This window comes from Dysgonomonas sp. Marseille-Q5470 (genome assembly GCF_951230145.1).
In the GTDB taxonomy this organism is placed as follows: Bacteria; Bacteroidota; Bacteroidia; order Bacteroidales; family Dysgonomonadaceae; genus Dysgonomonas.
Map to the genome: position 1 here is coordinate 57,672 of NZ_CATNVE010000009.1, position 57,671 is coordinate 115,342.

49 protein-coding genes (2 of these 49 cut by a window edge) are annotated in these 57,671 nt (G+C 36.9%); 30 read left to right on the forward strand and 19 right to left on the reverse strand.

The features are described from left to right. The 3 genes in view from QOX35_RS13475 to QOX35_RS13485 are tightly spaced (at most 24 nt apart) and all read left to right on the forward strand, a layout consistent with a single transcriptional unit that may run on beyond the window. Nucleotides 1–599 carry the 3' end of a DEAD/DEAH box helicase gene (locus tag QOX35_RS13475; protein WP_283687378.1) on the forward strand. 4,297 nt of this gene lie to the left of the window's left edge, so the window shows 599 of its 4,896 coding nt (coding positions 4,298–4,896); the start codon falls outside the window, past its left edge; it ends in the stop codon at nt 597–599. A 24-nt stretch (nt 600–623) separates the two neighbouring features. After that, a complete protein-coding gene (locus tag QOX35_RS13480; RefSeq protein WP_283687379.1) occupies nt 624–1,694 on the forward strand; it encodes a putative phage abortive infection protein in 1,071 nt (356 codons plus the stop codon). After that, nucleotides 1,678–3,435: an AIPR family protein gene (locus QOX35_RS13485; RefSeq protein WP_283687380.1), complete on the forward strand. Its 1,758-nt coding sequence runs from the start codon at nt 1,678–1,680 to the stop codon at nt 3,433–3,435. The genes QOX35_RS13480 and QOX35_RS13485 overlap by 17 nt, the downstream gene beginning before the upstream one ends. Before the next feature lie 1,190 nt (nt 3,436–4,625). Here the strand turns inward: QOX35_RS13485 and QOX35_RS13490 are convergent. The 5 genes from QOX35_RS13490 to QOX35_RS13510 form a co-directional block, all read right to left on the reverse strand. Next, entirely contained in the window at nt 4,626–6,008 is a 1,383-nt protein-coding gene (locus QOX35_RS13490) for an HlyD family secretion protein (protein WP_283687381.1), read from the reverse strand. 6 nt (nt 6,009–6,014) lie between these two features. Continuing rightward, a complete protein-coding gene (locus QOX35_RS13495; RefSeq protein ID WP_283687382.1) occupies nt 6,015–8,222 on the reverse strand; it encodes a peptidase domain-containing ABC transporter in 2,208 nt (735 codons plus the stop codon). Nucleotides 8,223–8,354: 132 nt separating this feature from the next. Continuing rightward, complete coding sequence (locus QOX35_RS13500; protein WP_283687447.1) at nt 8,355–8,570, reverse strand: TIGR04149 family rSAM-modified RiPP; 216 nt, start codon at nt 8,568–8,570, stop codon at nt 8,355–8,357. Between the two features lie 99 nt (nt 8,571–8,669). Next, a complete protein-coding gene (locus tag QOX35_RS13505; protein WP_283687383.1) occupies nt 8,670–9,386 on the reverse strand; it encodes a glycosyltransferase family 32 protein in 717 nt (238 codons plus the stop codon). Between the two features lie 5 nt (nt 9,387–9,391). Continuing rightward, on the reverse strand, nt 9,392–10,939 hold the full coding sequence (locus QOX35_RS13510) for a vitamin K epoxide reductase family protein (protein ID WP_283687384.1): 1,548 nt from the start codon (nt 10,937–10,939) through the stop codon (nt 9,392–9,394). A 461-nt stretch (nt 10,940–11,400) separates the two neighbouring features. Here QOX35_RS13510 and QOX35_RS13515 point away from each other — a divergent pair, with 461 nt between their 5' ends. The 5 genes from QOX35_RS13515 (at nt 11,401) to QOX35_RS13535 (ending at nt 18,112) form a co-directional block, all read left to right on the forward strand. Beyond that, complete coding sequence (locus tag QOX35_RS13515; protein WP_283687385.1) at nt 11,401–11,727, forward strand: hypothetical protein; 327 nt, start codon at nt 11,401–11,403, stop codon at nt 11,725–11,727. A gap of 542 nt (nt 11,728–12,269) precedes the next feature. Continuing rightward, nucleotides 12,270–12,836, forward strand: a complete 567-nt coding sequence (gene ahpC / locus QOX35_RS13520) for an alkyl hydroperoxide reductase subunit C (RefSeq protein ID WP_135106925.1) — start codon at nt 12,270–12,272, stop codon at nt 12,834–12,836. 66 nt (nt 12,837–12,902) lie between these two features. Next, nucleotides 12,903–14,453, forward strand: a complete 1,551-nt coding sequence (gene ahpF, locus QOX35_RS13525; RefSeq protein WP_283687386.1) for an alkyl hydroperoxide reductase subunit F — start codon at nt 12,903–12,905, stop codon at nt 14,451–14,453. 193 nt (nt 14,454–14,646) lie between these two features. Next, on the forward strand, nt 14,647–15,627 hold the full coding sequence (locus QOX35_RS13530) for a GSCFA domain-containing protein (RefSeq protein WP_283687387.1): 981 nt from the start codon (nt 14,647–14,649) through the stop codon (nt 15,625–15,627). A 13-nt stretch (nt 15,628–15,640) separates the two neighbouring features. Next, on the forward strand, nt 15,641–18,112 hold the full coding sequence (locus tag QOX35_RS13535) for a bifunctional UDP-N-acetylmuramoyl-tripeptide:D-alanyl-D-alanine ligase/alanine racemase (RefSeq protein WP_283687388.1): 2,472 nt from the start codon (nt 15,641–15,643) through the stop codon (nt 18,110–18,112). A gap of 73 nt (nt 18,113–18,185) precedes the next feature. On the opposite strand, the gene clpB is transcribed toward QOX35_RS13535, so the two are convergent. From clpB to QOX35_RS13565, 6 genes are all read right to left on the reverse strand, one after another. Then, nucleotides 18,186–20,777: an ATP-dependent chaperone ClpB gene (clpB, locus tag QOX35_RS13540; protein WP_283687389.1), complete on the reverse strand. Its 2,592-nt coding sequence runs from the start codon at nt 20,775–20,777 to the stop codon at nt 18,186–18,188. A gap of 183 nt (nt 20,778–20,960) precedes the next feature. Next, nucleotides 20,961–21,608 carry a DUF1349 domain-containing protein gene (locus QOX35_RS13545; RefSeq protein ID WP_283687390.1) on the reverse strand — a complete coding sequence of 216 codons (648 nt, stop codon included), beginning with the start codon at nt 21,606–21,608 and terminating at the stop codon, nt 20,961–20,963. A gap of 4 nt (nt 21,609–21,612) precedes the next feature. Continuing rightward, on the reverse strand, nt 21,613–22,392 hold the full coding sequence (locus QOX35_RS13550) for an IclR family transcriptional regulator (RefSeq protein WP_283687391.1): 780 nt from the start codon (nt 22,390–22,392) through the stop codon (nt 21,613–21,615). A 165-nt stretch (nt 22,393–22,557) separates the two neighbouring features. Next, on the reverse strand, nt 22,558–23,367 hold the full coding sequence (gene nagB / locus QOX35_RS13555; protein WP_135107007.1) for a glucosamine-6-phosphate deaminase: 810 nt from the start codon (nt 23,365–23,367) through the stop codon (nt 22,558–22,560). Between the two features lie 88 nt (nt 23,368–23,455). After that, complete coding sequence (locus QOX35_RS13560; protein ID WP_283687392.1) at nt 23,456–25,438, reverse strand: glucosamine-6-phosphate deaminase; 1,983 nt, start codon at nt 25,436–25,438, stop codon at nt 23,456–23,458. Nucleotides 25,439–25,485: 47 nt separating this feature from the next. Beyond that, a complete protein-coding gene (locus QOX35_RS13565) occupies nt 25,486–26,310 on the reverse strand; it encodes an ROK family protein (protein WP_135107011.1) in 825 nt (274 codons plus the stop codon). Between the two features lie 444 nt (nt 26,311–26,754). Here QOX35_RS13565 and recG point away from each other — a divergent pair, with 444 nt between their 5' ends. Next, nucleotides 26,755–28,851 (forward strand): ATP-dependent DNA helicase RecG, encoded by a 2,097-nt coding sequence (gene recG, locus QOX35_RS13570; RefSeq protein ID WP_283687393.1) that lies wholly within the window; start codon nt 26,755–26,757, stop codon nt 28,849–28,851. Here the strand turns inward: recG and QOX35_RS13575 are convergent. The 3 genes from QOX35_RS13575 to QOX35_RS13585 form a co-directional block, all read right to left on the reverse strand. Beyond that, nucleotides 28,848–30,146, reverse strand: coding sequence for a tetratricopeptide repeat protein (locus QOX35_RS13575; RefSeq protein ID WP_283687394.1), 1,299 nt, complete (start codon nt 30,144–30,146; stop codon nt 28,848–28,850). The two genes, recG and QOX35_RS13575, sit on opposite strands and share 4 nt — an antisense overlap. An 81-nt stretch (nt 30,147–30,227) precedes the next feature. After that, entirely contained in the window at nt 30,228–31,787 is a 1,560-nt protein-coding gene (locus QOX35_RS13580; protein ID WP_283687395.1) for a M56 family metallopeptidase, read from the reverse strand. A 179-nt stretch (nt 31,788–31,966) separates the two neighbouring features. Next, nucleotides 31,967–32,329, reverse strand: a complete 363-nt coding sequence (locus QOX35_RS13585) for a BlaI/MecI/CopY family transcriptional regulator (protein ID WP_135107019.1) — start codon at nt 32,327–32,329, stop codon at nt 31,967–31,969. A gap of 164 nt (nt 32,330–32,493) precedes the next feature. Between QOX35_RS13585 and QOX35_RS13590 the strand changes: the two genes are divergently transcribed. Both QOX35_RS13590 and QOX35_RS13595 read left to right on the forward strand, forming a co-directional pair. Beyond that, on the forward strand, nt 32,494–32,877 hold the full coding sequence (locus tag QOX35_RS13590) for a DUF2178 domain-containing protein (protein WP_283687396.1): 384 nt from the start codon (nt 32,494–32,496) through the stop codon (nt 32,875–32,877). A 7-nt stretch (nt 32,878–32,884) separates the two neighbouring features. Then, nucleotides 32,885–33,085 carry a helix-turn-helix transcriptional regulator gene (locus QOX35_RS13595; RefSeq protein WP_283687397.1) on the forward strand — a complete coding sequence of 67 codons (201 nt, stop codon included), beginning with the start codon at nt 32,885–32,887 and terminating at the stop codon, nt 33,083–33,085. Between the two features lie 4 nt (nt 33,086–33,089). Here the strand turns inward: QOX35_RS13595 and tsaB are convergent, their stop codons facing one another. Further along, the gene (gene tsaB, locus QOX35_RS13600; RefSeq protein WP_283687398.1) at nt 33,090–33,791 is read right to left on the reverse strand and encodes a tRNA (adenosine(37)-N6)-threonylcarbamoyltransferase complex dimerization subunit type 1 TsaB; all 702 of its coding nucleotides are present in this window, start codon (nt 33,789–33,791) and stop codon (nt 33,090–33,092) included. A gap of 185 nt (nt 33,792–33,976) precedes the next feature. Here tsaB and rnr point away from each other — a divergent pair, with 185 nt between their 5' ends. The 11 genes from rnr to QOX35_RS13655 all read left to right on the forward strand — a co-directional run bounded on the left by rnr (nt 33,977) and on the right by QOX35_RS13655 (nt 44,915). After that, nucleotides 33,977–36,133, forward strand: coding sequence for a ribonuclease R (gene rnr, locus QOX35_RS13605; RefSeq protein ID WP_283687399.1), 2,157 nt, complete (start codon nt 33,977–33,979; stop codon nt 36,131–36,133). Nucleotides 36,134–36,353: 220 nt separating this feature from the next. Further along, nucleotides 36,354–37,046: an AIM24 family protein gene (locus QOX35_RS13610; protein ID WP_006842020.1), complete on the forward strand. Its 693-nt coding sequence runs from the start codon at nt 36,354–36,356 to the stop codon at nt 37,044–37,046. A 164-nt stretch (nt 37,047–37,210) separates the two neighbouring features. Then, entirely contained in the window at nt 37,211–37,750 is a 540-nt protein-coding gene (hpt, locus tag QOX35_RS13615) for a hypoxanthine phosphoribosyltransferase (protein WP_006842019.1), read from the forward strand. 67 nt (nt 37,751–37,817) lie between these two features. Then, nucleotides 37,818–38,390 carry an adenylate kinase gene (locus tag QOX35_RS13620; RefSeq protein WP_006842018.1) on the forward strand — a complete coding sequence of 191 codons (573 nt, stop codon included), beginning with the start codon at nt 37,818–37,820 and terminating at the stop codon, nt 38,388–38,390. 85 nt (nt 38,391–38,475) lie between these two features. Next, nucleotides 38,476–39,654, forward strand: coding sequence for a GTPase ObgE (obgE, locus tag QOX35_RS13625; protein ID WP_283687400.1), 1,179 nt, complete (start codon nt 38,476–38,478; stop codon nt 39,652–39,654). Nucleotides 39,655–39,710: 56 nt separating this feature from the next. After that, nucleotides 39,711–40,520, forward strand: coding sequence for a peptidoglycan editing factor PgeF (gene pgeF / locus QOX35_RS13630; RefSeq protein ID WP_283687401.1), 810 nt, complete (start codon nt 39,711–39,713; stop codon nt 40,518–40,520). Nucleotides 40,521–40,568: 48 nt separating this feature from the next. After that, nucleotides 40,569–41,603, forward strand: coding sequence for an agmatine deiminase family protein (locus tag QOX35_RS13635; protein WP_283687402.1), 1,035 nt, complete (start codon nt 40,569–40,571; stop codon nt 41,601–41,603). A gap of 13 nt (nt 41,604–41,616) precedes the next feature. Next, complete coding sequence (locus QOX35_RS13640; RefSeq protein WP_006842014.1) at nt 41,617–41,841, forward strand: hypothetical protein; 225 nt, start codon at nt 41,617–41,619, stop codon at nt 41,839–41,841. Between the two features lie 6 nt (nt 41,842–41,847). After that, nucleotides 41,848–42,723 carry a carbon-nitrogen hydrolase gene (locus QOX35_RS13645; protein WP_283687403.1) on the forward strand — a complete coding sequence of 292 codons (876 nt, stop codon included), beginning with the start codon at nt 41,848–41,850 and terminating at the stop codon, nt 42,721–42,723. A 501-nt stretch (nt 42,724–43,224) separates the two neighbouring features. Continuing rightward, nucleotides 43,225–44,418, forward strand: a complete 1,194-nt coding sequence (locus QOX35_RS13650) for an MFS transporter (protein ID WP_283687404.1) — start codon at nt 43,225–43,227, stop codon at nt 44,416–44,418. Nucleotides 44,419–44,450: 32 nt separating this feature from the next. After that, entirely contained in the window at nt 44,451–44,915 is a 465-nt protein-coding gene (locus tag QOX35_RS13655) for a DUF3788 family protein (protein ID WP_283687405.1), read from the forward strand. A gap of 60 nt (nt 44,916–44,975) precedes the next feature. Here the strand turns inward: QOX35_RS13655 and QOX35_RS13660 are convergent, their stop codons facing one another. Beyond that, nucleotides 44,976–45,134, reverse strand: a complete 159-nt coding sequence (locus QOX35_RS13660) for a hypothetical protein (protein WP_283687406.1) — start codon at nt 45,132–45,134, stop codon at nt 44,976–44,978. A 115-nt stretch (nt 45,135–45,249) separates the two neighbouring features. Next, nucleotides 45,250–46,476 carry a carboxypeptidase-like regulatory domain-containing protein gene (locus QOX35_RS13665; RefSeq protein WP_283687407.1) on the reverse strand — a complete coding sequence of 409 codons (1,227 nt, stop codon included), beginning with the start codon at nt 46,474–46,476 and terminating at the stop codon, nt 45,250–45,252. 249 nt (nt 46,477–46,725) lie between these two features. On the opposite strand from QOX35_RS13665, the gene ybeY reads away from it, so the two are divergent. The 7 genes from ybeY (at nt 46,726) to QOX35_RS13700 (ending at nt 54,189) form a co-directional block, all read left to right on the forward strand. After that, nucleotides 46,726–47,145 carry an rRNA maturation RNase YbeY gene (gene ybeY, locus QOX35_RS13670; RefSeq protein WP_135107043.1) on the forward strand — a complete coding sequence of 140 codons (420 nt, stop codon included), beginning with the start codon at nt 46,726–46,728 and terminating at the stop codon, nt 47,143–47,145. Nucleotides 47,146–47,151: 6 nt separating this feature from the next. Next, nucleotides 47,152–48,075 (forward strand): YeiH family protein, encoded by a 924-nt coding sequence (locus tag QOX35_RS13675; protein WP_135107045.1) that lies wholly within the window; start codon nt 47,152–47,154, stop codon nt 48,073–48,075. Continuing rightward, nucleotides 48,075–48,857 (forward strand): sulfide/dihydroorotate dehydrogenase-like FAD/NAD-binding protein, encoded by a 783-nt coding sequence (locus tag QOX35_RS13680; RefSeq protein ID WP_135107047.1) that lies wholly within the window; start codon nt 48,075–48,077, stop codon nt 48,855–48,857. The genes QOX35_RS13675 and QOX35_RS13680 overlap by 1 nt, the downstream gene beginning before the upstream one ends. A 78-nt stretch (nt 48,858–48,935) precedes the next feature. Then, nucleotides 48,936–50,408 carry an NADPH-dependent glutamate synthase gene (gene gltA, locus QOX35_RS13685; protein WP_283687408.1) on the forward strand — a complete coding sequence of 491 codons (1,473 nt, stop codon included), beginning with the start codon at nt 48,936–48,938 and terminating at the stop codon, nt 50,406–50,408. A gap of 406 nt (nt 50,409–50,814) precedes the next feature. Beyond that, nucleotides 50,815–52,596 (forward strand): hydroxymethylglutaryl-CoA lyase-like TIM-barrel protein, encoded by a 1,782-nt coding sequence (locus QOX35_RS13690; protein ID WP_006842002.1) that lies wholly within the window; start codon nt 50,815–50,817, stop codon nt 52,594–52,596. A gap of 197 nt (nt 52,597–52,793) precedes the next feature. After that, complete coding sequence (locus QOX35_RS13695; protein WP_283687409.1) at nt 52,794–53,558, forward strand: DUF5040 domain-containing protein; 765 nt, start codon at nt 52,794–52,796, stop codon at nt 53,556–53,558. Between the two features lie 4 nt (nt 53,559–53,562). Continuing rightward, the gene (locus QOX35_RS13700) at nt 53,563–54,189 is read left to right on the forward strand and encodes a 4'-phosphopantetheinyl transferase family protein (protein ID WP_283687410.1); all 627 of its coding nucleotides are present in this window, start codon (nt 53,563–53,565) and stop codon (nt 54,187–54,189) included. A gap of 23 nt (nt 54,190–54,212) precedes the next feature. Here QOX35_RS13700 and QOX35_RS13705 read toward each other — a convergent pair whose 3' ends face one another. Beyond that, nucleotides 54,213–54,926 carry a DUF6146 family protein gene (locus QOX35_RS13705; protein ID WP_283687411.1) on the reverse strand — a complete coding sequence of 238 codons (714 nt, stop codon included), beginning with the start codon at nt 54,924–54,926 and terminating at the stop codon, nt 54,213–54,215. Between the two features lie 109 nt (nt 54,927–55,035). Next, nucleotides 55,036–57,246: a RelA/SpoT family protein gene (locus QOX35_RS13710; protein WP_283687412.1), complete on the reverse strand. Its 2,211-nt coding sequence runs from the start codon at nt 57,244–57,246 to the stop codon at nt 55,036–55,038. A 280-nt stretch (nt 57,247–57,526) separates the two neighbouring features. Here QOX35_RS13710 and QOX35_RS13715 point away from each other — a divergent pair, with 280 nt between their 5' ends. Beyond that, nucleotides 57,527–57,671, forward strand: partial view of a hypothetical protein gene (locus tag QOX35_RS13715; RefSeq protein ID WP_283687413.1) — the 5' end (the start) only. It continues 470 nt past the right edge of the window; the window shows 145 of its 615 coding nt (coding positions 1–145); the start codon lies at nt 57,527–57,529; the stop codon falls past the right edge of the window.

Below are 57,671 nucleotides of genomic sequence, written 5' to 3' on the forward strand. Positions count from 1 at the left end.
TCATCTTGAAAGAAGCTCGTGTGAAATATGGTCACAAAACCACCAAAGAAGACATTTTCTACTATGTATATGGCATCCTTCACAGCCCCGATTATCGCACAGCATTCGAAGCCGATTTAAAAAAGATGTTACCACGTCTTCCATTAGTCGACAAATTAGACGATTTTTGGGCATTTAGCAAAGCAGGTAGAGAGTTAGCCCACCTTCACCTCAATTACGAAACAGTAGAGCCTTACAAGGGCGTTATTCCTGTTTTTGGTGCAGGCAATAGAGTTGATTATCGTGTAGAGAAGATGCGTTTTGGTAAAAAGGACAAAGAAACCGATAAATCGACTATCTACTACAATCGTCAAATTCGTATTGATGGCATCCCATTAGAGGCTTACGACTATGTGGTGAATGGCAAAAGTGCTATCGAATGGATTATGGAACGCTATGCGGTAACCATCAACAAAGACAGCCAAATCAAAAACGACCCCAACGATTGGGCACGTGAACATGATGACGAAAAGTATATATACAACCTGTTACTTCGTGTTATCACTGTCAGTGTCGAAACTGTGAAGATTGTGAATGGGTTGCCAAAATTGGAGTTTTAAGAAAAATAAATAGAAAATCTAACTATGAAAAAGAAAGTCATTTTTATCGGCATTATTGCTCTTGTAGGAATAGTTGTAACCCTGCTTGCTCCAATTCTTTTCACAAGAGGGCTAACTCAGTATGATTTTACAGAAACAGGTGAGATTGGAGATACAATAGGAGGTATAACTGCGCCTATAATAGGTATTCTCAGTGTTATTTTCTTAATTTGGACATTATGGGAGCAAATAGATTTTAATAAAAAACAGAAAAATATTTCTATTGATGAGCAATTTAAGTCTACTTTCTTTAATCTATTGCAAGTTCAGAGGGATATAGTTAATAAAATTTCGGGTAAATTTACTTATGTAAGTAAAAAGGATGTTACCCATATTGTAACAATAAAATCGAATGGATTAGATTTTTTTTCACAAGCAAGATATCAATTGTTTCTAATTTTCAAATCATTAGATAATAATAAATATATCAATGGCTATAATGACACAAATGCACAATATGCGGAAAGTGACATAGAAAATACATGGTATAGAGATTATGGAGGTTCAGATTTGCCGTATGACATTGAAGCTATGTGGAATAACTATTCGAATAATACAAGAATGGTACATATAATAGCATACACCTCTGATTTATTTGGTATATCAAAAAAAGGACATGAGAATTATCAATCTTTATCTATTAATAAACAAATAGGATTAGGATATGCTTATTTCTTCAATAAATATGAAACTATTGGATATTATTTCAGGCATTTGTATTATATACTCAAATTCATTAAAAAAAATGAAGATGATAAAATTCACTCATTGGGAGATAATCCAAATCAAGCAGAAATGGAAAAGATAAGAAATGAATATAATTTATATGCTCAGTTCATTCAGGCTCAAATGTCAACAGATGAATTACTGATGGCATTCTATAACAGCTTTGCTTATCCAAAAGCTCAATATCTTATTATACATTATAACTTATTAGAAAATCTAACTATTCAGAATCTGATAAAAACAGAGCATAATTGTAAACCTGAAATTAGATTAAAAGATAGAAGAAACGTATTTACCGATTTAATAAATAATCATGATAACACAAATTAAAGAAGATATTAAAACCCCGTACTATCAGGATAAATATCCTAATGATGGACAGCGTTTTGTTGCTTGGTATTTAAGAAATATCCATTTACGGGATATGAACGAAGCCAAAGATGATATAACTGATGGCAGTGATGATAAGCAAATTGATGCAATCTACATAGATGATGATAAAAATACTGTTTACGTTATTCAAGGAAAATTCATTGGTGGAAACTCTGTGGATGGAGAGCCATTGAGAGAAATATTGTCTTCATGGATACAATTAAAAAACTTGGTCAGATTGCAAGAAGTTGGAAACAACAAATTAAAAAGAAAACTTGATGAAGTAGCAAGGGCTTTGGAAGATGACTATGAAATCAATTTCGAACTTATTACCACAGGTGTATTAACTACTGCTGCCCAAAATGACCTTGCTACCTACCAAGAAAGATTTGCAGAGTTGTCCGACACTGATGATATTGTATGTTCTATATCAGTAGTAGACAATGAAGAACTCAAAAGAAGATATGACCTCGCATTAGAAAAAGAAAATCCTTCAATAAATCATACAATAGACTTATCAAGTGGTCATTTCATGTATGAAACGTTAGCAAATACACAAGTTGCGATTGGAGCATTGCCATTGAAAGAATGCATAAAAATAACAGGTATCAAAGATGGTACATTGTTTCAAAAAAATGTACGTCAAAGTTTAGGATTGAGTAATACTGTAAATAAGGGTATAAAAAATACTATTTATGGGGATAAACATAAGGATTTCTTTTTCTTTCATAATGGCATTACAGCCATCTGTAATAAGATGGAGAAAATTGATAATAAGTTGAAATTACATGGACTTAGTGTTGTCAACGGATGCCAATCTCTAAATACAATATTAAGTTGTAGTGAAAAGGTCAAAGAATTAGAGGATACTTTTGTATTATTTCGATTCTATGAAATACCACAAAGAGATAGAGCAGACAGAATAAGTATCAATACCAATTCTCAAAGTGCAGTAAAGCCAAGAGATTTGAGAAGTAATGATAAACGTGTTCTAAATCTTAAAAAGCAATTTGAACAAAAATACCCACAAGGTTATTTTATAACAAAAAGAGGCGAAACAACTCCTGCTGATAAAGAGAAAGCTTATACAGTTGATTTGTCTGACTTGGGTAAATTTCTTATTGCTTGGCATTCGAAACGTCCTAATATCTCATATAGTGAAACAAAAATATTTGACAAATATTTTGAACAGCTCTTTAAAAGGGAGTACAAAGCAGAAAATGCATATGCATTGAATGTGTTCTTTAATGAGTTAATGAAAGTATGGACTAAGGATAACCCTTTGGGATTAAATGAAAGTTTACTTGCTATGAAAGCTTATGCTCCATACCATCATCTATATGCTATCTCGATGTGTTTTGCCATTGCTAATAATCAAGCAGAAAATGTACCTTCCCCTATAAAATGCTTAGAAAAGGCTCGGTTAACAGGTATTTTAAATGAAATCATAGGTATTGCAGGGACAAGTCTTAATATGGCTCTTGAAGCTGCTGCTAATGAGCCACAACCACAGAACAGAGTCTTCAGTCCTCAAAATTGGGTGAAGGCGAAAGGATGCTTAGCAGGTATTAATGCTGCTATTAGAAATTATTTCAGTATGTTACCTATGATGCCTAATGGACAAGATGTCAAACAAAGATTGGATACAGCTTTAAAATTAGAAGCCGAAGATTTTGAATATAGATGGGCTGCTGACTAAAAATAAACAGAACAATTAAGCTAATTGCTGAAGATCTAAAATTCACAAAGCACAAAAGCAAGGATAAATGGTACAAGCATTATGAGGGGACTGATTACCTTGAGAACCTAAAATTATTTCTCGAGAATGAGAAATTACAAATAGATAAATTAATAGAAAAAAATAAGCCAAATAATATTTCAATAATCTCAAAAGAGGTTTTCAAAAAGTATAAGCGAGTAATAGACAGGAGGCTATCTCAGATTTAGATTGAGAAAAAATTGAATAGGCCTTATCTATTGAAATTAACAAAGGTTATGAAGGGTTGCTTAATTTAGAATTATATAAGTTTAAAGAATCCGGATGGAATAAAATACTTATTGGATCTGTAGGCTTTTGTTGTTTTTAAAAAAGATAGCAGAAGTATATATAGATAATCCTTTAGATGATCAAGTAAAGTGTCTCGATAATTACTTTATAAAATGTGAGACGTATTGTTTGTTAATGTATAGTAACTGTTTATTAACTAGCTGTAAATATTTTGTTTATATTTTTCTTTTTATGAGAGGTTACCCCCCTCTTCCCTGCATTATTTTTGAAAAACGAGACTTCGTGAAAATAGGCCCAAAATATATATATGGAATACGCAAACAAGAGTATACCCACTCTCTTATTTTTCTTATAGTGAGTAGCTTATTTTAGATGTAGTATGATAAGGTAAAAATATTTTAATAGACTTATTCTTGTATTACAACAGGTCTGACGTATTAAAAGGAAGACTATCTTTTTCTCTGTTTTTGATAGCACAATAATAAAACGGATAAAAAGATATAAATTGATATATGTCTCTGAATATTTTTGTAGTTTTGTACACGATCATGTATAGATTTAATCTTTATATAGTCTGTATATTCTGATACTCTGTAATCAAATGAAATATAGGCTGTTTGAAAGGTTTTGCTCTATATATGATTTGCCTAATGAATTTAGTATTAACCGCCTTTGTGTATATGTTTTTGTATATATCTCAAAAATGACTAAATATAATTAGTTGATATACAATAAGAAATAAAAGAGAAGTTGACTGTCGGGACGACAACCTTTTCTTTTTTATATAGGTTTGAAATCTAATAGCTTGAAACTTCCTAAAGAAAAACACTCCACAGAATCTATTTTATACATCTTTTCGTATGCATCTTACATTATTTACTTTACAGACTCATCCCCTCAGTCCATATTTTTCTTAATGGCATAAAGAACCTTTCCAATAGTGAAATATCATCAGTTACGATATCGGCTTGAGCCTGCATTTCGGGAAGGTAAGGTAATACTCTTTTATAAGTGGTGGTCATTCCTTCCGGAAATTCAATTTCTACTGTATAGAAATCGAGCCCTTGTGCGTCTTTTACCGGAACCATAGATATATTTTTTACCTTACCCCTGATGATTCCATATTCATTATCGGGAAAGTTAGAAAAACGTATATTTACTTTTTGTCCTATTTTTACTTTACCCGAGCGAGTTAATGGCATCTGAGCTTTACCGATGATTTCCATATTATCTTTTGGTATAATTGTAAATACAGTTTCTCCTGTTGTTACGTTTTGGTTTTTTACCCAATAGTTGGTAAATGTAACATGCCCATCAATTGGAGCAATCAGAGCATAGCTTAATTCCCAAGACTGTATCTCTGCAAGTAATTGTGATATATATGTTTTTAATTGCGTTTCAAGTTGATTCTTTTTCTCCAGATATTGATACTCTGTATCTAATAAGCTCTCTTGCATCTCTGTGATTTGTATTTCGGTATTTTGTATCGTAGAATGTATATTTTCCAGTGAAAGATGACCTTGTAGATACTTATTTTTGGTTGATTCCAATTCTTCAGAAGAAATAACCCCACGTTTATTTAATACTGAATCTCTTCGATATTGATTCTGATTGAGTCGAAATTGTTCTTTGATTATCGCTTTTTGCCCTTCTACATTCCTGTAATAATTTCGATATTGATTGATTTTATCTTTCATAAAATCAATCTTTTGTGTGTAATACTGCAAGCGTTTGAATTCATAATAGTTGAAAAGAGTTATGTAAAAGTCAGAATACAGCGACTGCAATGGCCCTAATTTCAACTCTTTAGAAGGTAAAGTTATAATAGTATCTATCTTTTGGTTTAGTTGATCGATATATTGTTTTAATATCTGTATATCATTTGTATTAGCGGAATTTTCGATAACAGCCAGATAACTCCCTGCTTTCACTTCTTGTTTATCCTGTACGTCTAACTCCTGTATTTTACCAGAGATCCTGGCAACTAATCCAGTTGCCGGAGTACTTCCCGTAAGTGTCATTGTAGTAGTTATTATATCCGGATATTTAAAAAAGGCGCTTCCTATTAAAATTATTAGTACAATAATAGAAATAAGGGTGATGCCTCTTCTAAGTATCCATGAAGGGGTACTACCCAATACCTCTTGAAACTCTTCGCTTTTCAATTCAATGTCGGTATTATCTATTGAGTTTTGAATCGATATGAAATTGAGATTCCTGTCAGGAAGGTCAGATTTTAATGTTTTTCCCCCTTTTATGTCCATATTCTTTTACATGCCTAGTTCTAATTGATTTTTAACAAGAGTATAATAGGCTCCTTTCTTATTCGTTAATTCTTTGTGTGTGCCCTCTTCTATAACTCTGCCTTTATCCATAACCACTATATTATCTGCATTCTGAACTGTGCTTAAGCGATGGGCCACAATAACGACTGTTTTTCCTTTGTAAAAATTATTCAAATTATCTAATATCGTTCTCTCATTATTAGCATCTAATGCATTCGTCGCCTCATCAAAGAATAGAAATTCAGGATTCTTATAAACAGCTCTTGCTATCAATAACCGTTGACGCTGTCCTTGGCTAATACCATTCCCTTCCATGCCTATTTTTGTATTATACTTTAGAGGAAGTGATTCTATAAACTCTTTGATGTTGGCTACTTCTATAGCTTGCTGCAGCTTTTTTTTATCCACAATATCTTCTCCTATAGCTATGTTATTAGCTATAGTTTCGGAGAAAATAAACCCATCTTGCATCACAGCACCAGATCTCTGACGCCATAGGTGAGGGTTAATGTCATTGATAGATATATCTTTAATTTTAATCTTCCCTTTATTCGGTTTATAAAAAGCCAAAAGTAGTTTTATCAGGGTTGTTTTACCACTTCCACTGGCACCAACTATCGCCGTTACCTTGTTCTCTGGTATAGACAGATTTATTCCGTTCAACACATAATCACGGTCTGCACCATCATAACTAAAATATAAATCTTCGATACAGAGAGATTTGTCTGTTGGTAATTCATTTATTTTGGATTCTATAGTTTGCTCTTCATCTTCTTTGTTATGTATCTCATTTAAGCGTTCGAGACTGATTTTAGCATCTTGAGCTGTTTGTACAAAGCTGATGAGTTGCCCGACTGGACTTGATAGTTGTCCGATGATATAACTCACAGCCATCATCATACCCAATGTCATGTCTCCTTCAATGACTGAGCGAGCGGCAATAAATGAAATAAAAAGAGATGTCGTCTGACTGAAAAATACCGATCCCATCTGTTGGTATTGTCCCAAGGCAAGCCCTTTTATACTTATCTTGAAAAGTTTTACCTGTATGCGTTCCCATTTCCATCGTTGCTGTTTTTCACAGTTGTTGAGTTTTATTTCCTGCATTCCTGTCACTATTTGTACTAGGTTGCTTTGCTCTGCTGAAGCTTGGGAGAAACGTGCCATATCCAGTTTACGGCGGTATTTAAGAAATACCAATATCCACAAAATGTATAAAAAATTACCTAAAATAAAAACGCCTAATATTGTAAAACTGTAATATGCAAGAATGAAGGCAAATATGATGAAGTTTACGAATGAAAATAGAGTAGTAAGAGTAGAACCTGTAAGAAATGATTTGATACGGTCATTATCTCCTATACGTTGCATGATATCTCCTACATTCTTTGTGTCAAAGAAGCGTAGAGGTAGTTTCATCAACTTGGAAAGAAAGTCAGAGATAAGAGATATGCTTATACGACTGTTCACATGAAGTGTAATCCAATTACGGATAAATTCTACAGCCAGTTGAGTAATAAATAGTATGAGTTGGGCTATCAATACTAAGGTAACGAAACTCAGATTGTTATTTCCAATCCCCTGATCAACTACAGCCTGAGTAAGGAATGGTAAAATAAGAGATAAGGCACTCCCTGCCAGTAGTCCAATTATGAGTTGTATGATCTGAGATTTATATGGACGAAGATAGCCCAGAAAATAATAGATACTCTTATTTGATTTTTCTAACCCGTCATCCTGATTGTAGAAATCGGGAGTAGGGTCTAATAATAAGATAGTGCCAGTGTCCTCTCTTTGGAATAGAGAACTAGCCCAGCATTTAAGAAATTCAGCTTTGTTCATTGTATATTTTTCACCTACAGGATCCGAGATTTTTATTTCATAATCTAAGTCTCTTTTCTTTTTAATGGAATAGCATACAACAAAGTGGTTTTGATTCCAATGTAGGATACATGGTAAAGGCTTTTCTTTAACTAATTGCTCAAAAGTAATTTTGATACCGTTGGTTCGAATACCAATGGTTTCAGCCGCATCGCTGATCCCAAGCATAGAAACGCCCTCTCGGGTGATGAAACTCTTTTCCCTAAGATACTGTACAGAGAAGTTGCGACCATAGTATTTGGCTATCATGCGCAAGCAGGTAGGACCGCAATCCATGGCATCGAGTTGTTTATAGTTAGGGAAGAATTTCATATACTTCTCACACTGAAATCTGTATTAAATAAAGAACTAATTTAAATCTGTATTATAGATAATCTTATCTCATTCTGTATTTATGTAATAATGAGATTGGGATTGCCCAATCTCATTAGATTTATAGATATATTAAGGGCATACGCATGTCCCGGTCGAGCCTCCATGAAAATGACATGCATCTTCCTGAGATTGTGTTGAACAATCAGGAGCATTTTCTCTTCCACCATTCGCGGAGTAGCATGTTACCCAACAACTTCCTGATCCAGCACCACCGACAACAAGCTTCATTTCTTCATCAGTCATCTCTGAAACGCTTTTCAATGATAATTTACTTAATTTTTTCATAATAAATGTGTTTATCAATTTCTGTTGATTATGCCTACAATAAATGATCAGATTATTGCCTATTGTCCAACAGTTTAACAATAAATATAATATATTACTTCAAGCTTCATCAATTGCCCAATTGCTACAAAAATAGTGTACAGCATAAGCTTCCTCTAAACAATCTTCCAGCTCTTGACTTACAGTTCCTGTCCTAACTAATTTAGCCTCATGGCCTGTAAATGGAGAAACATATTTTGCAGGAATCAGATATATTTCTTTTTTATCTTGTTCTGTCAGATTATTATAAGTTTTAACTAATTTGTGAGGGCCTGTTGTGTTGAATACACAACTAACCTTCCATGTTGTATCAAAAGCTAATGTTTCTTCGGAGAAAACCTGTTCGATGATTCTTCTCATGAAAGAATGTTCTGGTATGTTCAGCATGAGGGCATTGTTAAAATATAGATTATTTAGATAGGGTGATGATGGCAACTCCTTTTCCAATGCAAAACAACATTTCTTTCCTTTAATAAATTGATCCATTGGTTGGATTGATTCATAATCAAAATCAACATACATTCCCCCTACCTTGTCTAAAATAAGATAGCGGATAGCATCCCATTTTTGTATATTGAAGGGAAATCTACAATATATATCCCAATATTGAGGGTAATATTCTTGAATAAAGTTATTTATGCGTTCATTGTCCCAAAACTCATACTTCCAATCAGGATAATCACGCTTCCATGTATCACCTAATACTTTGAATGGTCGGGGTAAAGGTTCATTAATTCCAGACCATATCTGATGAATAATTTTAGGTATTTCATTCATTTGATTTAAGATTTTATTGTTGTAATATATTTAAGGTCTTCGATTTTATAGTTATCCGGTAATTTATATCCATTTACAAGGATAGTCGGAGTTGCAACGATCCCTGTCTTACTCTTCCATTCTTTATGCCTTTCAAATTCAAGTGTCACCTGTTTATTATCATTATCACAGTGATATATTTTAAAGAAATTTTCTTTATCATGCTTTCCTTTATCAAACCACAAATGAAATATTTTATCTCTTTCAGTTTTCTCAAAATAGACAGATGTTAAAAATTTGTTACTAGAGTCTAATTCTGGCCTAAATGAAGAGAATACGTACTGTATGCATAAGTTGTTTGTTTGTTTTAATAGATTTACTACACGAACATGCATCTTTGCACAAGGGTTGCAATGCGGATTAGTAAGAATAGTAACTAGTATGTCACTCTTTGGGTTTCCAAATAATATATTAGAAGTGTTTAGGTCTACATCATAATGAGGTTGCTGCTTGAGTAGGGTAGAGAAAACTGTTTCTGAAGTTTTAATGCTATTCAGTTCTTGAGTCGTTTGTTCCTGTTTATTTGATTTAATTAGCTTAGGTATAATAATATTCGTTGTCAATACCGGAATTATATATAAGGAAGCTATTAATAAAATATCTATAACTGTAAATTGTGGAACTTTAATAAATTCAAAGGTTAGGTTTACAATAAATATAGACCATAAAAGAGCTTGAATGATAAGACATAGAGGGCACCATTGTCCAGCTTTGTATTTTTGATACCACACACTCCATAAAGTATATGGTAATGCTGCAATGTTGATAAGAGCAAGATATATGATATAATTTGGCAAAAAGAGTAAAATAATAATGTTAGCTGTGAAATATCCAAAACCTATCTCACTCCATCCTATAAATCCTCCTATTTTTGCGGCATTTGATTCAAGAACATTATTACAATCTTTTTGACTAAAAAGGGAGCAGATTTTATCAGCATAATTACTCTGAATATTCATTTGTTTAAGAACAAGTAAATAACCTATATATAGTCCCGTTAAATTTAAAACTGTTAGTAAGATTGAACCAATATTATTGTATGTTAGATTAGATATAAAGGTTAATATAATTAATATAGAAATAGCTCCAGTCAATAATATATTTTGAACTAAAGATAATCGCTCCTGTTTACGATGCTCCAAATAGTTGGGCTCTGCCGATTTTTCATTTATTTCTACCAACAGGGTAACTCCATTCCATAATTTGCAGAAGTTATCAACAGAGAGCTCCATCTTCTTCTCCTTCCATATATAATGAACTTTCACAGGTGTTATCTTATATACAATTGCAAAATCAGTACCTAAATAGACTATAAAAGGAGCTTCTATATTAAAGATTTCATCTTCCTTATTATTGATTTTTACTCCAACATTTTCTATGTTGTAATCAGAAAGTATTTTCGATAATCCATATAAATTGTATTTATGAGGATGTTCGTTATAAAAACGTGATGAATAGGAATGAGTGTGTTTTACATTCAGTAATCCTAATAATGTCGTAAATATATTTCTCATATCAAAACTAAGAGCGTATTAGGTATTAAGTGTTAACTATGCTGGGGCATTTTAATTTGTCTTTCGATAATACAAAGCTATATAAAACATGTGGGTTACGATTCATTATACTTTGATAATATGATTTTTTTTATGTGTGTATTGTTCTTAAAATACTGTTTGTTTGTTTGTTATTCTTTTTATATGTTCGGTTTAATATGACTTTTTTTATCAGTATACAATCTTTATGTGTTAAATAGGATACCTTTTGGGTAAAATGAGATACATTCTTTATATTCTCTCTCTTTTCGTATACATCTTATATTATTTATATTACCTTTATTTCATAACATGGAGATAAGGAAGTAGATATGAGAAAAATTAGTATAATATTTTGCCTTTGCCTACTATTTTGTAATTGTGATAGCCGATCACCTTTAATTAAGGATGACAAGACACTACGCAGCTTAATAGATAAAGCCTTGAATGAAAATGATGAATTTGCATACAGTGAAGTAAGAGCTCATTATTTTTCAGAAGAAAGACTTCAGGATTTTTGTTATTATGCAATAAAGATGGCTAATAAATATGATTATCCGGATGCGTATTATGATGTTTTTGTAACATTAACCCTTACAGAAAATAAACCTATAGACAGTTTAGAGAATAAAACTAGATGTTTAGCTTTATATTATCTATTAAAAGCAAAAGAATTAGGCTCTGAAAGAGGAAAATATGATATACAAAACATATTTCCAGATAGTATTCCTAACTCAACTTATTATTTAGAAGAAATGTCAAAAGAATAATATCTTGTTTGTAAAATAAAGATACTTTTGTTTCTTCGGATTCGTAATTCGGATATTTCCTTAATGTGTTTTATTATATTTATTTTATGAGTGTAATGAAGATTTTACAGCAATCAGGATTCTCCATTGCAATTATTCTAATAATAATTGGCTATATAGCTTGGAAAAATGAATATAAGATTTTTGCAATAGTTATGTATATTCTTGCTTTTATATTCTTTATTTTAATTGTTATTGGTTTTACAGCATACGTTTGCCCTTAATGGCTTTCATCCCTTCTACTGCTTAATTATAGCAGTCTTTCTTTTTGTTTTACCCCACAAGCACCCTTTTCGCTCCCTAATTACCCAAGCTAAGACTATAAATATTTAATCTACATCCATCGTTCTACAATCAATTCCAATATTCTATCATCGGAAGCATAGGAATAGGTTTATAGATAAATTCTATTAAAATATATTTGTGTATAAATAAAAACTATATACCTTTGCGATGTATAGATAAAAAACATAAGTATAATTTAAATATAAATAAAATTTATTATGAAGCCTATTATTAATTTACAATTACCAGAATTTAAAGTACAAGCCTATCACAATGGAGCTTTTAAAACAGTAACACATGAAGACGTAAAAGGGAAGTGGGCAATCTTCTTCTTTTACCCTGCCGATTTTACTTTTGTGTGCCCAACAGAACTTGTTGATGTAGCTGACAAATATGATCAACTGCAAGCAATGGGAGTAGAGGTTTATTCTGTAAGTACAGACTCACATTTTGTGCATAAAGCTTGGCATGATGCATCCGAAAGTATTCGCAAGATCAAATATCCGATGTTAGCTGATACCGTAGGGGTACTCAGCCGTGCATTTGGCGTGATGATCGAAGAGGAAGGAATGGCATATAGAGGAACTTTCCTTCTAAATCCTGAGGGACAAGTTAAGATTGCCGAAATCCATGACAATGGAATTGGGCGTAATGCAGACGAATTGCTTCGCAAGGTGGAAGCTGCTCAGTTTGTAGCAACACACGACGGTGAAGTTTGTCCTGCTAAATGGAAAAAAGGAGAAGAAACACTCAAGCCAAGTATAGATCTGGTTGGTAAGATTTAATATTCAAATTTGCAGACCGGCTTAACAGAGCCGGTTTTTAAATCAACCTAATTAAAAATAAAATACATGTTAGATTCATCTTTTAAAGAACAATTACGCTCGATATTCTCTGAACTGAAAAATCAGTATACATTAAATATTACAGCTTTCGACCAGCATGACTCCTATCGTGAACTTGTCGATCTTCTCGATGATGTGGCTTCTTGTTCCGATAATATTTCCTGTCAGATTAATAAAGGTGAAGGGCTCGAGTTCTCTTTATTGAAAAATGGAGAAGATACACGTATTAAATTCAGAGGAGTACCTAACGGACATGAGTTTACTTCTTTATTATTGGCTATACTGAACAGTGACGGCAAGGGGAAGAATATCCCTGACGAATTTGTTGTAAACAGAGTTAAAGCTCTTCGGGGGCCTATACATCTTACTACTTATGTATCGCTGACGTGTACCAATTGTCCTGATATTGTTCAGGCACTTAATGTTATGGCTACTCTCAACTCTGAGATATATCACGAGATGGTAGATGGAGCGATAAATCAGGAAGAGGTTGATGCTCTTAAGCTGCAAGGAGTTCCTGCTGTATTTGCTGATGGTAAATTGATTCATGTTGGTCGTGGCGAATTCGGCGAGTTATTATCTAAACTCGAAGATCAGTATGGAAGTAAAGAAGTGGCAGATAATAATCCAACAGTCAGAGAGTATGATGTAGCTGTAATAGGTGGAGGTCCCGCAGGAGTTGCCGCGTCTATTTACTCGGCTCGTAAAGGTTTAAAGGTGGCTTTGTTGGCTGAACGCATAGGAGGACAAGTAAAGGAAACAGTAGGAATAGAAAATCTCATTTCTGTTACCAAGACAACAGGTGAAGTGCTGTCGAACAACCTCAAAGTACACTTGCAAGATTATCCTGTGGATATACTCGAGCATCGAAAGGTAGAGAAAGTGGCGTTGATTGATGGTAAAAAAACAATATCCGTTGTAGGCGGAGAAAAGATAATTACTCCCGCTGTGATAATAGCTACAGGGGCGAGTTGGAGAAAACTCAATGTACCCGGCGAATCGGATTATATAGGAAAAGGAGTTGCTTTCTGTCCTCATTGCGATGGACCATTTTATAAAGGTAAAGAAGTAGCTGTTGTAGGTGGAGGAAATTCTGGAGTAGAGGCCGCAATAGATCTTGCGGGTATTTGCACTAAGGTAACTCTATTTGAATATGCAGAAGAACTTAAGGCTGATAAGATTTTGCAAGAAAAAGCTAAAAGCCTCCCTAATGTAGAGATCATACTGAATACCCAAACAACAGAGGTAATCGGTGACGAGAAGGTTACCGGAATAAAAGTCAAAGACCGTACTACCGGTGACGAACGCATCGTCAATCTGAACGGCATATTTGTGCAGATCGGATTGGCTCCTAATAGTTCTGTTTTTAGAGACTTAGTGGACGTGAATCGTTTTGGAGAAATAGCCATCGATACTCATTGCCGTACGAGCATACCCGGCGTTTATGCAGCAGGAGATGTCACAACTGTGCCATTTAAACAAATTATAATAGCAATGGGCGAAGGAGCGAAGGCTTCCCTTTCGGCATTCGAAGACCGTATGCGGGGAGTTATCTGATATAAGAATAGTATATTTTATCGTCTGTATGACGAGAGATTGAAGAAGGAAAAATTACAGGTATATGTTGCTTGTAATTTTTTTTGTCTGTAAATGTATGAATTAAAAAATACGATAAAACTTTAAGATAAAGTTTCGAATAATTCCATGCAATCTTTTTACCTTTACTTGTGTTTAGTAGTGTTTGTAAAATATGGACTTCAGAACAAAAATAGAAATTCCAACGTCAGACTTTAAGATATCTCATAAGAGTCATATCATGATATTTGGCTCTTGTTTTTCTGAGAATATGGGAAGGTTGTTTTTGGAAAATAAATTCAATACAAATCTCAATCCTTTCGGGATTCTCTACAATCCCTTATCCATTAGTCAGACTTTGAGGCTGCTTATCGATCAAAAGGTATTTACAGAAAAAGAAATTTTTGAATACAAAGGACTTTATCAAAGTTTTTGGCATCATGGGTCTTTTTCAGATGTAGATAAGGATAAATGCCTGCAAGGGATAAACCATAGTTTGATGAATGGATCAAACGATATTCGCAAGGCCGATGTTCTTTTTGTTACATTTGGAACAGCGTATGTCTTTCGTTCTTTGAAAGAGAATATGGTAGTTGGTAATTGCCATAAGCTGCCTGCTGCTGAATTCGAACGTTTTCGTCTTTCTGTTGAAGATATTTTAGCAGAGTGGGAAGGTTTGGTAAAGGATTTGAGAAAAATAAATCCATCGTTGCGAATAGTGTTCACGGTAAGTCCTGTTCGTCACCTCAAAGATGGAGCCCATGATAACCAGTTGAGCAAATCTACTTTGCTTTTGGCTGTAGATAAAATTTGTAGCATGGTAGAAGGTTTGCATTATTTCCCTTCTTATGAAATTGTTTTGGATGAATTACGTGATTATCGATTCTATGATGAAGACATGACTCATCCAAATCAAATAGCAATTAAATATATCTGGCAACGATTGTCAGAGACACATTTTGATGAAGAAGCTCCCCCTATAATAAAAGAATGGCAAAAAATATACCAGGCTCTAAATCATAGACCTATAAATAACCAAAGTGATGATTATAAGCATTTTTTAAGGCAAACTTTGTTAAAGTTGAAAGCCTTCAATAAGAAATATCCATACATTTGTTGCGAACAAGAAATTGTGGATTTGGAAAACAGATCTTAATTAAAAAAGAAGAATGAAATATTCTATATATCAGGTAGCTAAGATAATTGATGCTATGCCAACCGATCTGAACGAAACTGCCATTAGTATTCTACTTACTGACAGCCGTCAGGTCTTTTTTCCCGACGAAACATTATTCTTTGCCCTTAAGACTAAGAATAATGATGGACATCGGTATATTTCCGAGCTGTATGAGCTGGGCGTTCGTAACTTTGTAGTATCTGATTTACAACCCGAGTGGGAAGAATATGAAGATGCAAACTTTCTTGTAGTGGTAAATACGCTATTTGCTCTTCAACGTCTAGCAGCATATCATCGCAATCAGTTTAATGTGCCTGTTATTGGTATTACAGGAAGTAACGGTAAAACAGTGGTGAAGGAGTGGCTTTATCAAGTACTTCATCATGATTTTAATATTACGCATTCTCCTCGGAGCTATAATTCTCAAATTGGTGTACCTCTTTCTGTTTGGCAGATGAATACTCATACGCAGTTGGGCATATTTGAAGCAGGGGTATCTCAACCTGAAGAGATGGCAAAGCTCGAGGCGATTATAAATCCTACTATTGGTATATTTACCAATATCGGACAGGCTCATCAGGAAGGTTTCAAATCTATGAAACAAAAATGTCTCGAGAAACTGGAGCTTTTTATAAACTGCGATGTCATTATTTGTGAAGAAGAGAATGAGCTTGTAGACGAATGTATGGAGATAGCCTGTCTTTCTCACAAACGCCTGACATGGTCTCGCAAGGGATCTAACAAAAGCCCATTGCATATAATGAAAGTTGAGAAGCTCGGAAATTGTACGACCATTCATTATTCTATTCTGGGAATGGCCTCTCAGTTTACGATTCCTTTTGCTGATAATGCAGCTATCGAAAATGCTATCCATGTATTGGCTACTGCCATTTATTTGCACTTGTCTTTACCCGATATAAATCAGCGTATGGCCGGTCTTGAGCCTGTTGCAATGCGTCTTGATGTACGTCAAGGGAAAAATAATACAATACTGATAAATGATACATATAATTCTGATATAAACTCTTTGGGAATTGCTCTTGACTTTCTGGCTCAAAGGGCAACGGATAGCCAAAAGCGAAAGGTGCTTATAATATCAGATATTCCACAGTCGGGGTTAGTACCTAAAGAACTGTATTATTTGGCATCGAATCTGGTGTTGAATAAAAAAATAGATGTACTTATCGGTATCGGTAAAGAAATTTCTACATATAAGGAATTGTTTAAGAATGGTGAAATGCATTTCTTCAATACGACCAATGACTTTATCCATTCGAATATATGGAGCGATTTCCATGATATGTTTATTTTGCTGAAAGGGGCACGTAGTTTCTCTTTCGAGAGTATAAATAAACTGCTGGAGGTGAAAACGCACGAAACAGTGCTCGATATAGATTTAGATGCAATCGTTCACAATTATAACTTTTATAGATCAAGACTGAACCCTAAAACCAAAATGGTATGTATGGTTAAGGCCGATGGCTATGGTACAGGAGCGACAGAGGTAGCAAAAACGTTGCAGTATCATAAGTGCGATTATCTGGCCGTTGCCGTTGCAGAAGAAGGCGTTTTCTTGAGAAAACAAGGAATAAAAGTTCCTATCATTGTTCTCAACTCCGAAGTAGGGGGATTTGAAGAGTTGGCGATGTATGCACTCGAACCCGAAGTGTATAATTTCAGAATATTGGATGCTTTTATAAAGGAAGCCAAATTGCAGGGGATTACAAATTATCCGATACATATCAAAATAGATACAGGAATGCATCGGTTAGGATTTACAGAAGAAGATATTCCTGAACTGATGGAGCGTATTAAGTCGCAAACAGGAGTACGTATCCAATCTGTCTTCTCTCATTTAGCGGCAAGTGAAAGTTGGAACTTTGATAATTTTACAGTTGATCAGATCAAAACCTTTAAGAAAATAACGAAAGAAATAGAGAAGAACTGCCACTATCAGGTAATGAAACATATCCTTAATTCGGCAGGGATAGAACGTTTCCCCAACGAGCAAATGGACATGGTGAGGCTGGGTATAAGTCTTTATGGAGTAAGTGCAAGTGGTTTGAACGGACTTCGTAACGTATGTACCTTGAAGACCACCATCCTGCAGATCAAATACATCAAGGCCGGAGAAACTGTTGGTTATGGGCGTAAAGGTCATTTCGATAAAGATGCCACAATAGCAACTATCCGTATCGGATATGCCGATGGGCTTAGTCGTCAGTTTGGTAATGGAGTTGGTAAGGTATTGGTGAATGGGCACATGGTACCTATTGTTGGAAATATTTGTATGGATTTATCAATGATCGATGTTACCGGAGTAGATGTGAAAGAAGGAGACTCGGTAGTCATCTTTGGCGAAAATCCATCTGTCGTAGATTTGGCTAAGGAAATAAATACAATCCCTTATGAGATACTAACGTCTATCTCTAGCAGGGTAAAACATATTTATTATAAAGAATAAGTTTCGTTAAGCATATATATAATAATAAAGGCTGCGTTTTTGCAGCCTTTATTATTATATATATCCACTATACTTAATTCTTAAAATCTAACTCTCCATCTCTCATATCAATTATAATAGACTTCGATTTATCTATAGTACCGGCAAGCAACTGTCTCGATAGCGGATCTAACACCATTCGCTGAATAACCCTTTTTACAGGACGTGCGCCAAACTCTGGGTCGAATCCCATTTGAGAAATCCAATTGACTGCTTCATCTTCGAATTTAAGATCGACACCGTTTCCTTTCAGCATGCGGACAACGCCATCGAGCTGAATACGAACAACCTGCTCTATCTCTTTCAAAGTTAATGGCTCGAACATGATTATCTCATCAATACGATTCAGAAATTCAGGACGAATATTAACTTTCAACATATTGAGAACTTCCTTCTTGGTTCTTTCTACTACCTCATCATGATTCTTTGGCGTAATACCTGCAAAGTTTTCACGAATCAGTGGAGATCCCATATTGGATGTCATAATGATAATCGTATTCTTAAAGTTTACCACTCGTCCTTTATTATCTGTCAATCGTCCATCATCAAGCACTTGCAACAGAATATTAAACACGTCGGGATGCGCTTTTTCTATCTCATCGAAAAGAACGACTGAATAGGGTTTACGGCGGATAGCCTCGGTAAGTTGTCCTCCTTCGTCATAACCTACATATCCCGGAGGTGCTCCTATAAGACGAGTAGCACTGAATTTCTCCTGATATTCGCTCATGTCTATACGTGTCATCATATTCTCATCATCGAACAAGAACTCCGCTAAGGCTTTTGCCAGTTCAGTTTTACCGACACCTGTTGTACCCAAGAATATAAACGAACCTATCGGACGTTTCGGGTCTTGCAACCCGGCACGACTACGGCGAATAGCATTGGATACGGCAGAGATAGCCTCATCCTGGCCAACAACCCTTCGGTGCAGTTCCTCTTCCAAGTTTAACAACTTATCCTTTTCACTTTGAAGCATCTTGTTCACAGGTATACCTGTCCAGCGAGAAACAACATCTGCAATATCAAAAGAATCGACCTCTTCCTTTACCATTGCCTGATTGCCTTGCATGTCATGCAATTGAGATTGGAGTTGAGCAATGCCTGTTTCCAGTTCTTTTATTTTGCCGTAACGCAATTCTGCGACTTTACCATAGTCACCTTCACGCTCTGCTTTTTCAGCTTCAAACTTAGCATTCTCAATATCTATCTTATTCTGCTGTATCTTATTAATGACGTCTTTTTCTGATTGCCATTTTGCTTTAAGTTCTGTTTCCTCTTCTTTGAGTTTACTGATTTCTTTAGTCAGTTCAGCTTCTTTCTGATTGTCATTTTCTCGACGGATAGCTTCTCGTTCAATCTCTAGTTGCTTGATACGACGGCTCTTTTCGTCAAGTTCTTCGGGAACAGAATCCACTTCCATTCGCAATTTGGCAGCAGCCTCATCCATCAGGTCAATTGCCTTATCGGGTAAGAAACGATCTGTAATGTAACGGCTCGATAGCTGGACAGCAGCAACAATAGCCTCATCTTTGATACGTACCTTATGGTGGTTTTCATATTTCTCTTTCAAGCCACGCAGGATAGATATTGCATCCACTTCGCTTGGCTCATCTACCATCACTATCTGGAAACGGCGTTCGAGTGCTTTATCTTTCTCAAAATATTTCTGATATTCGTCCAAAGTGGTAGCTCCTATCGAGCGCAGTTCTCCACGAGCTAAGGCAGGCTTCAAAATATTGGCTGCGTCCATAGCACCTTCGCTCTTACCGGCGCCCACCAGAGTATGTATTTCGTCGATGAAAAGAATAATCTCCCCTTCCGATTTTGTCACTTCGTTTACTACCGATTTGAGACGCTCTTCGAATTCTCCTTTGTACTTAGCTCCTGCAATCAGAGCACCCATATCCAAAGAATAGATTTGTTTGCTTTTTAAATTTTCGGGCACATCACCACGAACAATACGATGAGCAAGACCTTCTGCAATAGCTGTTTTTCCTGTACCGGGTTCACCGATAAGTATCGGGTTATTCTTTGTCCTACGACTCAGAATCTGAAGTACCCGACGAATTTCTTCATCACGACCAATCACGGGATCAAGTTTCCCGTCTTTTGCTCTTTGAGTCAGATTGATAGCATATTTTTCCAAAGACTGATATGTATCTTCTGCACTTTGGCTATTTACGTTACTACCTTTACGCAGCTCACTTATAGCTTGCTGCAACTCATTTTCTGAAACTCCCGCATCTTTCAATATCTGCGAAGCCGAACTTTTACTAGCCAAAATACCTAACAGCAAATGCTCGATAGATACATATTGATCTCCCATTTTCTTAGCATAATCCATTGCTTTGTCCAAAGCTGAATTACTTTCGCGGCTTAAGTATGCTTCGCCCCCACCCGATACTTTCGGAAAAGAGTCTATTTCTTTATTAAGCACAGAAGTAATATACGCCGGATTAGCTCCAAGCTTTTGAAAAAGAAAATTCACAACATTCTCACCACTCATAATCACTCCAAGTAGAATATGAGCAGGCTCGATAGCTTGCTGTCCTTTCTCTTTCGTTATCTCAATTGCTTTTTGAACAGCCTCTTGAGATTTGATTGTAAAATTGTTGAAATTCATATTTTTAGTTTCTTTATTTCGTTATTTATAGTATTTATATTCTATAGTTCAAATTACTTGCCAAACAACAATAGTGACAAAATGTCAGCAATCAACTTTATACCTGATAACGAACAGAATATAAAAAAGAGACTATCCCTGAAGGATAGCCTCTCATATCGTGTATTCTACTTTTACTGACGGTTATTTATTATTTTCCAGCCATTTCAGTCTCCTTTGATCAGGCAAGTGAGTCACCTTAAAGTTTTCGAATTTAGCCTCAAAACCATTACCATCGGGACTGGCGGCCATCAAACCTACCATTACCGGAGTATTATCTTGCAGATAAGCATTACGCATCATAGTATATGTCTTATCATCGAAAGAATAAAAAACTTCCACTGCATCAATACGTCTTACAGCCTTGATCCATACATAAGATATCTTTTTATCCAATTCAATAACGCTCCAGTCGCTGGTCTTATGAGTTACCACAGTACTTAAATTATACTTTCCATCTACAAATTCGATCCCTGTCTTGATGTAGTTTTCGTGATCTATACGAAGCATCAAGCCCATTTGATCGAAACGAGCTTTGTAATCTCCTGTAATTTTTACTTTCACCTCAAACTCTCCTCCATATGTCGTATAATAAAAAGGAGCATCATCGACAGTAAACCCATAGTGAGATATACGCCAATAATCACTCTGAGGTGTTACAAACATACTTAATGTTTTATTTTTCACTTCCCATTTTTCAGGTTCATTAAACCATTGCATTTTTTCTAAACTCTGTGCTGAAGCAAATTGGGCTAATACTACAGCAAATAAACTAACTGCGATTTTTTTCATTTTTCTATCTTGTTTTTAATTTACGATTATATCCGATATTACGAGATATCTCCAATCCTGTATCCCTAATCTGGAGTCCTATGTTTTTCACTATTTCTTTTGGTAAGCGTCCTGCCGGACCCGAAGTCCAAATACAGGCTATTGCATTTCCTTTTTCATCAAATATGGGGGCTGCAATGCAATGCACACCTTCAACAGTCTCATTCAGATCTATTGCATATCCGTCCTGAATTATCTTATTCAACTCTTTCTCCAGTTGCTCTTTATCTGTTATCGTGTATTCATTCAGAGCTTCAAAGCGTATCTCCGAAAGTTTTTCCTTTTGTTTCTTCCCCGACATAAAAGCCAGTAATACTTTCCCCGGAGCAGTAGAATGAAGATTGAAGCGCATCCCTTGCTGTAAGATGAACACAAAGTCTAGATTCCCCTGCACTTGCTTCAATAAAACCACTTCTGCATCAACAAGTGTTCCTATCATGACCGATTCTCCGACATTATCACGCAAACGCTTCATATATTCTTCCGACATCTCAATGATATCGTAGCTACTTACAGCTTTAAGTCCGAGCAAAAGTAATTTTCGGGAAAGGAAATAACGAAAGTTACCGGGTTCTCGCCCTATATAACCGATCTCGAGAAGATTTGTCGCTATTTTATAAATGGATGATTTTGGATAATCGAGAAGCCCAACAATTTCTTGCAAAGTCAGTCCTTGAGGATGCTCCGACAAAAGCTCAAGCAACTCCATCGACTTGGTTATCATCGATACATTCCTATTTTCCATTCAATCTATATTTATACACAAAAACAATAAATAATACATATATATAGATTCAATCCATATATAAGGATAAATATATAAATTTTGAATAAATATCAAAAGCTTATTCAATAAAAAAAGCTGCATACAAAAATGTACACAGCTTACATATCGTTAATACTGCAAAAATTAAAGGAGGCTATCCGGATTTAAGTTTACAGCTTCAATATCTTTAAAGTAATTGTATGTTCCTACTTTTAGTTCATAAGTTGCCATCTCGTCGCAAACAATAATTCCTTTAGGATGTAATTGCAAAGCTGTGATAGTCCACATCTGATTGATAGAACCTTCTACCACCTGAGCCAAAGCACGGGCTTTGTTATGACCATTCACCATGATTAGCACTTCTTTAGCATCAAGAATTGTTCCAACGCCAACAGTGACTGATGTTTTTGGCACCTTGTTTACATCGTTATCAAAAAAGCGTGAGTTCGCAATTATAGTATCCTGTGTCAGCGTTTTTATACGAGTACGAGAAGACAACGAAGATCCCGGCTCGTTAAAAGCAATATGACCATCTGCACCAATCCCTCCCAAAAACAAATCAACACCGCCTACAGCCTTCATTTTAGCTTCGTAAGCCGCACACTCAGCCTCTAGGTCTGATGCATTACCATTCAGCATGTTTACATTTGCCGGATTGATATCTATATGGCTAAAAAAATTACTCCACATAAAAGTATGGTAACTCTGCGGATGATCTTTCGGTAAACCCACATACTCATCCATGTTGAAAGTGACAATATGCTGAAAGGAAACTCTCTTTTCCTGATAATGCTTTATCAACGCTTTATACATACCCATAGGCGAAGAACCGGTAGGCAATCCTAACACAAAAGGTTTTTCAGCAGTTGGATTTGCAGCCTTAATCTTAGAAACTACATAGTTTGCCGCCCATTGCGAAAGTAAATCGTAATCTGGTTGAATAATTAATCTCATGATTATTAAATCTTAAATATGTTAGTTTATAAAAAACAAAGCAAACCCTTTAGTACAATATACTAAAAGGTTTGTCTTCGTAATGATATTATAAAGGATGATATTCTACAAATGCTTCAATAGCTTCGTAAGATGCCAATCCTAATTGTCGGTACAATTCGGCTGTAGCACGGTTTCTGTCTTCGGAACGTTGCCAGAAGAGACGCTCATCGTTGCCCAAGAACGGAGCACTCTCCATTTGCGATTGATGTTTCAATATTGCATTTCTTTTCTTACGAAGTTCTTCAGGAGAGATAGGCACAGCCATTTCAATATGGTCAATTTCCCACTCAGCCCAAGCACCACGATACATCCATATACGACATTCTTTGAGCCACTCTGCACCCTTTAGCTCGTCAATAGCAGCAAGTATAGCATCAAGACACACTTTGTGAGTTCCATGTGGGTCAGCCAAGTCACCTGCAACAAATATCTGATGAGGTTGTACGCTTACCAAATAGTTTTTCACGATTTCTACATCTGCTTCTGAAATCGGATTTTTCTTCACACGGCCGGTTTCATAAAATGGAAGATCTAAGAATGTAACGTTTTCAGGTTGCACTCCTACATAGCGACAAGCTGTTGTAGCTTCTTGACGGCGAATATGCCCTTTCATGAAAAGAATGTCTGCGGTATCAACATCACCTTCTTTTTTATCTTGCAATAAAAACTGCAAAACATCAGCATATTTTTTCTTCAATACCTCATTATTGGCATCGTATTTATTTCTCACATCTTCTAAGAAAGAAACATAACGAACTACCTCTTCATCGCCTACCGCAATATTACCTGATGTCTGGTATGCCACATGCACATCGTGCTTCTGGTCAACAAGACGCTTGAATGTTCCTCCCATAGAGATTACATCATCATCGGGATGCGGGCTGAAAACGATTACTTTTTTTGGATACGGAGTTGCTCGTTCAGGACGATTAGTATCGTCAGCATTTGGTTTACCTCCGGGCCAACCGGTAATTGTATGTTGAAGATCGTTAAATATCTTGATATTTACATTGTAAGCAGAACCGTATAGTGCTAACAACTCTTCGAGGCTATTATCTTGATAATCTTTATTGGTTAATTTCAAGATCGGTTTATTCACTTTGAAACAAAGCCAAACAATAGCTCTGCGAATCATTTTGCTAGTCCACTCGCAGCTTGTTACCAACCATGGTTGGTTTATACGAGTCAGACTAAATGCCGCATTCAGGTCGATATGCACAGTTGTATTTGGATGAGCTTGCAAGCATGAAGCAGGAACAGACTCAGAAACCGGACCCTCTACCACATCTTTTATACTTTTTGCTTTATCCTCACCCCAAGCGATAAGAGCTATCTCACGAGCTCTCATAATAGTAGATATCCCCATCGTTACTGCACTAGGTGGAACCTGCTCTAAAGATCCGAATGTGTTTATAGCTTCTTTTCTCGACTGCTGATCCAACAGGACTAAGCGAGTATTTGAATTCATACTCGATCCGGCAATGTTAATTCCGATATTACCGGCACGACCTAATCCCAATAACAAATAATCAATTCCTCCAACGTTTTGTATAGTCTGTTCGTAGGCTTTACAATAGTTCAATATTTCTTCTTTGCGTACTTGTCCATCAGGAGAATATACATTGTTCAGATCAATATCTATATAATCCAAGAAAGACTCTTTCAGTAGTTTGAGATTACCACTAGACTGAGGTGCAAGGGGATAAAACTCGTAGATATTGAATATTACAACATCTTTGAAGCTTAGTCCATCTTCTTTATGCAAACGTATCAGCTCTTGATAAATAGTTTGAGGTGAATGTCCTCCGGGAAGTGCCAAAACAAATTTTTGTCCGGCAATAGTTTTGTTTTTAATCTTACGCGCAATATCTCTAGCGATGCTTAGTGAAGCCTCTACTGAAGATTCATATATTTGGGTGGGTACTTTCTCGAAACGAGTTAAAGCAGAAAGCTCAAATTCATTTTCGGGACGATAATATCGTGGTGACACCCGATCTAATACGATTTGCGAACTTAAATCCAATCTCATATTAAAAATTTATTAATGGTTCTATTGTAAATATTTATTATAAAAAATCAAACAACTAAAGCAGCTGCTCCAAGTAGGTATATATCTTCTTTACGAGATAGTAGTATCTTCATTCTCTTTATTGTCTCAGGATAAGGAAAGGTCGTAATCACATCAAACATTTTCTCCGAAAACAGCTGATATCCTGCCGAGAGCCCACCCCCTAGTATTATAGCTTGTGGATCGTAAGTAAACAAGATAGCATTTATCAGTTTGCCGATATGCTTACCAAATTCTTCCCACAGTAAAATCATCTGTGTATCTCCAACCAAAGCCATGTTTAAAGCATCACGACCGGAAATATTATTACGATCAAAAAATTTGCGACTACAATAATATTCATAATCGGCATCGAGATAAGGAAGACTGCCTATTTCTCCGGCGCCGGTATTATTTCCGTTATACAATACGTCATTGATGATAATTCCTGCCCCTACCCCGGTACCAAGAGTCACACAAACAATATTCCGGTAAGCTGTGCCTTCTCCATAATAACGCTCGCCGAAAGCAAAACAGTTAGACTCGTTATTTACAAAAACAGGAATTCTGAATTCTTTTTCCAGAATATCTTTTAGGTAGACTCTTTTCCAAGATGGAATATTCACAGCATTATATACAATTCCCTGTTCTGCATCAACAACGGATGGAACTCCAATGCCAATCCCTCTAATATTTGAGTTCATTATCTTGCGGATCATATCACACAAGTTAGCAAGGATCGCTTCTTCTGACTCAGCAGCATTCGTAGGAGCTTCTATTTTTTTATATATCTGCCCGCCATCAACCACTGCCATACGGATTTTTGATCCACCTATATCTATTCCGATTCTCATAATAAACTACATGCGCCTGTTATGTTATTATAATGCAATTACACAATTAATGTTCATTCATGTGATCATCGCCAAAGCTGCCGGACATCCTTATTTTACTCATTTTTCATAATAAATCGTCAGGTAATACAAATATACAGAGCATTCTAAGAATATCCATCAGCACAAATGTTAATTAACATTTACTTTCGTTATTATTTAAATATGACATCATATGAGACTAAAAATAAACGAATAAGCTTTGCGATTTTAACCTTCACTCCTTTTAATTTAATTTTTTTAATAAAAACTTCATCCTTTATTAAAACAAGACACATTAAACATTATCCTCCCAACAGGCAATAACAACCTCCTATTGATCGCAAAACATTTTTATTTATTATCTTCGTAGAACAAAAATAACAGAAAGCTAACTTTATTTGAATTTAGGCATTAAACCGAAAGATGACAGATTCTTTTCAGACTGACATAAAATATCTGGCAGGAGTAGGCCCCAAGAAGGCCGAAATACTCAACAAGGAAATAAATGTATTTTCGGTTGAAGACTTACTATATTATTTTCCCTACAAATATATAGACCGCAGCCGTATCTATTTTATACATGAGATAGACGGTAATATGCCATATATACAAATAAGAGGAAGAATTACCGCTTTTGAGACATTCGGTGAAGGCAGAAAAAAAAGACTCGTAGCACATTTTACGGATGGCACAGGATTTATTGATCTGGTATGGTTTCAAGGAGCAAAGTTCATTACGGATAAATATAAAGTGAACTTACCCTATATTGTTTTTGGGAAACCTACTCTTTTTGGAGACAAATTTAATATTCCACATCCCGATATTGACCCATATATCAGCGAAGAACAACGCCCTACAGGCTTGATGCCTTATTATAACACAACAGAGAAAATGAAAAACCATTATCTGAACTCAAAAGCAATTCAGAAAATAATGGCAGCCGCATTTTCTTCAGTTGTAAGAAGCTTACCCGAAACGCTACCGGACAGCATCATCAACGAAGCTCGCTTGATGGGGTTAAAAAGTGCTATGCGCAACATCCATTTTCCGGAAAGTACAACATTGTTACGAGAAGCACAATACAGATTGAAATTTGAGGAATTATTCTATATTCAGCTAAACATTCTAAGATATACCGCCGATAGAAAGTCAAAGTTAAAAGGATTCGTTTTTTCTAAGGTAGGCGATTACCTCAACAGGTTTTATGATGAGAATCTACCCTTTCCCTTGACCAATGCACAAAAACGAATCATAAAAGAAATCAGGCAAGATATGGCTACCGGCGAACAAATGAATCGCTTACTGCAAGGAGATGTTGGTAGCGGAAAGACGCTTGTAGCACTTATGCTCATGTTAATTGCGTTGGACAACAACTTCCAAGCAGCTCTGATGGCTCCAACGGAAATATTGGCAACTCAGCATTACCAAACAATCACAGAAGCATTAGCAGGGCTTGATGTAAATGTAGAATTACTAACAGGCTCAACAAAAAAATCAGATAGAGAACGCATACACAATGCTCTATTGACGGGAGACCTTCAAATATTAATTGGCACACATGCCCTTATAGAAGACACCGTACAGTTTTCAAACTTAGGTTTAGTGGTTATTGACGAGCAACATCGCTTTGGTGTAGCACAACGAGCCAAGTTGTGGTCGAAAAATGTAAACCCGCCACATATCTTAGTAATGACTGCCACCCCTATTCCCCGCACGCTGGCAATGACCATATATGGCGATTTGGACGTATCGGTAATAGACGAGCTTCCACCGGGACGCAAGCCCATACAAACAATTCATCAGTATGACAAAAAGCGAGGGGCTTTATACGAGTCCATTCGCAGACAATTGCAAGAGGGAAGACAGGTATACATAGTGTATCCACTGATAGAAGAAAGCGAGAAGCTCGACCTCAAGAATCTTGAAGAGGGATTTGAGCATATAAAAGAAATCTTCCCCGAGTATACGGTCTGCAAGGTTCATGGCAAAATGAAACCCAAAGAAAAAGATGCAGAAATGCAACGCTTTGTAACCAATGAGGCTCAAATAATGGTAGCTACTACCGTTATTGAAGTAGGTGTAAATGTACCAAACGCATCCGTTATGGTGATAGAGTCGGCTCAGCGCTTCGGGCTATCGCAGCTACACCAATTACGAGGGCGTGTTGGTCGTGGAGCAGACCAATCATATTGTATTCTGGTGACGCCTTACGAGCTATCAGCCGACACACGGAAGCGCATCGACATAATGGTAGAAAGCAATGACGGCTTTGAAATAGCCGAAGCCGACCTAAAGCTAAGAGGCCCGGGCGATCTGGAAGGAACTCAGCAGAGCGGCATCCCTTTCAATCTGCGGATAGCAAATCTTGTACGAGACGGAGAGATATTGCAATATGCACGCGAAATAGCCCAGAAAGTACTGGATGAAGATCCGCAAATGGAAAAACCTGACAGCTTATTACTAAAGAGACAATTACGCAAACTAGGTGGCAACAAGTACAACTGGGGCTTGATCAGCTAATTAACAGACATCTCTTTTGTTAATTCTTTGATATGTTCATCTAAGTATTTCAGTCGCTTCTTCGTATCATCAATATTTTCATCCGTTTCATTTTTTCTTATCAGACCTTCTAGGTATTCGTTCAAATCCTTTCTATAATTCTGATAGTATACAAGAGCGTTCGAACTATCTTTTACTTGATTTTCGTACAATTGACCTATCGCAAAATTTATTGTCATTTTCTGATTTGTACCGGCATATATCAATGCCTTTTTATATGCCTCTACAGCATCTTCGAAAAGAGAGCCCTTATCATAAGCCGATGCCAATCCTTTATAATAAAGATATAAAGTCAGATCAGACGGAATTGTCCTATCCAACAATTTCCGAAACAAGGGAATTGCCTTTTTATGATCTGCCAATTCGTTCGAACTTACAGCAAGGCAATAGAGCACATTATTATTTGTAGTATCCTGGCGAAATGCTTTGTCTAAAAAAATCTCAGCTTCGTAATTCTCCCTCAATGAATAGTAAGAAATTCCAAGACTACGATTAACAATAAGCGAGGAATCACCGGCTTCATAACACTTCTTAAATCGGGAGATCGCTTCCTCATAATTATCCATCACATAATACGTCAACGCATTCAGCAAATTCATCTGCTGATCGGTGCTGTCTTTTTCAAGATATGTTGTAGAGTGAGCTAAAGCCTCTAGGCTACGCCCAGCCTTTAAACATAGGTTAACAAGACTTGCCGCAGAATAACTATCAGAGGGATTAGTATCCCATGCCGCTTTGAAGTAAACCATAGCACTATCAGCTTGATTCATCTTCTCAAAACACTGAGCTATCTGAGTTAAAGTGTTGGGAGAATTATTGCGACCGTATATCTCTTTAAACAAGCACAACGCTTTTTCATACTTCGTCTGCTGGAATAGCAGCTCAGCCTTTTGTATCTTATAATATAAGTTCGTTGAATCCAAACGAATCAGATCATCATAACAATCTATCCCAGCCTGCCTCCGTCCTGTTATCGCAAAGCAATTTTCCAATTCAGATTTAACCCGAACATTTTCGGGATTATCGGTAGATAGTCTTTGTAAAATATCGATCGATTTCAAATAATTACCCAAAGCTTTATGACACATCGCTTCCTGAAACTGTAGATACGCCGAAGGTTCTTTATCGGAAATATACTCCAACGCTTTTTGGTATTGAAAATTTTGAATGTAAGTTTCCAGCTCACTTTCTACAGTTTGAGCAAACAAAACAGAATGCACAATTAAAAAAGAAAGGAGCATCAAGGTCTTTTTCATAGATTATCTTTTGCAATTCAAGATTAATAGAGGTAGGCTATATATCACCTAGCCTCTATATAATCTTGAGAAAAAAATCTGCTATTTCTTTGTTGTATTTATTACAGTATCTTTTTTAAGTCTATATACAATCGGCAATGTGAAATACACAGGTACAGCTATTCCATTCTGCTTGCCGGGAGTCCATTTTGGCATAGATTGTATCATTCTCACTGCCTCTGCGTCACATTCGGAGTCGATACCTCTAATAACTCTTACATCTGAGATCTCTCCTGTTTTGCCCACTATAAAGCGAACAGTTACACGCCCCTGTACACCTGCTTTTTGTGCAGATTCAGGATATTTCAGATTATCTGCTACAAACTTCTGCATTGCCGACTCCCCTCCGGGAAACACCGGCATATCCTCTACGGTAATGAAAGGGTGATCTAGTGATGACTCAGAACCACCTTCTTTCAATGTAATGCCTTCTTTTTTAGGAGTTCCATATCCGACGGCAACCATAACATCTTTATCTTTTTCTCCCTCCGAAAAATTTTTCTTACTGCCTGATATTTTGAATATCAAAGGTAATGTATAGTACACATCAACAGCTTTTCCATTTTGCTTTCCGGGAATCCATTTAGGCATAGCTTTCACTACACGAACAGCTTCTTTATCCAAAGAAGGATGAACACCTCTTATAACCACTACATCTGATATATCTCCGGTGCTTTTCACTACATAACGTACAGTAACACGCCCTTCAATGCCTTTTTCTTGAGCTTCAACAGGATACTTCAAATTTTGCCCAATAAACCTTTGCTGAGCATTCAGTCCTTCCGGAAATTCAGGCATTTTGTCTACAGTCACATATACATCCCCTTTTTTCTGAGGCACTTGCTGTCCGTCATTAACAAAAGGTATCGTTATCATATCTGCTATATCCGGCGAAGCCTGCACAGCATTTCCTAATAGCAAAACAAAAACAACCGGAACAAGCAATAAATATTTCGTTGCTTTACCTAGCGATGTCCTATTTTTATTCATCATAGTAATTCGTTTTTTTAATTGTGATACATTAAAATTGTTTATAATTGGTATACCGGTATTTACGCTTGATACTTGCAATAATATATATTGATATTCTTTGGGACTGAATCCTTCTTTCAAGACCCCCTCATCCGCTAGATATTCAAGATTTATTTTTATTTCCTTTTTCAAAAGCCAGACAAAAGGATTCCACCAGAATAATATACACACGATTTCGGCTAGTAATACATCTACAGAGTGTAATTGTCTGACATGAACCATTTCATGAGCTATAATTTCTTTTAACTTTTCCTCTCCATCAATTTGGGAGCCGATAAAAATCCATCTAAAAAATGAGAATGGCGAAACGTTCCTGTCTTTTATTTTTACAATACAACATGTATCCAATTTTTCAGAATCATGACTGACCTTCAACTTTAGGATACAAAATAATTGCATTATAAATCTTAGTGCATAAATCAGAGATACTGCTCCTATTGCAAATAAAGCAATCAGTTTCCAATCAATCACCGAAACCTGTTGTGCGGGCATTGCCGATACCTCTATTTGCGAAAGCCAATATACCGGTATCTGAACAGGAACTTCTTCCTTAGTCGTCAGTTCAATCATCAAAAAAGGAAATAGTAATGAAAAAGCAATTGAAAAAAGGAAATAAAATCTCCTCAGGCGGAAAAAAGTATCCTTTCTGAGCAACAACATATATAAGCCATAAAATAAAGCCAATGATATAGAAGCTTTAATCAAATAAGGTATAATTGTGTGTTCCATGGCGTTAACAATTAAGTAATTTACTCTTTTCCTTTTTCTATCATTTTCACTATTTCTTGCAACTCTTCAGGAGATATCTTTTCTTCTTTCACAAAGAACGAGACCAACTCTTTATACGAGTTTTCGAAATAACTCTTCACCACATTCGACATAAAAGCCTTCTTATAATCATCTTCGGCTACTTTCGGAGTATAAACCCACACATTTCCATATTTCTTAGAGTTCAAATAATCCTTTTGCTCCAGATTACGAACAATAGAAGCAACAGTAGTGTAAGGCGGCTTTGGATCATCCATTTCATTTAGAATGTCTTTTACTACACACTCTTTTAATTGCCAAATATGAAGCATTACCGCTTCCTCCTGATGGGTTAACTTTTCCATTATTATAAATTTTACGTAAATCTACTATTTTTTCGTAAATATAGATGTTATTTTTTATAATACAAATATTTATCATTTATTTTTCATGTGATATATTTGTCACCATAAATAAAAGTGATATATTTGTCACGTAAATATTATTTTTATGACTTAAATTAAATATTATGACCGAGAAGCAAATTAGGACATATAAGAATCTATCATTCTTAGGGATTTTTGGGCTGTCTGGATTAAACTATTTCATAGATTATGATCTGCAAAACTTATTCAACCTGTCATATCTAGCATTTTTAGCCTACATCCCGCTATATAGAGAATTAAAAAAAGGAGTAGACGAGAGAACAGAAGAAAATATAGCTAAATCTAATCGTATAGCAGCAATAATAGCTGTCGGCACACTACTTATACTAGGTATAATACCAAACATACTGTATCATTCTTTTGGTTTAGCATATTCACCATCTTTTTTTATTGGAACAGCAGCAATAGGATTCTTTTGCGCAATAGTAACTCAGGTTTGTGCTTTTTTCTATTACGAAAGAGAATAGTTTATATATGTCTGAATTTAAATCATACCTAAAAGACTATAGATTAAAAGCCGGGCTGACACAAGAAGAACTGGCGGAAATAGTAAAAGTACGCAGGGAAACAATTATCCGTTTAGAAGCAGGAAAATACAATCCTTCTCTAAAATTAGCTATTGATATATCAAGAACATTGAAGACCCCGATCGAAGATATTTTTGTATTCGACTAAAATATTATTTCCCCGACAAAACCTTGTTTTTAGGTGTAGTTGCTACAAATTCTTTGAGATAGAATGGCTCAAAATAAGCAACGTCTACAAATGATTTTTCCTCATAGGCTTTTTCTCCTAATGTCACCATATTTGCGGCCTTCGGATATACGTTATCTATAAATTGAACATTCGCATGCGACAAGACGTTTTTGCATTTGTCTGCGCCATTGCCGAAAAAAGCTATCTTATTTTCATTCAGAATGTCAGCAAAAGAATTTTCGTCTATAATATCAGCAGATATTTCTTTTTTCAAGTTTAAGTCAAAGTCAAACAAGGCATCATAAACCTCCATTCTACGGGCATCTATCATCGGACAAAGAAGAATTGACCGATCAATCACGTTCGATTTTACAACCCCATAAGCCATCAATTCTAATGTATTAATTGCAATCAGAGGAATATTCAATCCATAGCAAAGACCTTTTGCCTCAGACACTCCGATACGAAGCCCCGTATAAGAGCCCGGTCCGCAACTGACAGCAACGGCATCTAACGACATCTGCTCCAATCTCAAAAATTGGATTGCTTCATTTACATATTCTCCGAGGAGAACAGCGTGGGAAGGACCTTCTATATTTTCTTTTTCAAATATTATTTCACCTCGGTTAGAGACAGCTACTGAGCATACTTCTGTAGAAGTTTCTATACTTAAAATACAAGACATTATGTTTTCATTTTTACAGGACGTAAAATTACACAAAATCTTGATAATTAAATTTTATTCATACTTTATCTAATATCTAATATCCATACTTTTTTGTACATTTGAGTAGTTTTAACAGATATACAGATAAAAATTAACAACAAACGGTTGTTATAGATATTAAGAAATAATTTAATAAGAGAAATATGAGTAAGAATAAAGCTCCTCATAAAAAAGACAAAAGGAAGACTAAAAGCGACATTACAAATTCCGTTGTAAACTTTTTCAACAAGAATTCTTCCGAATCATTTGGCATTAAACAGGTAGCCGAAAAATTAGGATTCAAAAAACCTGCAGAGAAACAACTAATAAGCAATATACTATACGACCTCCAAGAAGATGATTTTATAATAGAAACCGGAAAGGGAAAATATAAGTCGAACAATAGAGGAATCTTTGTTGAAGGAGTATTCGAACGAAGAAGCAATGGCAAAAACTTTTTCGTACCGGATGGAGAAAGTGATTCGGCTCATATATTTATTGCCGAACGCAATTCGGCTCACGCAATGAATGGCGACCGTGTGAAAATACAAATGCTGGCAAAGCGAAAAGGGCGTGACCCGGAAGGAGAAGTATTAGAAATACTGGAACGGAAACAAACAACATTTGTTGGCACACTCGATGTACAAAAGCAATTTGCTTTCTTGGTAATGGATAGCAAGATACTTGCGAATGACATATTCATCCCGAAAGACAACCTCAAAGGAGGAAATGACGGAGACAAAGCATTGGTAGAGGTCGTAGAATGGCCCCAGAAAGCGAAGAACCCGATAGGAAAAGTTATAGACATACTGGGAAAGGCAGGAGAAAACAACACCGAGATGAATGCGATCCTTGCCGAATTTGGATTACCATACAAATATCCTGAAAAGGTAGAAGCGGCAGCAAATAAAATACCGGATGACATCACCGCCGAAGAGATAGCCAAGCGCGAAGACATGCGTAGTACAACTACATTTACCATCGACCCGCGAGATGCAAAAGACTTCGACGATGCATTATCTATCAAACAATTAAAAAACGGACGTTGGGAAGTAGGTGTGCACATAGCTGATGTAACCCATTATGTACAAGAGGGAGACACGATAGATAAAGAAGGTGAAAGTAGAGCTACATCCATCTATCTTGTAGACCGCACCATCCCGATGCTACCCGAAAGACTAAGCAATAACCTATGTTCACTACGCCCTCATGAAGATAAATTATGCTACTCTGTTATCTTCGAGCTAGATGATGAAGCAAATATAAAAAAGCATAGAATTACCCGCACTGTTATCCATTCCGACAGACGATTTACGTACGAGGAAGCTCAAGATATAATAGAAGGGGCCGAGGGAGACTTTAAGGAAGAAATCTCACAACTAAACGATCTGGCAAAAAAATTGCGGGCTAAACGTTTCGACAACGGAGCTATCGCGTTCGATCGTCACGAAGTGAGATTCGAGATCGATGAGAAGGGAAAACCCCTGAGTGTATATTTTAAATACGCCAAAGATTCGAATAAACTGATAGAAGAGTTTATGCTTCTGGCAAACAAAACTGTAGCAGAGTTTGTAGGAAATGTTCCGAAAAATAAAAGTGCGAAAACATTTGTTTATCGTATCCACGATATACCAAATACCGAAAAGATGGAAAACCTCTCTGAGTTTATCCGTCGTTTTGGCTACAAAATCAAAGTAGATGGAACAAAGACAAATGTATCGAAAGCTATCAATCACCTACTGGACGAAGTGAGCGGAAAACCTGAAGAGAATCTTATTTCTACGATCGCTATACGTGCGATGGCAAAAGCAATATATTCCACAGTCAACATCGGTCACTACGGGCTGGCATTCGAATACTATACACATTTCACGTCCCCTATACGTCGCTATCCCGACATGATGGTGCACAGATTACTCACCAGGTATCTGGATGGAGGACGCAGTGTAAACAAGCATCTATACGAAGGTAAATGTGAACACAGCTCTGAAATGGAACAGCTAGCGGCTAATGCAGAAAGAGCATCTATCAAGTACAAACAAGTAGAATATATGTCTGATAAACTCGGACAGGTCTTCGATGCTGTAATCTCCGGTATAACAGAATGGGGTGTTTATGCAGAAATAAATGAAAACAAGTGTGAGGGTATGATTCCGATCCGAGATTTGGATGATGACTTCTACGAATTTGACGAAAAGAATTACTGTTTACGAGGTCGTCGCAAAAAACGCACTTACAGCCTTGGCGACCCGCTGAAAATTAAAGTTGCCCGAGCCAATCTGGAACGGAAACAACTCGATTTTGCGCTGGTTGAAGAATAAAATGAGGTTCTGCAACCAAACATAAAAAACGGTCAATACACACTTCGGTTTTTATGATATACAGAGTGAAACAAATAATCTCAATGAGATAAAATGTTTCACTCTGTTTAAATATTGGAATCAGGCTCTAAAAGCTGTTCTTTTTATTTATACCCTATTTTTATTACTTTTGTTGAATTATAGTCAATTTTTATTAATCATTATCAACAACTTTACGTGTATGAACAAATATTCTATTAGATCTTTCATCGAAGAAACTGCACAAGACGAGTCAAAAAACGACTTTTTCCAATTGGAGAGCACTCATATGCTTGAGCTTAACATCAACAACCAAACGGTCATGTTAAAAAAAGGAGCAATGGTCGCTTATACAGGAAACATAAAGTTTGAAAGAGAGGGTATGCTGAGCAAAGGCATCGGAAACCTACTAAAGAAAACAATGTCGGGAGAAGGAACCACAATGATGAGAACTTCCGGAACCGGACGTGTATATGCGGCTGATTTCGAAAAAAGAGTAAGAATCTTATATCTCGAAAACGAGGCTATCAATGTAAATGGGAATGACATCCTTGCTCATGAAAATTCGATACAATCAGATGTAAAAATGATGAAAAGCATTGCCGGCATTATGGGCGGCGGACTCTTTCAAGTACGTCTGGCAGGAACAGGACATGTTGCTATCACTACTCACGGTAAACCAATGACGTTATTGGTGAAGCCGGGACAACCGATATTTACCGACCCTAACGCCACTGTTGCATGGTCGGGCAATCTGACTCCAACTATAAAAACAGATATATCTCTGAAGACATTCATCGGACGTGGTAGCGGCGAAAGCTTCCAGATGATGTTTGAAGGTGAAGGTTGGGTAATTGTACAGCCGTGTGAAGAAGTGTACGGCGCACCTCAATAATAAGTAAAGTTCTTTATATATAAAAGGTATTCATTCAGAATACCTTTTTTCTTTTTCACCCGAATTATTCATTTCTATTTATTAAAAAACATAATTCGTTATGTGTTTTTAAGCTAAATGTACTACTTTTGCACTTTAATAAATATTTAAGGAGAAGAGCTTCTATGAAGACAGTAAAAATCAAAGATAAAGAATTCGAACTATTTCTGACACAGGAGGTAATTGAAAAAGCAATAGATGATATCGCAGAAAAACTGAACAAAGATTTAGCAGGTAAGGATCCTTTATTTATCTGTGTTCTGAACGGTTCTTTTATGTACGCTTCGGAACTGATGAAGCGTGTTACTGTTCCAAGCGAAGTATCTTTCGTGAAAATGTCATCTTATCAAGGTACGTCATCGTCAGGTAAATTGAAAGAAATATACGGACTTGAAGAAGATATCACAGATCGTACAATAGTTATTGTTGAAGATATAGTAGACACAGGCTATACGATGTCTTTGATGCTCGAACAATTAGCATGCGATAGCCCGAAAGAAATACTTGTAACTACACTCCTTCTTAAACCTGATGCCTTAAAGCATAAAGTACAGCTAGACTATGTGGCATTAGAAATTCCTAGCGACTTTATTGTCGGATACGGACTTGATTATGATGGTTATGGCCGCAATCTTGCTGACATATACAAAATAAAAAACTCTTAACAATAATATTTACGATTTACGCCTTGCTGTTTGCAACCCGTAACTTGTAACTCGTAATTCTAACAGTATGCTGAATATTATAATTTTTGGAGCTCCGGGCTCAGGAAAAGGAACTCAAAGTGAAAATCTCATCACAAGATATAATCTCGCTCACATTTCGACAGGAGATGTGCTACGCGCTGAGATAAAAAACGGAACCGAACTAGGCAAATTGGCCGAAGAATATATCTCTAAAGGTCAGCTTGTACCGGACGATGTAGTTATCGGGATGCTGGCAAATGTTTTGGATAGTAAAAAAGATAAAGCAGGCGTTATATTCGATGGTTTTCCAAGAACAATCGCTCAGGGCGAAGCTCTTGAAAAAATATTAAAAGAACGCGGAGAAGAAATTTCTATCGTTATCAATCTCGATGTAGAAGAACCTGAATTGATAGACAGACTTATTAAACGCGGACAACAATCGGGACGCTCAGATGATAATCTGGAGACTATAAAATCCCGCCTTGATGTATATAAAAATCAAACTTCCCCACTGAAAGATCATTATATGAATTCGGGGAAATTGGCCACAATAAAAGGAGTTGGCACCATAGATCAGATATTTGATCTTATAGCCGAAGCCGTGGACAAAGTTAAATAATTGAATTATTTATATATACAGGGAAGTTATAAACCGTGAACGGTATTATAACTTCCTTTGTTATCTAAATAGAATAAATAAAAATATGGCAGAATCAAATTTCATAGATTACGTCAAGATATACTGCCGATCGGGTAAAGGTGGTAGAGGTTCAACCCATTTCCGCAGGGAAAAGTATATACCGAAAGGTGGCCCTGACGGAGGTGACGGAGGTGACGGAGGTGATATTATTCTCCGAGCCAACCGAAACATGTGGACACTGCTCCACCTGAAATACCAACGACATGTTCTTGCAGGACATGGAGAAAGCGGATCGGGCAGATTGAGTACAGGTAAAAGTGGTGATTCTAAAATCATAGATGTTCCTTGCGGAACAGTAGCCTATGATGCCGAAACAGGAGAATATCTTTGCGACGTTACTGAAGACGGAAAAGAGGTAGTTCTATTGAAAGGAGGAAGAGGGGGAAAAGGAAACAACCACTTCAAAACCTCAACAAATCAGGCTCCCCGCTATGCACAGCCCGGCGAACCATTTCAAGAGCGCAGGGTCATACTGGAACTAAAAGTTCTTGCCGATGTAGGGCTTGTAGGTTTTCCGAATGCAGGAAAATCAACACTTCTATCGGTAGTTAGTGCAGCAAAACCCAAAATAGCAAATTATCCGTTTACTACCCTTGAACCTAAAATCGGGATCGTAAGTTATCGTGATTACAAATCATTTGTAATGGCTGACATACCGGGTATTATAGAGGGTGCAAGCGAAGGGAAAGGACTAGGATTGCGTTTCCTACGACATATTGAGCGTAACTCGCTTTTACTGTTTATGGTACCTGCCGATGCTGACGATATCCATCAAGAATACAGAGTTTTATTGAATGAATTGGCTCAGTACAATCCCGAATTGTTAGATAAGCGAAGAATATTAGCGATCTCGAAAGCTGATATGCTCGACGATGAACTAATGGAAGCGCTGGAAGCTGATCTACCCGAAATACCTCATATATTTATTTCATCCATTACAGGCTATAATATTACAGCCCTAAAAGATATGCTATGGCGTGAACTAAATGCAGACGGTGAATACAAAAAATCATTTGAAAGCATCACCCATCGCAACCTCGACATAAAAGTTGTGGAATTCGATGATGATGACGAATCTATCCCTGAAGATGACTACGAGGAAGAAGACTGGGATGAGGAAGAGGATGAAGATTTCGATCCGGATTTTTATTACGGAGAAGATACTGAAGAAGAAAATAAATAAGAAAAGCAAATGCCCTTTATCAACAGAGATCGAGGGCATTTCTTAAAATTAGGAATATGAATACAATTCGAAGCAACAGACTGAATCTACTTACATTTCCCTCTTTTCCAACAAAGAGCGTATCTGTTTTCACAACTACCATCCAAGGAGGAATTAGCACAGGAGCATACGCTTCTCTAAATCTCAGCCCCTATTCGGGAGATGATGCGGATTGTGTTAGTAAAAATCAGGAACTTCTTGCTGATGAAATAAATGTATCCATAGAAAACCTATACATCCCCTATCAGACTCATAACGATCAGATAGGAATCATTGACAATGACTTTCTGAACAAAAGTGATTTGGAAAAAGCAAAATCACTGAATGGGATTGATGCTTTAATCACCAATCAAAAAGATATTTGCATAGGAGTTACGACTGCCGATTGTGTGCCCATTCTTATATTTGATCCTGTACAACATGTGCTTGCTGCAATACATGCCGGATGGAAAGGTACTGTAGCCCGAATTGCAGAGAAAACAATAGAAAAGATGACAGAGCACTTCGACAGCAAACCTCAAGATCTAGTGGCAGGAATAGGCCCTTGCATCTCACAGAAACACTTTGAAGTAGGAGATGAAGTTGTGGATGCTTTTATTCAGACAGGATTTTCCATCACTGATATAGCATATCGCAATACTGAGAGCGGAAAAATGCACATAAATCTTGAATTGGCTAATAAATTGCTGTTAATTGAAGCCGGCATCGACAACAAGAATATAGAGACTGCGAACTTATGCACTTATTCTCATCCCGAACTTTTCTTCTCTGCCCGAAGACAGACAATCAATTCGGGGCGGATATTAACAGGAGGTGTATTGAAGTAAAATTTTGTACTTTTGTGTAGCAAACAAACAATAAAAAGACCGTTGATAATGAATCATATATTTTTTCCACCCGAATGGTATCCGCAAAGTGCAATACAGTTAACATGGCCTCATCCTGATACCGATTGGGATTATATGCTCGAAGAAGTTACTGCATGCTATGTGAATATAGCAGTAGAAATACTGAAAAGGCAAAAATTAATTGTTGTTTGTCACAATGCAGAAACCGTGAAATATGAGTTGAAAGAGCATAAAGACTTATTCCCAAACCTCACATTGGTAGAATTGCCAACCAATGATACATGGGCACGTGATCACAGCGGGATATCTGTTATCAATAATGGAAAAAAACAGGTGTATGATTTCACATTCAATGGATGGGGATTAAAGTTTGCATCGAACTACGACAATCAAATAAGCAGAGGCTTGTTCAAAAACGGTATATTTAAAAGTGATGTAGAGTTAATCAACAAGAAGGATTTTGCCCTCGAAGGAGGCGCATTGGAATCGGACGGAAAAGGCACACTTTTGACTACATCCGAATGCTTGCTTTCTGCGAACAGAAATTCCTTCATGTCGAAAGATGAAATAGAAAAGTATCTAAAAGAAGCCTTCGGACTAAATAAGATATTATGGTTAGATCATGGTTACCTAAGTGGAGATGATACTGATAGCCATATAGACACATTAGCTCGTTATTGCGACGAGCACACAATTGTATATGTAAAATGTGAAGATAAAAAAGACGAACACTATGAGGCTCTGGCCAAGATGGAGGAACAATTAAAAACCTTCACCGATTATCAAGGCAATCCTTATAAGTTAATCTCGCTGCCTATGGCAAAAGCCGTATACGACGAAGACAATGAAAGGCTTCCGGCGACTTACGCCAATTTTCTTATAATGAACGATGTTGTACTACTTCCATTCTACAACGATCAGGAAAGAGATACAGAGGCTAAAGAAAAATTAGAAATAGCTTTTCCAACAAGAGAAATCATAGGAATAGATTGTTCTTCCTTGATACGTCAACATGGTTCGTTGCACTGCATAACGATGCAATATCCCGATAATTTTGTATAATACCCAAGCGTTTATGAAAGATCAAAAAGCATTATTATTAAGGTGTATAAAAAATGATGTTCCGGCGATGGTATTTTCGGGAAACGACATATTATTTTTACCTTTACTTAAACAATATTATCTGGATGCCAAAAAGGGCGGGTGCACGCAAGAATTTCTGGATGACATTCAGTTAAGGATTGATGAGTTTGAGAAACATATACAAATGTCTCCCAATACAATTAAATTACCAGATTAGAGGATTATGAAAATAGGAATCATACAACAGGCAAATACTCCTGATATACAAAAAAATATAGCAGGACTAAAAGATAAAATCCGTAAGGCAGCAAACGAAGGTGCACAACTTATTGTTTTGCAAGAGCTGCACAATTCGCTTTATTTCTGTCAAGTAGAGGATACAAATATTTTTGATCTGGCCGAGACAATACCCGGACCGTCTACCGACGACTTTGGGACTCTGGCTAAAGAGCTAGGAGTTGTCATTGTACTTTCCCTATTCGAACGTCGTGCTCCCGGACTGTATCACAATACAGCTGTAGTAATAGAAAAAGACGGAACTATTGCAGGTAAATACCGCAAGATGCATATTCCTGACGATCCTGCTTATTACGAAAAATTTTATTTCACTCCCGGAGATCTTGGCTTTAAGCCCATCGAAACATCATTAGGCAAACTTGGAGTTTTGGTATGTTGGGATCAGTGGTACCCCGAAGCTGCACGCCTGATGGCAATGGCTGGGGCTGATATTCTTATTTACCCTACAGCTATAGGCTGGGAATCGACCGATACAGAAGACGAAAAAAACCGCCAGCTTGGCGCTTGGGTGATCTCTCAACGAGGACACGCAGTTGCTAACGGACTGCACGTTGTATCTGTAAATCGCACAGGATATGAACCCGACCCATCGGGACAAACCAATGGAATCACTTTCTGGGGAAACAGCTTCGTTGCAGGCCCTCAAGGCGAAATTCTATGGCAGGCATCCAACGACAAAGAAGAAGTACAAATAGTAGAGGTAGATATGAAGCGCTCTGAGCAGGTACGACGTTGGTGGCCATTCTTCCGAGACAGACGTATAGATGCATTCGGTGATATTACAAAGCGTTTTATCGATTAATATAGGTATACATTTGTAGGCTTCATATTATTCATTCGTACATATAACTTGGATAGTTATATAATACAAGGATCCTTAGTAGAGATAATAAGAACAGCCTTGTAGACAGACTTCTGTTTGTAATCTCAAGATAAGAATATCTTTTCCTATAAAAGATTTCACTTCGTTGAGAAATGTTTTTTAGTTCTGCCGGTTCTCCAAAACCGGCGAAACCGAGCCCATAAAAAGAGTATCTTATAAGTATAAAATTATCTATTAAGTAGAAAGCAATAGCGGATATTATATATTGTTTTTAGTCTTTGATAAAACTAGAAACAGAAAAAAGGTAACAATTAAAAACAGCAAATAAAGTGTCACTTTTGTCACCTTTTTGACAATAAGGATCTCTTTATATGCAACTTAAGCATTTCATAATATTTTAAATAAATCACCGTAAAGTCTACGACTACGGTGTAAAAACGATAAAAGGCTTTAAGCTAAATAAAAGTAAATTTGACAACAATGCCAGAAAAAGAAAACGAATTGTTTTTATCAAAAAGCATCCTTTGGCTGATGGCAATAGGTGCAGGCCTTGTAGTAGCCAACAATTACTACAATCAGCCCCTACTGGGCGTTATAGCCAAAGAACTGGGTGAATCTGAGTCAGCAACAAGTAAGGTCGCAATGTTTACCCAGATGGGATATGCTGCCGGATTATTACTTATAATTCCACTTGGTGACATGTTTAGACGAAAAAAGATTATCCTTATCGATTTCTTTTTCATAATCCTGTCATTAGTCGTTTTCGCTTTGAGTAAGTCCTTAATAGTCATGCTCGCAGCGAGCTTTTGTATCGGTCTTACATCTGTTGTTCCTCAGATATTTGTGCCCATAGCAGCCCAATTATCCCGTCCCGAAGAGAAGGGACGAAATGTAGGTATCGTTATGAGTGGATTGCTGATCGGTATTTTAGGCTCACGTGTTTTCAGTGGTGTTGTAGGAGAATATCTCGGCTGGCGGAATGTATTCCTCATTACTGCAGGACTCATGATTATACTTGCCGTACTCATCGCATGGATGTTACCAAATATGCAACCAACCTTTAAGGGCACTTACGGACAACTGATGGGATCTGTTATACGATATGCTAGAAGCATTCCGAGCTTACAATTAGCTTCATTAAGGGGAGCTTTGGGGTTTGCCTCTTTCTCTGCATTTTGGACTACCCTCACTTTCAGACTTCAAGAAGCTCCCTACTTTCAGGGAAGCGATGTGGCGGGATCTTTGGGCTTATTCGGAATAGCAGGCGCGCTGGCGGCTACCCTTGTAGGACAAGCATCGGGCAAAGTAAACAAAAACAAGCTTATAGCCATAGCGACCTTCATTATGATCGTTTCGTGGGGAGTGTTTGGGATGGCCGATAGTACTTATATAGGAATCATTGTGGGTATTATTCTTTTAGATATGGGGCTGCAAGCAATGCATGTCACCAATCAAACAATTGTACTATCATCCCAGCCAGAAGCTGCCAATCGTTTGAATACGGTATACATGGTCTCTTATTTCATAGGAGGTTCTATCGGTACATTCGTAGGAGGTAAGGCCTGGGGAGCTTATGGATGGAATGGCGTTGTATTTACAGGAGCCTTTTTTGTAAGCTTATGCCTTGTCGTACATTTAATTATAAGCAGAAAACCAAAATTCAACGAAAAATAGTTATCTTTACAACTATCAGAAATAAGATGTTTATGAATACACCATTACCTGAACGAATTTATAGGGAAGATCCATTGCCCAATATGGATGAGATAAGAGAGTTTATTGCACAGAAAGAAGCAGTGCAAGCCTTTGATTCGTTACTTGACTTTCTGAATGAAAACTATAACTTCGAACAAGAGATTTCTTTTGGAGGGAAAAATTATGGAGTAATTATTCGCTACCGCAAGAATGGTAAAACACTAGTATCCATACTTCCCGAAAAAGGTGCATTCTCAGTAATCCTTATATATGGTAAGAAAGAAGTTATAACGTTTAATGCGTACAGGGAGTCCTTCAGCAATATCTTCACAACGATATTCGATCAAACACCTCAGCTACATGATGGTAAATGGATGCTAATCAGAGTTGAGGACAGTTCTTTATTACAAGAGCTGGAACGCATGATAATGATAAAGAAAGCGATAAAGAGGGAGAAAAGAGAAGCGACAAACTAATTCGATAAACCTTTGTTTTCGCAAAAGGTGCATTTCTAGTTTAGTTCGAGAATCAATCTATTATTTATGCGAACGTCCTAAATAATAAGATACGACAAGCGAACCAACCTGCAATCCCATTAAGAGCCAGAATGCATTTCTCCTCCTATTTTTGCGTTTCAGAGCTTTTAACTCTTGCATTTGCTTTTCATTCAACAAGTCACATTCATGATTTTCCATATTATCTATTTTTTGTGTATTAACTTATTTATGTAACAAAGTAAGGCGTGATTTGATCATCTATTTTTGATAATTTATAAAATTCCAACCATTCTTTATCTTCAGGCTATTCATATCATTTTACCAAAAGAGCTATTGCCACGGCAGGAACAACAAACTTAACTACATTAAATATTTTTTTACTCATTGGCACCTGCCTTGATGGAGCTATCCCCGATCCTTGATAATACGTCTCCAGATCCTGAGCAAAATTTTCATCCCAGAATTCACGGGTGGTAGAGTCGGGAAAATAAAACAACTCTTGACAGAAACCGGACAAACGCCGATTGCGCATCTGCTTTTTTTCTATGACACCTTTAAACTCAACATCACAAAAGTAAGTGATCTCATCCTCCTTGCCAAATTCGTCTAGGGTCTGAAAACGATAGTAAGTATAGCAATCAGACATATAATATTTATCTCCTATCTTTTTGAAAGAGAAACGACCGACCTTTCTCTTTATTTTAACTCGGTTTCCCATATACCGCTTATACGGCTGACTAGCCAAAACAGAGTCGATAGACTCTATCTCCATAGAAGCAATAGTCATATCATCTTTATTAATAAGTATCTCACCTCTTGCCCAACCATCCTTGCCTTGAAGAGGCTCTATCTGCAAAACGATATATGAACTATCTGATGTAAAAGAACGTGTAGTTTCGTTATTCTCACTTTTGCCAAAGGTAAATAGATGTGAAGCATGATATTCTGCCCCGTACAATTCCGAAGTAGGAGTCACTGTTCGTTGCACACGCCTTATATCAATAATATTGAGCATATAAGGGACTCTCTCCCTTTTCATATTTTTCTTCAGATCCTTCTCTTTCAGTGTTGTTGCATACTTCATATATATTTCGTTCTGCAATGTATCCGACTTTTTTGTCTGCTGAAAGTGCAACAAGTATCCCAGATGAAGATCGAGCAGGAGCTTCTTCTTCGTGTTTTGCATTGCTTCATCCAACAGAGCATCTGCATCTCCCGGGCTAATAACAATGGGGTTAAGATATACAGGATTCAACTCCATGCGAACAACAGGGTTTATCAAAAGTGAACTTTTAGCAACAGATTTCACTTTGTAACCAATACATTGGAAGTGAATAACATCTTCGCTTACAGTCGGAATAGTATATCTTCCTTTAGTATCTGTATTAACATAGCCTCTCGAAGTGGCTCCATACTGTACTATTACATCCGCTATAGGTTTGTTGCTATCTTTATCGATCACTGTTCCTTGAATTAAAGTTTGTGCAAAAAGATGGGTACCGATAAAGGTCAATAAGACTAGAAAAAGACATTTTCTCATATAAAAGTTTTGAGTAAGTTATGCATAAATGGCACCCTATTTATAAAAACGCGATTTTCAATCGAATCATATATTTACACAGCAAACAGACAGTAAAAAACATTTAACGAAAACAAATTCATATATTTTAGTATGGAATACAGTAAATGTACATTGTATTTTTGTACCTTTATCGCGCAGTTATTAAAATTCTATTTTTAATAGCATTTTTTAATAAATCGCTATACATAAAACTATCATACAGTTACCATGTCTATACTCTATCAAGCAGAGGAAGTAAAACTTCCGTCTATAAAGAAACGTAAAACTACAGACTGGATAAAACTGGTTGCCACATCTTATGGTAAACAGATTGGAGATATTTCATTTATTTTTTGCTCCGACAAAAAAATACTTGAAGTAAATAACCAGTATTTGCAACACGACTATTATACTGATATTATTACATTCGACTACAGTGAAGATGATATAATATCGGGGGACATCTTCATCAGTGTAGATACAGTCAAAAGCAACTCTGAAACGTTCGGAACGAATTACGATGAGGAGCTTAACCGTATTATAATACACGGAATACTACATCTGTGTGGGATCAACGACAAGGGGCCCGGAGAAAGAGAATATATGACTGAATGCGAAAACAAAGCATTAAAAATATTGGAGGCATAGACAATCGTGCAAAAACTTCTGAGCAAATTATATTATATCGTACCAATCTGCTGTTTCTTCCCGTTCTTCTCAGCACCGTTGGCTTTATTTCTCGGTATAATACTCGCTTTTTTCTATAAAGGGGAGGAAGTAGTTAAAACAGGAAAGCTAACAAAATATCTCCTGCAAGCATCTATTGTATGCATGGGTTTTTCGATGTCGATGCATGAGGTTATCCAAACAGGGAAAACAGGTTTTATGATCACTGTAGGCTCTGTTCTTATAACAGTTTTAGCGGGTATCGGACTTGGATTATTACTGAAAGTAGGAAAAAACACAACATTACTTATATCTAGCGGAACAGCTATTTGTGGAGGGAGTGCCATTGCTGCCGTTGCCCCGGTTTTGGGGGCAAAAAACAACGAGATAAGTTTTTCACTTGCTGTTGTTTTCGTATTAAATGCTGTAGGGTTATTTATTTTCCCAGCTATCGGACATCTGCTTCAAATGGATCAGACCCATTTCGGATATTGGGCTGCCATAGCTATACACGACACCAGCTCGGTAGTAGGAGCTTGTTCGGCATACGGAGAGCAGGCCCTGCAAGTAGGTACAACGGTAAAACTAACACGTACACTCTGGATTATACCGCTTGCACTATGCATCGCGTTCTTTAATAAAAATAAAACCTCGAAAATAACAATCCCTTGGTTTATATTTCTGTTTGTTGTTGCTATCATTATAGGAAACTATATTCCCGGAATGACAGAAACAAACGAGCATCTCAGCTGGCTTGGAAAAAAAGGAATGATGATTTCTTTATTCTTCATCGGAGCCTCTATTAATCTGGAAGAAGTAAAAAAAACAGGCGTAAACACCTTTCTTCTAGGCATTCTTCTTTGGTTTGTAATAGCTGTATTATCTTTATACTGGATTAAACTAATGTTTTAATGAACAAAATTGTAGACAAAGAGTATTTCTCAGAAAACGTAGTTAAGTTTGAGGTTGAAGCACCTCTTATCGCTAAAAGCCGTAAGGCCGGCCACTTTGTCATTGTACGTGTTGGCGAGAAAGGCGAGCGTATACCTTTAACCATTGCAGCATCTGACCTTAACAAAGGAACTATCACTATTGTTATTCAGGCTGTAGGAGCCTCTTCAAAAAAGATTTGCGAACTAAATGTGGGCGATTACATAACCGATATTGTTGGCCCGCTAGGACAAGCAACCCATATCGAAAACTACGGAACGGTTATCTGTGCCGGAGGTGGAGTAGGTATTGCGCCAATGCTTCCAATTATAGAAGCGATGAAAAGAGCCGGAAATAAAGTTATTTCTGTCTTGGCAGCACGCACCAAAGATCTTGTGATACTCGAAAAACAAGTAGCCGAATACTCGGACGAAGTAATAGTTATGACAGACGATGGTTCGTACGGACACAAAGGATTGATTACAAATGGTGTTGAGATGGTAATTAATCGTGAAAAGGTAGACTTATGTGTAACCATAGGCCCTGCTATTATGATGAAATTCGTTTCTTTACTGACTCAGAAATACAATATTCCTACAATGGCTTCATTAAATACCATTATGGTAGACGGCACAGGCATGTGCGGTGCTTGTCGTGTATCGGTAGGAGGAAAAACTAAATTTGTATGTGTTGATGGTCCCGAGTTTAATGCTCACGAAGTAGATTTCGACGAAATGCTAATGAGGCTAAGAGCTTATAGTTAAATTAATTATTGAGTAAAATTAAAAATATCAGCTCAGTCTTATTATCTATAACTAATTACTTACAACTTACGACTAAAAATGACAGAACAAGAATATATACAAGCACGCCGAAGCGAACCATGGAGAGAGGAACTGCGTAAAACCATGAAGGCTAAAGAACGAGGAGAAAAATCTCGTGTACACATGCCCGAGTTGGATGCTGAATACAGAAGCCACTCCCTGAAAGAAGAAGTTAATTTAGGACTTACGGCCGAACAAGCTATGGCAGAAGCGGCACGATGTCTCGACTGCGCAAACCCTACTTGTATGGAAGGTTGTCCGGTGGGAATCCAAATACCAACCTTCATTAAAAACATAGAGCGTGGCGAATTTCTTGAAGCAGCTAAAGTGCTGAAAGAAACAAGCGCCTTGCCTGCTGTCTGCGGACGTGTATGCCCACAAGAAAAGCAGTGTGAAGCGAAATGTATCTATATACAAAAGATGAAAAAAGAGCCCGTAGCTATCGGATACTTAGAGCGCTTTGCGGCAGACTATGAGCGTGAAAGCGGACAAATAGCTATACCCGAACTGGCTCCTGCCAATGGCATAAAAATAGCAGCTGTAGGCTCAGGCCCGGCCGGACTTTCTTTTGCCGGAGATATGGCAAAACGAGGATATGACGTAACTGTATTTGAGGCACTACATGAGATTGGGGGCGTTCTTAAATATGGTATACCAGAGTTCCGTCTTCCAAACGAAATAGTAGACGTTGAAATAAATGTGCTTCGTGATATGGGGGTTAAGTTTGTCAAGAACTGTATTGTTGGAAAAACGATTACCCACGAAGATCTGAGAGAAAAAGGCTTCAAGGGGATTTTTGCTGCAAGCGGAGCAGGGCTTCCTAACTTCATGAATATTCCGGGAGAAAATCTGATTGGAGTGATGTCGTCTAATGAATATCTTACCCGTGTCAACCTGATGGATGCATCAAACCCGGAAAGTGACACCCCTGTGCAAATGGGTAAGAAAGTTGCTGTTATAGGTGCAGGTAACACTGCTATGGATGCGATACGTACAGCAAAACGTTTGGGTGCAGAAAAAGCATATATTATTTATCGCCGATCGGAAGAGGAAATGCCGGCCCGTATAGAGGAAGTAAAACATGCCAAAGAAGAAGGTATTGAGTTCTATACGCTGCATAATCCAATTAAGTACGAAGGTGATGAAAAAGGTCATGTAAAACGGATGCTCCTACAAAAAATGGAACTTGGCGAACCGGACGCATCTGGTCGTCGTAAGCCTATAGCAATCCAAGGAGCTACTGAATGGTTCGACATAGATGAAGTAATAGTCAGTGTTGGAGTATCTCCAAATCCATTAATCCCTTCAACATTTAAAGGACTTCAAGTTTCTAAGTGGGGAACAATTATTGTGAATCAGGAAACAATGCAGTCTGATCTATCAGACGTATATGCAGGCGGTGACATCGTTCGTGGGGGAGCAACAGTTATTCTCGCCATGGGTGATGGACGTAAAGCTGCTGCAGCAATGGATAAAGCATTAAAAGGATAAAAAAAGATCTATTTATATAAGTAAGCCCTCATTGATAAAAATCAATGGGGGTTTCGTTTTTTATCAAAAAATACAGATAAGATTTTCAATCCATTCGCAGCATAAGTATTATAGAATCACATCCTTTCTCCAGAAGGGTTAATTTTACATTCAGAATCAAAAAGATTGCGCACTTTTATCTTCTTTGTGCAACCCATATGAGTAGTGAACAAAAAATAGAAAGATTACGTTTTTTTTATGACAAATTGACAATTTTAATATTGTTTTTGTTTATTTATTCGGATATAAAAAGCTAAATTTGTGAGGCTATTAAAGGATTGATATACAATTAATGAATTAATATATTTAGAGTGTACATAGCCTGCATTTTATGTTACTCTTATCAGTATAATACCTAAAAAAAGTTATGGGAAGAGAAATTAAATTCAGCCTCGTTTATCGTGACATGTGGCAGTCATCGGGAAAGTACCAGCCGCGTGTTGACCAATTGACACAAGTTGCACCGGTTATTATTGACATGGGATGTTTTGCTCGTGTTGAAACGAATGGTGGCGCTTTTGAACAAGTAAATTTGCTTTACGGAGAAAATCCAAACAAAGCAGTTCGTGAATGGACAGCTCCTTTCAACAAAGTTGGCATCCAAACACACATGCTTGAACGTGGATTAAATGCTCTACGCATGTACCCTGTTCCAAAAGATGTTCGTCAATTGATGTTTAAAGTAAAACATGCACAAGGGACTAATATCTCTCGTTCGTTTGATGGATTGAATGACCCTCGCAACCTTGAACTTTCTGTAAAATATGCAAAAGAAGCCGGCATGATTTCTCAGGCTGCTCTTTGTATTACTTCGTCCCCTATCCATACTGTAGAATACTATGTAAACTTTGCTGACAAATTAGTAGAGTTTGGAGCTGACGAATTATGCTTAAAAGATATGGCCGGTGTAGGACGTCCTGCTTTCCTCGGCAAATTAGTGAAAGCTCTAAAAGACCGTCATCCAAATATTCCGATTCAGTATCATGGACACACAGGCCCGGGCTTCTCTGTAGCTTCTATGCTCGAAGTTGCACGTGCAGGTGCTGACTATGTAGATACAGCAATCGAACCTTTAGCATGGGGAATGGTGCACCCTGATATTATCACAATACAGGCAATGCTCAAAAATGCAGGATTCTCCGTACCTGATATCAATATGAGCGCTTATATGGAAGCTCGCGCATTGACGCAATCATTCATAGACGACTTCTTAGGATATTGGATCGACCCTTCAAACAAAATAATGACATCTCTGCTTGTAGGCTGCGGTCTTCCGGGAGGTATGATGGGCTCTATGATGGCCGACCTTAGAGGTATGCATTCTGCTATCAATATGGCTCTTCGCAACAATGGTAAGGCTGAAGTTACATTGAATGACCTTGTTGTACAATTATTCGAAGAAGTAGAATATATATGGCCTAAACTTGGTTATCCGCCACTCGTAACACCATTCAGCCAATATGTGAAAAATATCGCATTGATGAATATATTCTCGATGGCTCAGGGACAACCTCGTTTCTCTAACATCGACAAAGACAGCTGGAATATGATACTTGGTAAAACAGGTACGCTTCCTGGCAAGCTGGATGAAGAAATCGTTGAATTGGCTAAAGCAAAAGGACTTGAATTCTATACAGGCAATCCACAGGATGAATACCCTGACGCTCTTGATTCATATCGCAAAGAAATGGATGAAAACGGCTGGGATTACGGACAAGATGACGAAGAATTGTTTGAATTAGCAATGCACGACCGTCAATACCGTGACTACAAATCAGGACTGGCAAAAGAACGTTTCAATATAGACCTTGAAAAAGAAAAGGAAAAAGCCGGAGCTCCAATCATCGTAACACGTCAGGTAGTAGAAGTTCCTGCATTTGATGCGGAAGCGATTAAAGCTAAATATCCGGAAGCAAAACCTCTTCAAGCTACTGTTAGCGGACAGGTTATTTGGCAAGTTGATGTAGACGACGTTTCTACTGCTCCTGTTGTTGGCACATCTGTAAAAGAAGGTGATGTTGTATGTTTTGTTCAAACTTATTATGGTATCGAAGAAGTAAAAGCTCTTACTTCAGGAAAGATTATCCAAATAGAAACAAAACAAGGCGCAAAAGTTCAAAAGAATCAGGTTTTAGCTTATATAGACTAAAAGTATCTGATTTCATATATAAAAAAGCATCATTAATAATGATGCTTTTTTTTGCATATATCCAATTGAAATTGAAGAAAAGGCATTATGTATTATTTAACAATATTAAACCCCCAATAAAATTATCACAATAGCTCTAAAACATTTACCTTTGGCGAAATTTTGAAATAAAGTTTCGCGGAAAAATAAAGGGAAAAATGAAAAAGCTATTATTATTTACAATTTTGTTGGGGGCATTAAACATCTACGCCCAATCTCCAGAAAAAAACAAATACACGATCTTATTAACAGGCGCATCATTTGCCTCATCAAACAACGGTTGGTTCGAGTTAGCTTGCAAAACGCTCGATGCTACTCCCATAAACAAGGCCATAGGGGGAGAAGCTATTGCTGATGCGGCGAATAAGATGGCAGCCGATACGCTTTATACAAAACAGCAACTAGAAGATATAGATACTTTCGTAATAATGCATGTACACGATGAAGATGTTGCCAGTGAAAACGGTCTTAAAGAAAACTATAAAGATTATAAGACACCCTTCGACAGGTCAAATTATGCAGCTGCATACGACTATGTTATCAAGCATTACATTACAGATTGTTACAATTTGAAATTTGATAAAAATTCAAAGTATTATAATACCCCGAGCGGAAAACCTGCAACAATAGTTCTATGCACGCACTGGCATGACGCACGCATAATATACAATTCAGCAATACGCAAGCTGGCTGACAGATGGGGCTTTCCGGTTGTAGAATTCGACAAATATATCGGGTTCTCTAAAAATCACTTACACCCTGTTACCGGAAAGCAATATAGCATTTTGTATGCTCATAATAACGAAAAAGTAAATGGTGTAGAGTATGGATGGCATCCGTATAACGGAGAAGACAAGTATATACAACAACGTATGGCTGCTATATTCAGCGATTTGATGAAAAAAGTTCTACCTTTGAAGTAGAATTATGCTATATTACAAAGAATATATAACTGCCTCAACCCTATTGGGAATATGGAAGATAGAGGAAACCAGCGAAGAGCTGTTTTCTCTACTTGCCCATAACGAATGGATTCAGAATATATATACAGTAAAGGCTGAATCGAGAGTACTCGAAATATTATCGACGAGGATATTGATAAAAGCACTTACTGGAGAAGAAAAAGAAGTGCGCTACAACACTACAGGGAGACCATTCCTTGCCGATGAATCATATCACATGAGCGTGTCCCACACCAAAGGTTATGTAGCTGTAGCTATCAATAAAGAGAAAGCCATAGGGCTGGATGTGGAGTATATATCAGAAAAGATAAGAAGAGTACAGAGTCGTCTTATTTCGGACAAGGAATATATTGACAAGGACAATGAACTCATCCACCTCCTACTCCACTGGTCGGCAAAAGAAGCTATGTTTAAGTACCTTGATACCGAAGGTGTTGATTTCCGAAAAAATTTATTTGTAAGTAAGTTTACTCCTGAAGAGAAAGGAGCATTCAATACCAAAGAAACACGGTCGCCACAACACACCGAATTTAAAGCATATTACAAGGTCGAAAAAGAGTTTGTGTTGGTATGTATTGAGGAGAAAAGTTAAAGAACGAAACCATTCAAAGATTATTATAAAACGGTAGTTTGCGAATCATTCAATATAGCAATCCGATGTTCTTTTTCCATAAACTTAAAAAACATATACAGGCGATATTCAAATTCTAACCCATAATATCTATTTGCTTCATAATCAATTTTCACTTCATAGATATCGGGATTGTAGTGCAGCGGCTGACTATAACGATAATTCCATTCGCTTACCATCATTGCATTTTGTATCTTTAACGAAGAAGCAGAATAGAATTCTTTGGGCTTTTGCATAAGCAAGAAAGTTTCATAACCGGGATCAAGGACTGTTATTTCGTAAACGACACTCTCTTCTTTTTTCTTTTGTAGATAATCTTTAGTGTATATGAAAATACCCCCCTTTTCTCCTCGTGAGCCATATATAGCTGTTGCCATTTGATCTTTTAGTACATCTATCGAATCAATAGTTTGTATATCTATACTATTACTATCAAAATCTATATCCATAGGTAAGTCATTCAATACATAAAGAGGGTATAAGCTTCCTTTTATCGTATTTTTATGAACGAAATTAACAGGCAAGTCTAAAGACTTTCTCTTAACTGAATCTATAATAAAATAAGGATTTGATATTTGGGGAATATTTAATGTTGTATTACGACGAACAAACTCTAGATTTCGCTGCACATTAACCGTCCCTTGACCAAAACACAAACAAGGAATAATAAATAAAAAAACAACCATCATTCTTTTCATAGCCATTCAGATTACCTTCTTCAAATATAACGAATTACAATAAATAAAAAACAAAAGTAGCATGAATAAAATCCATGCTACTCTATATTGTCAAATGAAGAATGTCAACTCACGCAAGGCGGCTTACTTCCTTCACCCCTTTCACCGTTTTTAGTTTTTTTATCAGCCCGTTGAGCATATCTGTATTATTCAGCGTCACCGACATATTACCCTGAAACAATCCATCATTCGAGTCGATGCTGATAGAACGCATGTTTATACCCTGTTCTTTAGCTATAATAGAGGTCAAGTTATTAATTATGCCGATATCATCATTCCCTATTATCCTGAGTGTAACAGTATAGGTAGACCCCGATTTACCCGACCACTTGGCAGGAATCACACGATAAGCAAAACGTGAAAACATATCATGGGCATTCGGACAATTTATTCGATGGATTTTTATTCCCTGCGATGACACAAAACCAAATATCTCGTCACCATATATTGGATTACAACATTTTGCCAACTTATAATCTACTCCTGTCAGGTTTTGATCTATAATTAATTCCTCTTTGCTCGAAGAATCTTTCTTTGTTTCAGGAGTATATACAACGTAATTCTCGGCACTTATAGCCTCATGTTTGTCATGCTGTTCTGTTTCTTTTTTCTCTAGGTCAAGATATTGATCTATAACAGAATTGACATCAAGACTTTCTTCTGCTATCTTAATATAGAAGTCGGTGATTGTCTTGAAACCAAGCTTTTTGATCAGACGCATCATTATCGACTCGTTGATCTCTATCTTCCTGTTCTTTACCCGACGCTTGAGTTGCTCCTTGGCAATCTCCACCTGCTTATTCGCTTCTTCCTTGAGGCTTTGGCGTATTTTATTCTTCGCTTTCGATGTAGTTACAAAATTGAGCCAGTCTTGTTTTGGCGACTGATTGGGTGAAGTGAGGATCTCTATTTGGTCTCCGTTCGACAATTTATGGCGGATAGAAACATTACGTCCATTCACTTTACCCGAAACACAGGTAGAACCAATGCGAGAGTGTATCGAAAAAGCAAAGTCAAGCACCGTTGCCCCATTCGGCAGTTTATGCAAGTCTCCCTTTGGAGTAAATACATAGATCTCATCATCGTAGAGGTCGAGCTTAAAGTTCTCTAATTTCTCACCTGAATCAAGACTTTTGTTTTCGAGCATTTCACGCAACCCGGTCAACCAGTCGTCCATCTTCGACTGACTTTTCACACCTTTGTACTTCCAGTGTGCTGCCAATCCACGCTCAGCAATCTCATCCATACGACGGGTACGTATCTGCACCTCTACCCAACGGGATTCATGCCCCATAACCGTGGTATGCAACGACTCGTAACCATTGCTTTTGGGAATAGAAAGCCAATCTTTGAGCCTTTTGGGATTCGGTGTATAAAGATCGGTTACAATCGAATACGCCTGCCAACACTCAGGTTTTTCTTTATCTAAAGGGGAGTTTAAGACTATGCGAATAGCAAACAAGTCATAAATTGACTCAAAATCTATCTTTTGCTTTTTCAGCTTATTATTAATGGATGATATAGACTTCACACGCCCCTTTATATCATATTTCAGCCCGGTCTCTTTCAATCTGGCATCTATCGGTGCTATAAATTCGGCAATGTATTTATCACGTGAAGCTTTACTTTCACTTATTTTTTCTACAATATAGTCATAAGACTCTCTATCGGTATATTTCAGATAAAGGTCTTCGAACTCCGTTTTTATATTATACAGTCCCAACTTGTGTGCCAATGGAGTATAAAGAAACGAAACTTCTACTGCCAATTGCAATCGATGTTGTTCGCTATACTTTTCGGCATTTCGGATACGATGGAGCCGGCTCGCTATTTTTATAAGAATTACCCGCATATCCTCGGCGAGTGTTATCAACAGCTTTATGTAATTGTCCGAAGCCATAGCCGATTCGTTCATTTCCAAAGCATTGATCTTCATCAACCCCGACACAATATTTGCTATATCTTTACCAAATATCGTAGATACTTCTTCCAGCGATATAGACTTATGCATTACAGGACGATAGACAAGTAAGGCCAAAATTGCAGCACTTTTCAGCCCAAGTTCTTCCATGAGAATAATAGATGAACTCACTGTAAGATTTGTAATACTACCAATCTTCTGATCTTTAGCATAGACTCCATCAGCCAATGCCTTCTTTATGACTTTCCTTATTTTCTCAAATTCATCAGGAGTGAGATTAGAATCCAACCCTCTCATCAATCTTTTGAATTTGGAATAAGTCAGGCCTTTATCGTTATATGTGGGGAAATTGTCATTCATTTTCTCTACAAAATATGAGTATATATAATTAAATTGACAAAGACAGGAAAAGATAAATCATATTAATCTCGTATCCGTTTGTAAAATTAACGCTTTTTTGAAAGTGACACGTCTTTTTTATAACAGATGTTTTAATTTTTTCATATTTAGAAACTTTATGCTTTTAGCAGACGTTTTAATGATCAAAGCATTTTAACTTTGCTTATGTTAAATAAACAACCTTGTTTCTCTAGAATAGAAACGGTATAGATTTCAAAAAAACAATTTATATAAAGCTAAGATGAAGGCAAACGATTACGCTAAACTCGAGAAAGATTATGACTTCAAAAGGCATTACTTTAATAACACATTCTGGTGGAAAACACTACTGATGGTGCCACCTATATGTTTCTTGTTTGTTGGACTTGTAGGAATAATATACTTGT

Bases quoted from the DNA above. Each gene is read 5' to 3' on its own strand.
- QOX35_RS13480 (WP_283687379.1), top strand. From the start codon at position 624: ATGAAAAAGAAAGTCATTTTTATCGGCATTATTGCTCTTGTAGGAATA.
- QOX35_RS13485 (WP_283687380.1), top strand. From the start codon at position 1,678: ATGATAACACAAATTAAAGAAGATATTAAAACCCCGTACTATCAGGAT.
- QOX35_RS13490 (WP_283687381.1), bottom strand. From the start codon at position 6,008: ATGGACATAAAAGGGGGAAAAACATTAAAATCTGACCTTCCTGACAGG.
- QOX35_RS13495 (WP_283687382.1), bottom strand. From the start codon at position 8,222: ATGAAATTCTTCCCTAACTATAAACAACTCGATGCCATGGATTGCGGT.
- QOX35_RS13500 (WP_283687447.1), bottom strand. From the start codon at position 8,570: ATGAAAAAATTAAGTAAATTATCATTGAAAAGCGTTTCAGAGATGACT.
- QOX35_RS13505 (WP_283687383.1), bottom strand. From the start codon at position 9,386: ATGAATGAAATACCTAAAATTATTCATCAGATATGGTCTGGAATTAAT.
- QOX35_RS13510 (WP_283687384.1), bottom strand. From the start codon at position 10,939: ATGAGAAATATATTTACGACATTATTAGGATTACTGAATGTAAAACAC.
- ahpC (WP_135106925.1), top strand. From the start codon at position 12,270: ATGAAGCCTATTATTAATTTACAATTACCAGAATTTAAAGTACAAGCC.
- ahpF (WP_283687386.1), top strand. From the start codon at position 12,903: ATGTTAGATTCATCTTTTAAAGAACAATTACGCTCGATATTCTCTGAA.
- QOX35_RS13530 (WP_283687387.1), top strand. From the start codon at position 14,647: ATGGACTTCAGAACAAAAATAGAAATTCCAACGTCAGACTTTAAGATA.
- QOX35_RS13535 (WP_283687388.1), top strand. From the start codon at position 15,641: ATGAAATATTCTATATATCAGGTAGCTAAGATAATTGATGCTATGCCA.
- clpB (WP_283687389.1), bottom strand. From the start codon at position 20,777: ATGAATTTCAACAATTTTACAATCAAATCTCAAGAGGCTGTTCAAAAA.
- QOX35_RS13545 (WP_283687390.1), bottom strand. From the start codon at position 21,608: ATGAAAAAAATCGCAGTTAGTTTATTTGCTGTAGTATTAGCCCAATTT.
- QOX35_RS13550 (WP_283687391.1), bottom strand. From the start codon at position 22,392: ATGGAAAATAGGAATGTATCGATGATAACCAAGTCGATGGAGTTGCTT.
- nagB (WP_135107007.1), bottom strand. From the start codon at position 23,367: ATGAGATTAATTATTCAACCAGATTACGATTTACTTTCGCAATGGGCG.
- QOX35_RS13560 (WP_283687392.1), bottom strand. From the start codon at position 25,438: ATGAGATTGGATTTAAGTTCGCAAATCGTATTAGATCGGGTGTCACCA.
- QOX35_RS13565 (WP_135107011.1), bottom strand. From the start codon at position 26,310: ATGAGAATCGGAATAGATATAGGTGGATCAAAAATCCGTATGGCAGTG.
- recG (WP_283687393.1), top strand. From the start codon at position 26,755: ATGACAGATTCTTTTCAGACTGACATAAAATATCTGGCAGGAGTAGGC.
- QOX35_RS13575 (WP_283687394.1), bottom strand. From the start codon at position 30,146: ATGAAAAAGACCTTGATGCTCCTTTCTTTTTTAATTGTGCATTCTGTT.
- QOX35_RS13580 (WP_283687395.1), bottom strand. From the start codon at position 31,787: ATGATTGAACTGACGACTAAGGAAGAAGTTCCTGTTCAGATACCGGTA.
- QOX35_RS13585 (WP_135107019.1), bottom strand. From the start codon at position 32,329: ATGGAAAAGTTAACCCATCAGGAGGAAGCGGTAATGCTTCATATTTGG.
- QOX35_RS13590 (WP_283687396.1), top strand. From the start codon at position 32,494: ATGACCGAGAAGCAAATTAGGACATATAAGAATCTATCATTCTTAGGG.
- QOX35_RS13595 (WP_283687397.1), top strand. From the start codon at position 32,885: ATGTCTGAATTTAAATCATACCTAAAAGACTATAGATTAAAAGCCGGG.
- tsaB (WP_283687398.1), bottom strand. From the start codon at position 33,791: ATGTCTTGTATTTTAAGTATAGAAACTTCTACAGAAGTATGCTCAGTA.
- rnr (WP_283687399.1), top strand. From the start codon at position 33,977: ATGAGTAAGAATAAAGCTCCTCATAAAAAAGACAAAAGGAAGACTAAA.
- QOX35_RS13610 (WP_006842020.1), top strand. From the start codon at position 36,354: ATGAACAAATATTCTATTAGATCTTTCATCGAAGAAACTGCACAAGAC.
- hpt (WP_006842019.1), top strand. From the start codon at position 37,211: ATGAAGACAGTAAAAATCAAAGATAAAGAATTCGAACTATTTCTGACA.
- QOX35_RS13620 (WP_006842018.1), top strand. From the start codon at position 37,818: ATGCTGAATATTATAATTTTTGGAGCTCCGGGCTCAGGAAAAGGAACT.
- obgE (WP_283687400.1), top strand. From the start codon at position 38,476: ATGGCAGAATCAAATTTCATAGATTACGTCAAGATATACTGCCGATCG.
- pgeF (WP_283687401.1), top strand. From the start codon at position 39,711: ATGAATACAATTCGAAGCAACAGACTGAATCTACTTACATTTCCCTCT.
- QOX35_RS13635 (WP_283687402.1), top strand. From the start codon at position 40,569: ATGAATCATATATTTTTTCCACCCGAATGGTATCCGCAAAGTGCAATA.
- QOX35_RS13640 (WP_006842014.1), top strand. From the start codon at position 41,617: ATGAAAGATCAAAAAGCATTATTATTAAGGTGTATAAAAAATGATGTT.
- QOX35_RS13645 (WP_283687403.1), top strand. From the start codon at position 41,848: ATGAAAATAGGAATCATACAACAGGCAAATACTCCTGATATACAAAAA.
- QOX35_RS13650 (WP_283687404.1), top strand. From the start codon at position 43,225: ATGCCAGAAAAAGAAAACGAATTGTTTTTATCAAAAAGCATCCTTTGG.
- QOX35_RS13655 (WP_283687405.1), top strand. From the start codon at position 44,451: ATGAATACACCATTACCTGAACGAATTTATAGGGAAGATCCATTGCCC.
- QOX35_RS13660 (WP_283687406.1), bottom strand. From the start codon at position 45,134: ATGGAAAATCATGAATGTGACTTGTTGAATGAAAAGCAAATGCAAGAG.
- QOX35_RS13665 (WP_283687407.1), bottom strand. From the start codon at position 46,476: ATGAGAAAATGTCTTTTTCTAGTCTTATTGACCTTTATCGGTACCCAT.
- ybeY (WP_135107043.1), top strand. From the start codon at position 46,726: ATGTCTATACTCTATCAAGCAGAGGAAGTAAAACTTCCGTCTATAAAG.
- QOX35_RS13680 (WP_135107047.1), top strand. From the start codon at position 48,075: ATGAACAAAATTGTAGACAAAGAGTATTTCTCAGAAAACGTAGTTAAG.
- gltA (WP_283687408.1), top strand. From the start codon at position 48,936: ATGACAGAACAAGAATATATACAAGCACGCCGAAGCGAACCATGGAGA.
- QOX35_RS13690 (WP_006842002.1), top strand. From the start codon at position 50,815: ATGGGAAGAGAAATTAAATTCAGCCTCGTTTATCGTGACATGTGGCAG.
- QOX35_RS13695 (WP_283687409.1), top strand. From the start codon at position 52,794: ATGAAAAAGCTATTATTATTTACAATTTTGTTGGGGGCATTAAACATC.
- QOX35_RS13700 (WP_283687410.1), top strand. From the start codon at position 53,563: ATGCTATATTACAAAGAATATATAACTGCCTCAACCCTATTGGGAATA.
- QOX35_RS13705 (WP_283687411.1), bottom strand. From the start codon at position 54,926: ATGAAAAGAATGATGGTTGTTTTTTTATTTATTATTCCTTGTTTGTGT.
- QOX35_RS13710 (WP_283687412.1), bottom strand. From the start codon at position 57,246: ATGAATGACAATTTCCCCACATATAACGATAAAGGCCTGACTTATTCC.